51 protein-coding genes and 1 tRNA gene (1 of these 52 running past the window's edge) are annotated in these 57,671 nt (G+C 38.8%); 25 read left to right on the top strand and 27 right to left on the bottom strand.

Annotated elements, in window-relative coordinates; translation table 11 throughout:
- On the bottom strand, positions 1–1,631 hold the 5' portion of the coding sequence (gene nadB, locus ACXITR_RS13820; protein WP_457997806.1) for an L-aspartate oxidase. It extends 85 nt beyond the left edge of the window; only the first 1,631 of its 1,716 coding nucleotides appear in the window; the start codon lies at positions 1,629–1,631; the stop codon falls past the left edge of the window.
- A gap of 91 nt (positions 1,632–1,722) precedes the next feature.
- On the opposite strand from nadB, the gene ACXITR_RS13815 reads away from it, so the two are divergent.
- The 4 genes from ACXITR_RS13815 (at position 1,723) to ACXITR_RS13800 (ending at position 4,855) form a co-directional block, all read left to right on the top strand.
- Positions 1,723–2,061 (top strand): phasin family protein, encoded by a 339-nt coding sequence (locus ACXITR_RS13815; RefSeq protein WP_457997805.1) that lies wholly within the window; start codon positions 1,723–1,725, stop codon positions 2,059–2,061.
- Between the two features lie 32 nt (positions 2,062–2,093).
- Entirely contained in the window at positions 2,094–2,579 is a 486-nt protein-coding gene (locus ACXITR_RS13810) for a hypothetical protein (protein WP_457997804.1), read from the top strand.
- A gap of 197 nt (positions 2,580–2,776) precedes the next feature.
- Positions 2,777–3,235 carry a hypothetical protein gene (locus ACXITR_RS13805; RefSeq protein ID WP_457997803.1) on the top strand — a complete coding sequence of 153 codons (459 nt, stop codon included), beginning with the start codon at positions 2,777–2,779 and terminating at the stop codon, positions 3,233–3,235.
- 57 nt (positions 3,236–3,292) lie between these two features.
- On the top strand, positions 3,293–4,855 hold the full coding sequence (locus tag ACXITR_RS13800) for a serine/threonine protein kinase (RefSeq protein WP_457997802.1): 1,563 nt from the start codon (positions 3,293–3,295) through the stop codon (positions 4,853–4,855).
- Between the two features lie 77 nt (positions 4,856–4,932).
- Here ACXITR_RS13800 and ACXITR_RS13795 read toward each other — a convergent pair whose 3' ends face one another.
- Entirely contained in the window at positions 4,933–5,319 is a 387-nt protein-coding gene (locus ACXITR_RS13795; protein ID WP_457997801.1) for an acyl-CoA thioesterase, read from the bottom strand.
- Positions 5,320–5,384: 65 nt separating this feature from the next.
- On the opposite strand from ACXITR_RS13795, the gene ACXITR_RS13790 reads away from it, so the two are divergent.
- Positions 5,385–6,647 (top strand): Glu/Leu/Phe/Val family dehydrogenase, encoded by a 1,263-nt coding sequence (locus ACXITR_RS13790; RefSeq protein ID WP_457997800.1) that lies wholly within the window; start codon positions 5,385–5,387, stop codon positions 6,645–6,647.
- Here ACXITR_RS13790 and ACXITR_RS13785 read toward each other — a convergent pair.
- The 3 genes from ACXITR_RS13785 to hemW form a co-directional block, all read right to left on the bottom strand.
- Complete coding sequence (locus ACXITR_RS13785; protein ID WP_457997799.1) at positions 6,644–7,258, bottom strand: hypothetical protein; 615 nt, start codon at positions 7,256–7,258, stop codon at positions 6,644–6,646. The two genes, ACXITR_RS13790 and ACXITR_RS13785, sit on opposite strands and share 4 nt — an antisense overlap.
- 50 nt (positions 7,259–7,308) lie before the next feature.
- Positions 7,309–8,523 (bottom strand): type II secretion system F family protein, encoded by a 1,215-nt coding sequence (locus ACXITR_RS13780; RefSeq protein WP_457997798.1) that lies wholly within the window; start codon positions 8,521–8,523, stop codon positions 7,309–7,311.
- 96 nt (positions 8,524–8,619) lie between these two features.
- The gene (gene hemW / locus ACXITR_RS13775; protein WP_457997797.1) at positions 8,620–9,804 is read right to left on the bottom strand and encodes a radical SAM family heme chaperone HemW; all 1,185 of its coding nucleotides are present in this window, start codon (positions 9,802–9,804) and stop codon (positions 8,620–8,622) included.
- 147 nt (positions 9,805–9,951) lie between these two features.
- Between hemW and ACXITR_RS13770 the strand changes: the two genes are divergently transcribed.
- The gene (locus tag ACXITR_RS13770; RefSeq protein WP_457997796.1) at positions 9,952–10,809 is read left to right on the top strand and encodes a hypothetical protein; all 858 of its coding nucleotides are present in this window, start codon (positions 9,952–9,954) and stop codon (positions 10,807–10,809) included.
- Here the strand turns inward: ACXITR_RS13770 and ACXITR_RS13765 are convergent.
- From ACXITR_RS13765 to lexA, 3 genes are all read right to left on the bottom strand, one after another.
- Positions 10,802–11,137, bottom strand: coding sequence for a HesB/IscA family protein (locus ACXITR_RS13765; RefSeq protein WP_457997795.1), 336 nt, complete (start codon positions 11,135–11,137; stop codon positions 10,802–10,804). The two genes, ACXITR_RS13770 and ACXITR_RS13765, sit on opposite strands and share 8 nt — an antisense overlap.
- A gap of 8 nt (positions 11,138–11,145) precedes the next feature.
- A complete protein-coding gene (locus ACXITR_RS13760) occupies positions 11,146–11,550 on the bottom strand; it encodes a phosphomannose isomerase type II C-terminal cupin domain (RefSeq protein ID WP_457997794.1) in 405 nt (134 codons plus the stop codon).
- Positions 11,551–11,682: 132 nt separating this feature from the next.
- Positions 11,683–12,276, bottom strand: a complete 594-nt coding sequence (gene lexA, locus ACXITR_RS13755; RefSeq protein WP_457997793.1) for a transcriptional repressor LexA — start codon at positions 12,274–12,276, stop codon at positions 11,683–11,685.
- Between the two features lie 230 nt (positions 12,277–12,506).
- Between lexA and ACXITR_RS13750 the strand changes: the two genes are divergently transcribed.
- Positions 12,507–14,498 (top strand): flavin-dependent dehydrogenase, encoded by a 1,992-nt coding sequence (locus ACXITR_RS13750; protein WP_457997792.1) that lies wholly within the window; start codon positions 12,507–12,509, stop codon positions 14,496–14,498.
- Positions 14,499–14,562: 64 nt separating this feature from the next.
- Here ACXITR_RS13750 and rpe read toward each other — a convergent pair whose 3' ends face one another.
- On the bottom strand, positions 14,563–15,258 hold the full coding sequence (rpe, locus tag ACXITR_RS13745; protein ID WP_457997791.1) for a ribulose-phosphate 3-epimerase: 696 nt from the start codon (positions 15,256–15,258) through the stop codon (positions 14,563–14,565).
- A 115-nt stretch (positions 15,259–15,373) separates the two neighbouring features.
- Here rpe and ACXITR_RS13740 point away from each other — a divergent pair, with 115 nt between their 5' ends.
- The 7 genes from ACXITR_RS13740 (at position 15,374) to ACXITR_RS13710 (ending at position 22,183) form a co-directional block, all read left to right on the top strand.
- Positions 15,374–16,105 (top strand): dienelactone hydrolase family protein, encoded by a 732-nt coding sequence (locus ACXITR_RS13740; protein WP_457997790.1) that lies wholly within the window; start codon positions 15,374–15,376, stop codon positions 16,103–16,105.
- Between the two features lie 99 nt (positions 16,106–16,204).
- A complete protein-coding gene (locus ACXITR_RS13735; RefSeq protein WP_457997789.1) occupies positions 16,205–16,780 on the top strand; it encodes a TerD family protein in 576 nt (191 codons plus the stop codon).
- A gap of 193 nt (positions 16,781–16,973) precedes the next feature.
- Positions 16,974–19,268, top strand: a complete 2,295-nt coding sequence (locus ACXITR_RS13730) for a ribonucleoside-diphosphate reductase subunit alpha (RefSeq protein WP_457997788.1) — start codon at positions 16,974–16,976, stop codon at positions 19,266–19,268.
- Between the two features lie 123 nt (positions 19,269–19,391).
- On the top strand, positions 19,392–19,520 hold the full coding sequence (locus tag ACXITR_RS13725) for a hypothetical protein (RefSeq protein WP_457997787.1): 129 nt from the start codon (positions 19,392–19,394) through the stop codon (positions 19,518–19,520).
- A gap of 25 nt (positions 19,521–19,545) precedes the next feature.
- The gene (locus tag ACXITR_RS13720) at positions 19,546–19,968 is read left to right on the top strand and encodes a hypothetical protein (RefSeq protein ID WP_457997786.1); all 423 of its coding nucleotides are present in this window, start codon (positions 19,546–19,548) and stop codon (positions 19,966–19,968) included.
- A 64-nt stretch (positions 19,969–20,032) separates the two neighbouring features.
- Positions 20,033–20,818, top strand: a complete 786-nt coding sequence (locus tag ACXITR_RS13715) for an ABC transporter ATP-binding protein (protein ID WP_457997785.1) — start codon at positions 20,033–20,035, stop codon at positions 20,816–20,818.
- Positions 20,819–20,833: 15 nt separating this feature from the next.
- A complete protein-coding gene (locus tag ACXITR_RS13710) occupies positions 20,834–22,183 on the top strand; it encodes an MlaD family protein (protein ID WP_457997784.1) in 1,350 nt (449 codons plus the stop codon).
- On the opposite strand, the gene moaA is transcribed toward ACXITR_RS13710, so the two are convergent.
- From moaA to ACXITR_RS13660, 10 genes are all read right to left on the bottom strand, one after another.
- Entirely contained in the window at positions 22,184–23,170 is a 987-nt protein-coding gene (gene moaA / locus ACXITR_RS13705) for a GTP 3',8-cyclase MoaA (RefSeq protein WP_457997783.1), read from the bottom strand.
- A gap of 42 nt (positions 23,171–23,212) precedes the next feature.
- Positions 23,213–23,575 (bottom strand): DUF2237 family protein, encoded by a 363-nt coding sequence (locus tag ACXITR_RS13700; RefSeq protein ID WP_069789669.1) that lies wholly within the window; start codon positions 23,573–23,575, stop codon positions 23,213–23,215.
- Positions 23,576–23,813: 238 nt separating this feature from the next.
- The gene (locus ACXITR_RS13695) at positions 23,814–24,440 is read right to left on the bottom strand and encodes a TIGR04282 family arsenosugar biosynthesis glycosyltransferase (RefSeq protein ID WP_457997782.1); all 627 of its coding nucleotides are present in this window, start codon (positions 24,438–24,440) and stop codon (positions 23,814–23,816) included.
- Between the two features lie 8 nt (positions 24,441–24,448).
- Positions 24,449–25,858 (bottom strand): DUF697 domain-containing protein, encoded by a 1,410-nt coding sequence (locus tag ACXITR_RS13690; protein WP_457997781.1) that lies wholly within the window; start codon positions 25,856–25,858, stop codon positions 24,449–24,451.
- Between the two features lie 57 nt (positions 25,859–25,915).
- Positions 25,916–27,856: a hypothetical protein gene (locus ACXITR_RS13685; RefSeq protein ID WP_457997780.1), complete on the bottom strand. Its 1,941-nt coding sequence runs from the start codon at positions 27,854–27,856 to the stop codon at positions 25,916–25,918.
- Between the two features lie 246 nt (positions 27,857–28,102).
- A complete protein-coding gene (nadC, locus tag ACXITR_RS13680) occupies positions 28,103–28,954 on the bottom strand; it encodes a carboxylating nicotinate-nucleotide diphosphorylase (protein ID WP_457997779.1) in 852 nt (283 codons plus the stop codon).
- Between the two features lie 79 nt (positions 28,955–29,033).
- Complete coding sequence (locus ACXITR_RS13675; protein ID WP_457997778.1) at positions 29,034–31,067, bottom strand: ABC1 kinase family protein; 2,034 nt, start codon at positions 31,065–31,067, stop codon at positions 29,034–29,036.
- Positions 31,068–31,189: 122 nt separating this feature from the next.
- The gene (locus tag ACXITR_RS13670; RefSeq protein ID WP_457997777.1) at positions 31,190–32,215 is read right to left on the bottom strand and encodes an aspartate carbamoyltransferase catalytic subunit; all 1,026 of its coding nucleotides are present in this window, start codon (positions 32,213–32,215) and stop codon (positions 31,190–31,192) included.
- An 81-nt stretch (positions 32,216–32,296) separates the two neighbouring features.
- The gene (locus ACXITR_RS13665) at positions 32,297–33,784 is read right to left on the bottom strand and encodes an NADH-quinone oxidoreductase subunit M (protein WP_457997776.1); all 1,488 of its coding nucleotides are present in this window, start codon (positions 33,782–33,784) and stop codon (positions 32,297–32,299) included.
- 134 nt (positions 33,785–33,918) lie between these two features.
- Positions 33,919–35,805, bottom strand: coding sequence for an NAD(P)H-quinone oxidoreductase subunit F (locus ACXITR_RS13660; RefSeq protein WP_457997775.1), 1,887 nt, complete (start codon positions 35,803–35,805; stop codon positions 33,919–33,921).
- 432 nt (positions 35,806–36,237) lie between these two features.
- Between ACXITR_RS13660 and ACXITR_RS13655 the strand changes: the two genes are divergently transcribed.
- From ACXITR_RS13655 to ACXITR_RS13635, 5 genes are all read left to right on the top strand, one after another.
- Entirely contained in the window at positions 36,238–40,263 is a 4,026-nt protein-coding gene (locus ACXITR_RS13655) for a magnesium chelatase subunit H (RefSeq protein WP_457997774.1), read from the top strand.
- 271 nt (positions 40,264–40,534) lie between these two features.
- Complete coding sequence (locus ACXITR_RS13650) at positions 40,535–41,404, top strand: hypothetical protein (RefSeq protein WP_457997773.1); 870 nt, start codon at positions 40,535–40,537, stop codon at positions 41,402–41,404.
- A gap of 96 nt (positions 41,405–41,500) precedes the next feature.
- A complete protein-coding gene (locus ACXITR_RS13645) occupies positions 41,501–41,821 on the top strand; it encodes a DUF4258 domain-containing protein (protein ID WP_457997772.1) in 321 nt (106 codons plus the stop codon).
- Positions 41,822–41,826: 5 nt separating this feature from the next.
- A complete protein-coding gene (locus ACXITR_RS13640) occupies positions 41,827–42,051 on the top strand; it encodes a hypothetical protein (RefSeq protein WP_457997771.1) in 225 nt (74 codons plus the stop codon).
- 209 nt (positions 42,052–42,260) lie between these two features.
- A complete protein-coding gene (locus tag ACXITR_RS13635; RefSeq protein ID WP_457997770.1) occupies positions 42,261–43,013 on the top strand; it encodes a M15 family metallopeptidase in 753 nt (250 codons plus the stop codon).
- A 4-nt stretch (positions 43,014–43,017) separates the two neighbouring features.
- Here the strand turns inward: ACXITR_RS13635 and ACXITR_RS13630 are convergent, their stop codons facing one another.
- The gene (locus ACXITR_RS13630; protein WP_457997769.1) at positions 43,018–43,620 is read right to left on the bottom strand and encodes a nitroreductase family protein; all 603 of its coding nucleotides are present in this window, start codon (positions 43,618–43,620) and stop codon (positions 43,018–43,020) included.
- Positions 43,621–43,780: 160 nt separating this feature from the next.
- Between ACXITR_RS13630 and ACXITR_RS13625 the strand changes: the two genes are divergently transcribed.
- On the top strand, positions 43,781–45,190 hold the full coding sequence (locus ACXITR_RS13625) for a collagen-like protein (protein WP_457997768.1): 1,410 nt from the start codon (positions 43,781–43,783) through the stop codon (positions 45,188–45,190).
- Here the strand turns inward: ACXITR_RS13625 and ACXITR_RS13620 are convergent.
- A complete protein-coding gene (locus tag ACXITR_RS13620) occupies positions 45,143–45,742 on the bottom strand; it encodes a molybdenum cofactor guanylyltransferase (protein ID WP_457997767.1) in 600 nt (199 codons plus the stop codon). The genes ACXITR_RS13625 and ACXITR_RS13620 overlap by 48 nt on opposite strands.
- 109 nt (positions 45,743–45,851) lie before the next feature.
- A complete protein-coding gene (gene tnpA, locus ACXITR_RS13615; protein WP_457997766.1) occupies positions 45,852–46,271 on the bottom strand; it encodes an IS200/IS605 family transposase in 420 nt (139 codons plus the stop codon).
- Positions 46,272–46,342: 71 nt separating this feature from the next.
- Between tnpA and ACXITR_RS13610 the strand changes: the two genes are divergently transcribed.
- The gene (locus ACXITR_RS13610) at positions 46,343–47,689 is read left to right on the top strand and encodes an RNA-guided endonuclease InsQ/TnpB family protein (protein ID WP_457997765.1); all 1,347 of its coding nucleotides are present in this window, start codon (positions 46,343–46,345) and stop codon (positions 47,687–47,689) included.
- A gap of 22 nt (positions 47,690–47,711) precedes the next feature.
- Entirely contained in the window at positions 47,712–48,167 is a 456-nt protein-coding gene (locus ACXITR_RS13605; RefSeq protein ID WP_457997764.1) for a DNA phosphorothioation-associated protein 4, read from the top strand.
- 15 nt (positions 48,168–48,182) lie between these two features.
- On the opposite strand, the gene ACXITR_RS13600 is transcribed toward ACXITR_RS13605, so the two are convergent.
- Positions 48,183–50,969: a DNA methyltransferase gene (locus ACXITR_RS13600; RefSeq protein ID WP_457997763.1), complete on the bottom strand. Its 2,787-nt coding sequence runs from the start codon at positions 50,967–50,969 to the stop codon at positions 48,183–48,185.
- A 228-nt stretch (positions 50,970–51,197) separates the two neighbouring features.
- On the opposite strand from ACXITR_RS13600, the gene msrB reads away from it, so the two are divergent.
- Together msrB and ACXITR_RS13590 are read left to right on the top strand one after the other, a co-directional pair.
- The gene (msrB, locus tag ACXITR_RS13595) at positions 51,198–51,596 is read left to right on the top strand and encodes a peptide-methionine (R)-S-oxide reductase MsrB (RefSeq protein WP_457997762.1); all 399 of its coding nucleotides are present in this window, start codon (positions 51,198–51,200) and stop codon (positions 51,594–51,596) included.
- Positions 51,597–51,787: 191 nt separating this feature from the next.
- Positions 51,788–51,861 (top strand) — tRNA-Arg (locus ACXITR_RS13590).
- Between the two features lies 1 nt (position 51,862).
- Here ACXITR_RS13590 and ACXITR_RS13585 read toward each other — a convergent pair.
- Together ACXITR_RS13585 and ACXITR_RS13580 are read right to left on the bottom strand one after the other, a co-directional pair.
- Entirely contained in the window at positions 51,863–53,065 is a 1,203-nt protein-coding gene (locus ACXITR_RS13585; RefSeq protein ID WP_457997761.1) for a sensor histidine kinase, read from the bottom strand.
- A gap of 18 nt (positions 53,066–53,083) precedes the next feature.
- Entirely contained in the window at positions 53,084–53,857 is a 774-nt protein-coding gene (locus tag ACXITR_RS13580; RefSeq protein ID WP_457997760.1) for an ABC transporter permease, read from the bottom strand.
- Positions 53,858–54,238: 381 nt separating this feature from the next.
- Between ACXITR_RS13580 and ACXITR_RS13575 the strand changes: the two genes are divergently transcribed.
- Positions 54,239–55,693 (top strand): glycoside hydrolase family 13 protein, encoded by a 1,455-nt coding sequence (locus tag ACXITR_RS13575; RefSeq protein WP_457997759.1) that lies wholly within the window; start codon positions 54,239–54,241, stop codon positions 55,691–55,693.
- A 108-nt stretch (positions 55,694–55,801) separates the two neighbouring features.
- Here the strand turns inward: ACXITR_RS13575 and ACXITR_RS13570 are convergent, their stop codons facing one another.
- Together ACXITR_RS13570 and ilvN are read right to left on the bottom strand one after the other, a co-directional pair.
- Positions 55,802–56,845, bottom strand: coding sequence for a hemolysin family protein (locus ACXITR_RS13570; RefSeq protein WP_457997758.1), 1,044 nt, complete (start codon positions 56,843–56,845; stop codon positions 55,802–55,804).
- 3 nt (positions 56,846–56,848) lie between these two features.
- A complete protein-coding gene (gene ilvN, locus ACXITR_RS13565) occupies positions 56,849–57,367 on the bottom strand; it encodes an acetolactate synthase small subunit (protein ID WP_457997757.1) in 519 nt (172 codons plus the stop codon).
- Between the last annotated feature and the right edge of the window lie 304 nt (positions 57,368–57,671).

The following is a 57,671-nucleotide window of genomic DNA, read 5'->3' as shown; positions in this document are numbered from 1 at the left end:
TCGAGGCGATAATGCCCCCCTCGGCTTTCGGTGCGAAATTGTGCTGATTTTACGATTAAATAACCCACTTCTAGGAGGTTAATGGTTTCGGCGGTGAGTTTTAATTGTTGTTCTAGGACGGGAGATAAAATATTATATGATTGTTGTGGATTTAGATTTTTGAGAAATTGACCTATTTTTAGATTATCTATTTCATTATGCCATTGCTCCACAAGGGCGATCGCCCTTAATAACATATCATCACGACGACAGATACCAGCCACCTCCCAAATGAGTAGGGGTAATTCGGTACGAATTTTATTCACCACCGCCATTTCATTCTGCCAATCATCATCCTGTAAAGAAATCATTTCAGAGTTAAGGGAGGGATAAACCATGGCATTAAAATCCAAATCCTTGAGAGTTTCCCCAAATACCAAACACTCCAACAAAGAATTACTCGCCAAACGATTTGCCCCATGTACCCCCGTATTTGCCGTTTCACCAATGGCGTATAAACCCTCAATGGAAGTCTGGTTATGTAAATCCACCGCAATGCCCCCCATCCAATAATGGACGGCAGGGGATACGGGAATAGGCTCAGAAAATACATCAATTCCCCACTCTAGGCAGCGTTTAATAATATTAGGAAAACGATACTCCAAGCGGGGGCGAGGAATAGGGCGTAAATCAAGAAAAACATTGTCTAGGGCAGGATTTGGACTAATTTTATGTAAATGGTTATAAATGGCACGGCTAACCACATCACGGGGTGCTAATTCCCCCTTGGGGTGATAGTCAAAGGCGAATCTGTAACCCTCCCTATCAATTAGGTGGGCACCTTCCCCCCTCACCGCTTCACTTATCAAAAAACGAGGTGCATTTTCTTTTTTTAATGCCGTGGGATGAAACTGCACAAATTCTAAGTTACGCAGCAGCGCACCGCTACGCCATGCCAAGGCTACCCCATCCCCCGTGCTTACTTTTGGGTTAGTGGTTTGGGCGAATACCTGCCCCCCGCCCCCCGTGGCAAGGATAACGGCTTTTGCCCCCAGCCAAGTAATTTTATTATCATGTAATAAACAAAGCCCCTGACATTTTTCTTTTTCTTCATCTAGCCATAAGTCGAGGGCGTAGGCCTGTTCATAAACGGAAATATGTTCACTTTCTATCACCTTTTGCCGTAAAATAGAGACGATCGCCCTTCCCGTGGTATCCGCCGCATGAAGTACCCTCGGGAAAGAGTGGGCCGCCTCCAATGTCATCGCCAACTCATCATTATGGCGATCAAATTCTACCCCCATTTCCAGCAACGAGCGAATGGAAGTTACCGCATTTTCTACTAAATATTTTACCGCTGTGCGATCGCATAGTCCAGCCCCCGCCCTTAAAGTATCCTCTAAATGTAGTACAGGTGAATCATTAGGGGCGATCGCCGCCGCAATACCCCCCTGCGCCCAATCACTAGCCCCCTTTTTCAACTTATCCTTAGTAATTAAACCAATGCGTAAACCAGTAGGAAGTTTGAGAGCAGCATATAAACCAGCAGCCCCAGAGCCTACGATAATAACATCAAAATGATCAGGCAAAGGAGAAATATAGTTCAAGGTTTTATAGTGTAAACTAGGGGCAAAAAATTCATGTTTGCTCATTTTACCTAATCAAGGCAACCTTTGCCATCGTTTTTTTGATTTGCCCTTACAATAAAAAAAGAACCATCGAAGATTTGAGATATTACAACTTATGGCTGAATCAGAAAATATTTTTCAAAAAGCCCTTTATCTAGGCATTGGTATCGCAGGATATGCCGCCGAAAAAGCAGGAGACACCCTCCAAGAATTAAAACAACAAACCGACAAAATAGTTAATAATCCCAACTTTCCCCAAGAATTACAAAAAATAGCCGATGAAATGGTAAGTAAAGGTAAAATTACCACCGAAGAAGCCAGAAAATTTGTGGACGAAACTATTCAACAAGCCAAAGAAAAACAAAAAATGAATAGTAATTCCCAAGATTCACCCTCTAATCAACCTCGCACCATCGAAATTATTACCGATGACGATGATAGTGATAATTCGTAAATTCAACAACTAACAATTAAGAAAAATAATTCATGGATAATTGGGAAAAACAGTTAATTAATTGGTTAAATCAAGCAGAAAATAACTTTAATAACTTTTGTGAAGAAATCACCCAAGAAATCGAAAAAACTGCTAACAATACCGAGTTATTTATTGATAACCTAACCCAAGAAATAGAAAATAAAATTCCCAAAGAAATAGATGATTTTTTGCTTCAAGTAGATGAATTTGTAGAAGAATGTGTGGTTTTCCTTACCGATGAAATACTTGCAAACATCCTCGAAGATTTTCCCCCCAATCAACCATCGGGAGAAGACACTGAGTTAGACAATAATATTATCTGGTTTGACGAAGAAAAAATCACCCCTGATGAACATTTCCATCCTGCCTGTGTCGGTTGTGCCAACTACCATGGACGAAGATATAATGGTAACCTTCTTGTGTGTGGTATTCATCCCTATGGATGGAATGACGAGCATTGCCCCGATTGGAAAGATCAAAAATCCCATAACCATTAAAAAAATCACTCCCCCTAAAATTCAAACAGTATTCAAAACGACTTAGGAAGTTGACAAACATCATGTATAATGACACTTAATATTAAGTAACATAATATAGCTTAGTCATCACTTTTTTAATAGAAAAACAATACATTTTTATATTTATTTGTTAATAATCTATTAATAACTTCCTTTATTTTTTATCAAAAATATTAATGAGTCATACCTTCTTATTACAACCAAGTAGCTGGATTATTAAAGGAAATCTAACCGAGAAAAATCAAACCTTTATCCCCTTTAAGGGAGCAACCATAATTACTTGGGATCAGAGTAGTTGGTTCATCATGAAAACTAAGCTAGTATTTGACAATAATCAATCCTCCTCAGAGATAGTAAACAATTTAGAACTTGAATATAAAGGATTTTTACCTAATAATAAATATAGTTACAGTTATGTTTTAAAAAGAAGTGATTTCGATAAAATAGAAGGGGAAGGATGGATTACAAAAAATTCCATTATTCAGCGTTATTGGATTTTGGGTGATAGTCGTCGTCGTAGCGTAGTTGAAACCATGTTTCAGTTAGATGAAGATAATTATCATTTTTCTAGCACCATGATAGCGGGTAATAATATCGTTAGTGTGACAGAAGGTATTTTAGAGCGTCATGGATAAAACTAGATAGTATAGGTCAAAATATAAATACAACAAGATTTGATGGGCAATTAAATCATGAGTTTAGGGAAAGGGAAACAAAACAATCAGCGTATATTAGCAGATCGCTATCAATTGGTAGAATTAATTGGTAGTGGTGCTATGGGGCAGGTATATCGAGGAGAAGATAAATTGCTCGGCGGTGTGGTAGTGGCCGTTAAGTTTCTGTCTCAAACCCTACTCAACGACAAAATGCGCCATCGTTTTGAGAGAGAAGCAACTATCAGCGCCCTTTTGGGGGAAAAAAGTATTCACATCATCAGGGTAAGGGATTATGGAGTGGATGAAAACGAAGTCCCTTACTATGTAATGGAGTATTTGGAGGGAGAAAGTTTAAGTCAGGTAATTAAGTTTCAACCTTTGCCCCTCAAACGTTTTCTTTATCTTAGTAGGCAAATGTGCGTGGGTATGGATGCAGCCCACAGTGGTATTATGCTTAAAGGGGAATTGTGTCAAGTGGTTCACCGAGACATAAAACCTAGTAATGTTTTGGTAATGCAAGATCCTACTTTGGGAGAATTAGTTAAAATTCTTGATTTTGGGATTGCTAAGTTGGTACAGGCTAATGCCACCCAAACCCATTCTTTTATGGGTACATTGGCTTATTGCTCCCCTGAACAAATGGAGGGGAAAGAGTTAGATAATCGTTCCGATATTTATAGTTTGGGGGTGATGATGTATGAAATGCTCACCCTTGAGATGCCCATTTTGCCTGAAACTTCTTCCTTTGGGGCGTGGTATAAAGCTCACCATGACTTGAAACCCCGTCCTTTTGATTCCCATCTTAAAATACCTCAAGAGTTGAAAGATGTGATTATGAAGTGTATGGAAAAATCCCGTGATAATCGTCCTCAAACGGTGGCGGAAATTTTACGGGTAATTGAGGCTTTGGAAAAGGGTACTCAATCTAATCATACTAGTCCAGACCGCATGACTTCTTTTAGTGGTAAAAAGACTATTGTGGCGGATACTTATGATTCTAATGATATTAGTAATCCTGAGAGCGATCGCACCGAAATTGCTCCGAAAATGGATCTTAGTCCAACGATTATTTCTAAAAATTTAACTTGGCCAACCAATAAACCAGTCCAAAAGATTGTTTTTCCCAAGGTGGTAATTAGTTCAGGGCAAACTTTTCCTAGTCTTTGGGTAATGATTGAAAAAGAGGATATTATCACCCGTATCAAGGATATGAGATACAATCAGTTTCTTTTCCTCAATGCCCCCCACCCCATGATTCTCTGGATTACAGTGATTTATAATCCTAATCGGGGCGCCCGTTGGTTGCCCTGTTATCTTGACCTTAAATCCCAAACTTCTCGTCAAGTAACCGCTGCCCTTGCAAAAACTGGTAATTATAAAATCCTCTTTTTTGCCGTAGAAGAGCCAGGAACCTGTCAACACGTAACGGGTTCAACCATTGCCCCTAATCAGTGTAAAATCATGATGGAATGGCTGGAAAATAGCAAAAATATGCCCAATCAGGGAGAAGCAAAAATGAGTAAGCAAAGATTGAGGGAGGAGTTTAATAAGTTAAAACCTGTAATTATTTCTAAGCTCAAAAACAGTTATAAATCTTAAGCTAAACCCGTGGAGAAAAAAATATAATAACAAAATCATTAAGCCCATTGGCAATAAACCGTAAATAAAAGTACAGTTTATTGCCCCCCCAAATACCAAGGTAGGGCTTGAGTTTTGCGAGTTTGAGGATTAATACATACATGACGGGTTTTGCCCGTAGCTACTTTTTCGTCTTCTTTTTCAATGGTATATTCAATTTCAAAGGCTTTTTTGTTGAGGGTATTTACTGTTAAATATACTTGGATGGTATCTCCACAAAATAAAGGACTAAAAAAGTCAATTTCTCCATGAATAATGGGTATTGCCATGGTAGGGTTTTGAAAAAAACTTCGTAAATCTATTTCTAAATTTTCTAGGTAAGCCTCATACGCTTCATGGCAAATAGAAAGCAGTCGGGCAAAATAAACTACCCCCGCACTGTCGGTGTCTGCAAAATGAATTTTTCGATCATAAACAAATTTCATGATGTTTTAATCTCAAGAGTAGTCATAAATAGTTATAGTCAAAGTATCAACCAAAATTTTAATATATGTCTAATTCTTTATTTGCCGATGCCAATATTAGGCTAAAAAGGGCTTTGAAACACATTCAGATTTCCCCCTCCACAGAGGAAAAACTAAAATACCCCAAATCAAGTTTAACGGTATCTGTTCCCCTTAGAATGGATGATGGCTCCTTAAGAGTTTATCAAGGTTATCGGGTAATTTATAATGATAGCCGAGGCCCAGGGAAAGGGGGGGTGCGTTACCATCCTTCTGTTAATCTGGATGAGGTAAAATCCCTGGCTTTTTGGATGATGTTTAAATGTGCTGTCCTTAATCTTCCTTTTGGTGGTGCTAAAGGGGGTATTTGTATCAATCCTCGGGAGTTATCTAAGGGGGAATTAGAAAGACTTTCTAAAAATTATATCAGTGCGATCGCCGATTACATTGGTCCAGACAAAGATATTTTAGCCCCCGATGTTTATACCAACGAAACAGTTATGGGGTGGATGGTCGAAGAATATAGCAGTATTACCCGCCAAATTTCTTTGGGAGTAGTGACAGGAAAGCCTTTAACCATGGGAGGTAGTGAAGGCCGAAGTACCGCCACCGCCACAGGAGCATTTCATGTGATTCAAACCATCTTACCTAAATTTGAAAAAATACCAGAACAAACCACCGTTGCTGTCCAAGGATTTGGCAACGCAGGGGCGCAAATAGCCGATTTACTCTATCAAGCAGGATATAAGGTGGTAGCAGTCAGTGACTCTCGGGGGGGCATCTATTGCCAAGATGGTTTAGATATTCCCAGTATTCGTGAGTACAAAAAAAATAATACCACTGTTAAAGATGTTTATTGCCAAGAAACCGTGTGTAACTTAAGGGAAAATGATGTGATTAGCAATGAGGAGTTGTTAACCCTTGATGTGGATGTTTTAATTCCCGCCGCCCTAGAAAATCAAATTATCGAAGAAAATGCCGAGCAAATTAAAGCCCCATTTATTTTTGAGGTAGCCAATGGCCCTGTCACGTCTTCTGCGGACTCAATTTTGGAAAAAAAAGGTATTCGAGTAATTCCCGATATTTTAGTTAATGCAGGGGGTGTCACCGTTAGTCATCTTGAATGGGTACAAAACCGCAATGGTATGTACTGGGATTTAGAAAAAGTACAACAATACCTCAAAGCAGGAATGGAAAAAGAAACCGAAGCCATTTGGAAAGTTTCCTTAGAATATGATGTTTCCCTACGTACCGCCGCTTATATTCACTCCCTCAAACGTCTTGATGATGCCATGGGGTTTGATGATTAACCATCAACGCTACCACTAAGGGATTTTAATTCAGGGTTATCGGCGATCGCCTCTACGGTGTTATAACAGATATAAGGCAAACCAGAAGCCTTTAATCCCTTCAAAATTCGAGCATTAGTATGGGGAAAAACCACAAAAATAGGGTGAATTTTTTCTGCCCTATCACTAAACATATGATCATCCATTTCCGGCATAATCCATTCATACTCATTAGCTAAATCCCTTTGAGCATTACGCCAACGCAATAATAAATCGGAAAAATCCTCTTGGGGGCGATGAATAAAAACCAAAATTTCCACCCCCATCTTAATCTTCCATTCAGGATCACACATTAATACCGCAATATCGCAAGGAATTGACACCATCTCATCCATAGACATCTGATTCATCCCCGAAGGAGCATAACTACGAGACCCCATGGGGGATGTACCATTATTCACATAACGTACTTTTGCCAAGGGTAAAGGAATTGTAATTAAACTGTCACTAGGGCGCCGCATACTTGGCACCATAGCTAAATATTCCCGATATTGACTTAGTAAAGCCACAATTCTTTCTTTATCAGTATAGTCAGCCAAAGCTGTTTCATAATCGGATTGATTTATAGACATTAATTAAAATTCACCTTCAACAGTGGACAATAGTTTGTTTTTTTTTGTGTTTAAGCGATTTGATCGAAAATAGAAAACATAGGTAAATACATCGATAACAAAATTGTACCAACCATTCCTGCAATACCGACCATCATTATGGGTTCAATAACGCTGGTAAGGGCTTTAATAGCTTGTTCAACTTCATCCTCATAAAAATCTGCCACTTTCATCATCATTGCATCTAACTCCCCAGTTTCTTCCCCAATGCTCATCATTTGTACAGCCATGGCAGGAAATACATTTTTTTCCTCAATGGCAAGACTTAGCATACCCCCTTCTAAAACTGAGTTTTTAGCGGCTCCAATGGCGTTGCCTATTACCCTATTACCGATGGTTTCTTCTACAATCTCTAAACATTGTAAAATAGGTACTCCAGAGCGAGTAAGAGTCCCAAAAACTCGACAAAAACGAGCTACAGCACTTTTCTGATTCAAATCACCAAAAATGGGAAGTTTAAGAGCAATGGTATCAATTTGCAATCGTCCAGCAGGGGTTCTATAGTACTGTCTAAAGCCAAATACAGTACCAATGATAACCAACACAGGAATAACCGCCGCAGGGCTACGTAGAAAAGCACTAAGTGTCACCATAAACTGAGTTAGTGCAGGTAACTCTGCTCCTAGTTGATCAAAAATGCCTGAAAATACAGGAATGAGGAAAATGGTCATACCCAAAAAAGCTACCACGGCAAATAAACCGACGGTAACAGGATAAGCCATGGCGGATTTGACTTGGTTTTGTAACCTTGACACGTCTTCTAATAGTTTGGCTAGACGATTCATTACCTCGTCTAATACCCCCCCAATTTCTCCCGCTTCTACCATGGATACATATAATTGGTCAAAACAATCGGGGTGTTTTGCTAAGGCTTCAGATAAATTTGTACCCTGTTGTACATCATCATTAATAGCGCTCAATGCTTTTTTGAATTTAGGGTTAGAAGATTGTTCTGCTAATACAGATAATGCCCTGACAATGGCAACCCCAGCGTTAACTAATACAGCGAATTGACGAGAAAAAATTGCCTTATCTTTAATGGTAACTTTACTCAGCGCTGCTTCAATACTCGCTATATCAAAATCTATTCCTGCTTTTTTTATTTTGCCGATGGCGGCAAATCTTTTCCTGAGAATTCTTTTTGCTTCTTCTGCCGATTCAGCGGTAACTCTTTCTTGTAATATGTTTCCTGATTTGTCTTTGACTTGAGCGATAAAAGTAGCCATGATTTCACCCTCTATTTACTCAATAATAATCGCTATTTATATATTTTGACATTATTTCATAGGTTCGTTGCTTTAGGGGTGGGGGGAAATAAATTGTTAATTTTGATCAAATTCGATAAATAAGGGGGTTAAAACGGAGTTGGAGTACAAAAATCCTTCTGGGTCTGATAGTCTTAGATTTGTTTTATCTTGGGAAAGAATTGCTAATTTTTGCTTTAGGTATGGTTGAAGGATTTCGATTATTTTTACGATGGTTTCTATACCAAATTTCTTCTCGATTAATGTGAGGTTAACTCCTTCTTTTAGTCTTAGCCCCAACATAAAAGTATCTAATAATTCTTCGTTAGGGGTTGTGGTTTCCCAATCAATTTTGCCTCTATCTTTGACTAATTGATTTACAAATTCAAAGTATTCTTTACGGGTACGAGGACGACTAAATCTCTGGCGGTGGGTGTAACTGGCTGCCCCCATGCCGAAGCCATAGTAGGGTTTATTTTGCCAATAGACTATGTTGTGGCGACAATGATAATCTTTTTGGGCGTAGTTACATATTTCGTAGTGGTTATAGCCGTTTTCTGTGAGAATAGTAGCACCTAAGCGATACATTTGGGCGGTGGTATCATCTTTGGGCAAGGGTTTATCTCCTGCTTGGTATCTTTTGCCGAATACGGTGCCTGATTCTATCACTAAATCATAGCAGGATAAGTGGTTGGGCTGTAGTGCGATCGCCCTTAAAAGAGAGTCTTCCCAGTGGGCAATGGTTTGATGGGGTAGTCCTGAAATTAAATCTAAGCTCCAATTTTCTATCCCTACTTGGTGGATATATTCTACGGATTTATAAATATCTTTTACACTGTGCGATCGCCCACATTCTTGTAATAATTGATCCTCAAATGATTGCACCCCTAAACTAATACGATTTACTCCTAATTTTTGATAGGCTCTAAGTTGCTCGAAACTAAAGGTTGCGGGGTCAATTTCCATGGAAATTTCAATATTTTTAGCAAAGGAAAAATGATTTTCTAAAGTGATTAAAATTTGTTCTAAGCCTTCTAGGGCCAATAAAGAAGGAGTGCCACCCCCAAAAAAAACCGTTTCTAAAGGACTTGATTCTCTCTTGTTTATTGTTTGAATTTCCTGACATAAAAAATCTACATATTCCCGTTGCCAAGGAGAATACTTTCCCCCAGCATTATTACCCAAAACAGTGATGGGAAAATCACAGTAGAAACACCGACGACGACAAAAAGGAATATGAATATAGGCAGAAGTAATGGACATTTTAAAGTTTATGTAATACCCTTATTTTAATTGTTAAAATCAGTGGAACTTTTTAGCTGTTTGTCAATTCTGTTAAATAGCCTTTATCATAGGGCTGAATAAAGAAAAATTATATATATTAGTCATCTTCACACAACTGTCACCATTATGATTCCATCTCGATTATTGCAAAAAAATATACATCTATTATTACCCCTGTGTGCGGTTCTATTTTTCATAGGCAACCATTACCAAAAGGCGATCGCCCAGCAAATTCAAGTAATAGGGGTATCCCCATTCGATGAAACCCCCACCCAGAGGGATATTAACGCCACCACAAGCCATTCTATTCCCCCATTACCAGAAAAAACCCCTGCCACAGATACCATCATTATCAATGGCAACCCAACCCCAGCTAGAACACCCGTACCTAGCAATGTCAAAGGAATTGGCTCTAGTCAAAATCTGCCATCCCCTCCCAATCTTTCCGAGCCGTATCGAGCCCCTGATAACTCTGTGAGCAACATTGCCCCCTCCCCCTTAAACCAAACCCCTTCTACCACATTAACCTCTACCAGTGCTTCTGAGGTTAGTAATAGCAGTCCTAATAATGCCATTACCGTATCCTCCCCCCCTCTTACCAATAACCCTAGTCAACCAGCACAAACCAACTCCCCCGTGGTCAACAGCAGTGAGACTCTTCCTGTACAAAGAAGAAGAAGTTTGAGGGAGATTTTAGTATTTGATATTCCCGTAGTACCTCAAAATACCAACACCACCCCCGTTAATGTCGCTAGAAATAATCCTACCCCCCCCATCGGCGGAGCTTTTCGAGTATTTGTGAGGGCAAACAATTCCACCGAAGAGAGTAGGGTAAAAGAGATTTACCCCGAGGCTTTCCGTGCCAACCATCAAGGCAATACCGTATGGCAAGTAGGGCTTTTTAGCACTCGTCAAAATGCAGAGCAGGCCGCCCAACCTTTACGCAATGCTGGGTTCAGTCCTATTCTCTCCCCCGTTAATTAGACTTAACAGAGAAAGAAATGCCACAATTACAATGATCTTGGGCTTGGGGGTTTTGATATTGAAATGAACCCCCCATCAAGTCTTCGGCGTAATCAATTACTAAATCTTGCACATAATTGTAACTTTGTTCATCGACAACGATCGCAACTTCTCCATGGTGGTTAAAAGTGCGATCGCCCTCTAAAACTTGATCCTCAAAACCAAGTTGATACAGAAGCTCAACACATCCCCCCTGCTCCACTTTAATCCGTAGATAAGAATCAGGTTGGGAATTATAATTTTTTAGCCTGACAATTTCTGCAATGGCACTCTGAGTTAAATTAATCATTAAATAAACTATTTTCTGGCGTAATCATCTTGAAAACGAATAATATCATCTTCCCCTAAATATTCGCCATTTTGCACCTCAATTAAAACTAACTTAATAACCCCCGGATTTTCCAGACGATGGCGAGTACACTGAGGCACATAAGTTGATTGATTAGCCGCCAAAATCTTTACCTCATCCCCACATTCCACCTTCGCAGTACCAGATACCACAATCCAATGCTCACTACGATGATGGTGCATTTGTAAACTGAGGCGATGGCCCGGATTAACTTCAATCCTTTTTATTTTATAACCAGGACCTTCTTCTAAGGTGGTAAATGTACCCCAAGGACGGCTTTCTGTTTCGTGGAGATGATTAGTGGTAGAAAAAGAAATGATCGGAGTTTCGGTGTGATGTCCCACAGTTGCCATGATGATTTTTACCTTATCCTTTTTTATTTTTCAACAATAGCACAGGAGAATTGATAATTGACAATCAATAATTGATAATTAAATTTATTTGTTGATTTCGGTCATTTAAAGAAATACTTTATTAATCATCATTTAATATCCTAAACGACATACAGCCCAGAGAGTACCTTGAATCTCAACATTTTCTGGACTTACTCTGATGGGTTCATATTTAGGATTAGATGCTTTTAAAATTACCTCTTCAGGAGTGAAATAGATTCTTTTTAAAGTAGTACCATGACCATCTACTCGAGCCGCTACAATTTCTCCCTCTTTAGCCTCTTGACTGGACTTCATAATCACATAATCACCCTCGGTAATAAAATCTTCAATCATGCTATCTCCCACCACCTTCAGGGCAAAGCAGTTAGGTTGATTAAACATGGACGCAACATCTAATTTTTCATGGTCATCGGTGAAAGGTTCTACTAATCCCCCCGCCGTGATAGTGCCGAGAATAGGTAAGCCATTATGGGGTTTAAGGATTTTCATCGTTCTCGCTTGTCCCTCTATCCAGTCAATGTACCCCTTCGCTTTTATCCTTTCTAAACGGCTTTGGATGGGGGCGGGCGATCGCAAATTCATCGCTTTCATCATCTCCCGAATAGAAGGAGAATACTTGTTAACATTAATGTATTCCACCAACCAATCGTATAATTCTTGTTGTGCAGGAGTTAAATTTTTCATCTTTATAATTTTATTTGGATTAGATGACATTTTTTATTTTAATGTATTAAAGAACAATCGTACTAAAATAATTGAGTATTGAAATTTGATCATGGAGCATGAAACTTAGGAGCAAATAAAAAAGCAACAGGGAAAAGTAAAACCACTACCCATCGCCACTGCCCAATCCTTCAAGAATCCGCAATAATAGATAGTAAATAGAGAAAATTTTATAAAAAACATTTAGCAAAATGGACGTAAAGCCTTTACTATATATAGAAATTCCCCACCCCAAAACCCAAGAAGTTCTCGAGTGGTTACAAAAATCTTGGCAACCTAGTATCGGTGAGAAAATACTTACCCAAGATGGATTAAGAATTGAGTTAGGAGAAAATAGCGAATTATCTATTTTTCTTTGGTCACTACAACGGACAACCTACCTAAAAATATACCGTTGGGGAAAAAAACTATCTGGTAAAGAAAACAAAATAAAAAAAGAATTAAAAACCGCCATAAGCCAAAAATATCCTCAAAAATATCCCCGATTACCCGACATTGATTTGAGCAATCAATCCATCTTTGAAGCCCTCAAGCCCCATTATCCCGAAACCGTTAAATATTTTCAAAAAATGCCTCAGGGGGAATATGACCTAAATCGGGTGTATTGGTGGGAAAAAAAATGGCGTGAAAGTGTCGAAAATAATTCTCAAAATTCTAATAACTATCAAGTAAAACCCGTCCTATTTAAAGATCAGAGCAAAGGAAAAGCAGATTATGACCTCATCTACGTAGGAGGTGCTTTAGGGGCAATCCATGCCGCTTTAATGGCAAAAATAGGCTATAACGTCTTGGTCATTGAACGTTTAAAATTTGGTCGCATGAACAGGGAATGGAATATTTCTCGGGATGAATTTCAAGTATTAATTGACCTAGGATTATTTACCAAAAAAGAATTTGAATATTGTATTGCCGCTGAATATAAAGACGGTTTTAGTAAGTTTTTTGATGCTAATAACCCCGACAAATTAAAGGCTAGTGTTTTACACACCCCCACGGTGCTAAATATCGCCCTAGATACCAATAAATTATTAGAAGTATGTCAGAAAAAATTAATTAAATATGGTGCTGATATATGGGATGAAACAGATTTTGAGAAAGCCACCGTTGGTAAAGACATCGTCACCGTTAAAGGTACTCATTTAGTTACCGAAGAAGAAAGGGAAGCCACAGGGAGATTATTAATTGATGCCATGGGTACTGCTTCCCCCATCGCTTGGCAAATGGCAGGTAAGAGAACTTTTGATAGTGTCTGCCCCACGGTAGGAGCAATTTTAGAGGGTTTTGAGCCTGAAGTATGGGATAAAACCTACGGAGATGTTTTGTTTTCCCATGGGGATATTTCCCGAGGTCGTCAGTTGATTTGGGAGTTATTTCCCGCGGAAGGAAATGAGTTGACCATCTATTTGTTCCATTATCATCAGGTACATCCTGACAACCCTGGTTCTTTATTGGAAATGTATGAGGATTTCTTTAATATTCTTCCAGAGTATCGCCGTTGTGATATGGATAAATTAGTGTGGAAAAAGCCTACTTTTGGTTATATTCCCGGTCGTTTTACCGTGGGAGAAAATGATCGTGAAATCGCTATGGATAGGGTAATGGCGATCGGTGATGCGGCTTCTTTACAGTCTCCCCTCGTGTTTACAGGTTTTGGCTCTTTGGTGCGTAATTTGGGACGTTTAACGGGTCTTCTTGATAAAGCCTTAAAAAATGACCTTTTAGATGGGGAATCTTTAAACCGCATTAAAGCCTACCAAAGTAATATTGCCGTAACATGGCTATTTTCTAAAGGAATGATGGTACCTACCCACAAAACTTTACCCCCAGAAAGGGTGAATGCGATGTTAAATACCTTCTTTGGTTTATTAGCTGATGAACCTGATACCGCTGAAGTTTTTATTAAAGATCGCACGGATTGGTTTACCTTTAACCGATTAGCCCTTAAGGCGGCTCGCAAAAATCCAGCCCTATTATTGTGGATATGGGAAATGGCTGGAACTAGGGATATATTCCGCTGGATTGGTTCCTATGTGAAGTTTAGCTTGGATGCGTTTAAAAATCTTCTCTTTAGTCGTTGGTTTAATCCTTGGTTGGAAAATCAGAGTAAATGGTTAAAAGAAAGTAACCCTAAATTATGGTTTAAATTACTTACCTTCGGCTCTCGTTTTGTATCTCAAAAGTAAGTTTAGTTATTGGTTAGGTGTAAATTGGGCAAGGGGTTTAAACCCCTTGTTGAAAAAATAACTACTAAGCAGTTACTAACTCTTTTTCGGGGCGTTTGCTGTTACGGATACCTTCAATGGCTTGGGCATAGTCAGGGGCTTTGAATACGGCAGAACCAGCTACGATCGCATTGGCTCCCGCTTCTAAAACCTGCCAAGTATTATTAGGTTTCAAACCACCATCAACTTCAATCCAAGGATCTAAACCTCTTTCATCACACATTTGACGAAGGGCTTTGATTTTGGGAACTACCCCTGGAATGAAACTTTGACCACCGAAACCGGGGTTAACACTCATGATGAGAACTAAATCACACACATCGATGACATATTCGATCAATTCAAGGGGAGTGGAAGGATTTAACACAACCCCAGATTTTTTACCCAATTCACGAATTTGACATAGGGTGCGGTGTAAATGGGGAGAAGCGTTATGCTCGGCATGGACGGAAATAATATCAGCACCAGCTTTGGCAAAATCAGCCACATACTTCTCAGGTTCAACTATCATGAGGTGAACATCTAAGGGTTTTTTGGTATGGGGGCGAATGGCATCTACAATTAAAGGACCAATGGTGATATTAGGTACAAAACGACCGTCCATCACGTCCACATGAATCCAATCTGCTCCCGCTTCATCAACGGCTCTGATTTCTTCTCCTAGGCGACTAAAATCGGCGGATAAAATGGAGGGGGAAATAACTATATCTTTTTTACTCATAAGTAGTTTATTTAAAATGTGCTTAGACTTGTGTAAATTGTAACAAGATATTGCCCATTTCTTTCTCGAAAGATTGATAATATCAATGGAGTTTAACAAGAAATAAACACGAATTATGGATATTACAACTCAGGTAATTACCCTCAAGGGTAAAAATATTGATATTCCTGCTTTTTTTGCGACTCCCATGGATGAAGGGGTTTATCCTGCGGTGGTGGTGGTGCAAGAAATTTTTGGGGTAAATGACCATATTCGGGATGTTACTTCTAGGATAGCAGCGGAGGGTTATGTGGCGATCGCCCCTGCTATCTATCAAAGAATTTCCCCCAATTTTGAAACGGGCTACACTGCCGAGGATGTCAAGGTTGGTAGGGAATACAAAAATCAAACCAAAGCCTCTGAATTACTCCAAGACATTCAAACCGCCATCGACTATCTTTATACTTTGCCCCAAGTGAAAAAAACGGGAGTAGGGACCATGGGTTTTTGTTTCGGTGGTCATGTAACATATTTAACCGCCACCCTCCAGGATATTAAAGCCACAGCGTCCTATTACGGGGCAGGAATTGTTAACTGGTGTCCGGGAGAGTCTGAGCCGACTATTACTCGAACCAAGGACATTAAAGGGGCGATCCATTGCTATTTTGGCATGGATGATGCTAGTATTCCCCCCGAACAAGTAGATCACATTGAAAAAGAACTACAAAAATATCACATTCCCCACAAAGTTTTCCGTTATCAAGGGGCAGACCATGGATTTAATTGCGATCGCCGTTCATCCTATAATCAAACTGTAGCACGAGAAGCATGGCAAGAAACCCTTAAGCTATTTCAATATACATTGTAGTACAGCGGCTAAAAATGTAATACAAAAAAAGATGCTGATTAACGATAATTAGCATTTATTATTAATAGGGTAGTAGAAAAAAACCCAATAAAGAAAACTATGGCTATATCACTACAGAAAGGACAACGAGTTTCCCTCGATAAAGTAGCTCCCGGATTAACGGCGGGGTTTATCGGCTTGGGATGGGATACCAATGTAACCGACACAGGATATGACTTTGATTTAGATGCTTCCGTGTTTTTACTGAACAGTCAAGAAAAATTAATATCCGATAATCACTTTATCTTTTATAATAATTTAACCAGCCCAGATCCTGATAAGTCTGTCAAACATATGGGAGACAACCTAACGGGAGAAGGAGATGGGGATGACGAAGTTGTGATCGTTGATCTGAGGAAAGTACCTCAAGATGTACAAAGAATCGTTGTCACTGTCACCATCCATGAAGCGGATAAAAGAGGGCAAAATTTTGGACAGGTACGTAATGCTTTTGTAAGACTGGTGGATGTGGCTACCAAGGAAGAAGTTTTACGGTACGACTTAGAGGAAGATTTTTCTGTGGAAACAGCCCTTATTATGGCAGAGCTATATCGTAAGGATGGAGAATGGCGCATGAATGCTGTAGGTGCTGGTTATCAAGGCGGTTTACAGGCTTTACTCAATCGTTATATCTAAACTATTAAAGACAATTGACTATCAAGAAAATCCCGTTAATTGTCTATTTTTTATGGCTGGTTGCCCGTTGTGTCACCTCACCATTGAATGGAGTAATCTGTAACACAAATTGTAAATTGTTTTATGTTTGTAGTACACAGTATATGCTATAATAAGATCCTTACAGAAGGAATCTTTTAGGTAAACGACACAAATGTTATTCGATACTCAAGAACAGGCAATCGAAACGTCAATTAGTGACAAAAATCAATCAAGCAGTCATGGAGAAAACCAATCTAGTACCATCAAGGTAGTAAAGAGAAGTGGCCGTTTAGCAGATTTAGATATAAGCAAAATTAGGAATGTAGTTAATTGGGCTTGTACTGGTAAAGATGTAAATGCGATCGCCCTTGAGGCTGGATTAAAAACCCGTATCCGTTACGGCATCACCACTAGGGAAATTCAAGATAACTTGGTAAACTGCGCCCTAGAAATGTGTAACATTGATGAACCTGATTGGCGTTATGTTGCTGGACGTTTATCGATGTGGAGTCTGTGGAAAGAGATTCTTGTAAGTCGTGGCTACAACTACGGAAACTATGCCAAAACCGTTCAGTCTTTTGTGGAAGAAGGAAAATATGACGATCGCATTTTGGTATATTCTCACGAGGAATTAGAAACCGCCAACGGTTGGATTAACCCCGATTGGGATTTAGACTACGACTATGCAGGGGCAGTATTACTTACATCCCGTTACCTTTTGCCCGATGAATTACCCCAAGAAGCCTTTTTAACTTGCTCATTACTACTGGCTAGTCAAGAAGCCCCGAAAAATCGCTTATTCTATGCCAAAAAGTTTTATGAGGCGATCGCCTCTCGCCGTATCTCCCTTGCCACACCGATTTTAGCCAACCTAAGAGTGCCTAACGGTTCCCTTACCAGTTGCTTTATCATTGCCATGGAAGACAACCTTGAGAGCATTTATCGAGAAATCACCAATACCGCCCGTATTTCCAAAAATGGTGGTGGAGTGGGGGTAAATGTATCCCGCATCAGGGCAACGGGTAGCGCCGTTATGGGCAAAAAAAATGCCTCGGGGGGGGTTATTCCTTGGATAAAACTCTTAAATGATACCGCCATAGCCGTAAACCAAGGGGGAAGAAGGGCAGGGGCTGTCACCGTCGGTTTAGACATCTGGCATTTAGATGTACCCGAATTCCTTGAAATGCAGACAGAAAACGGAGATCAACGCCGTAAAGCCTATGATGTATTTCCCCAGTTGATTCTCCCCGATGAATTTATGCGTCGGGTAAAAGCCAAGCAATCATGGACATTGGTTGATCCCCTAGAAGTTAAAGAAAAACTAGGTTATGACTTACCCGTAATGTGGGGAGAAGAATTTGAGAAAGCCTATCAAGACATTGAAGCCAACCTCGATACCGTTATTAAACTTTATAAACGGATAAATGCGAGGGAATTATTTAAGCATATCATGCGATCGCAAGTAGAAACTGGTATGCCCTATCTTGCTTTCAAAGATATTATCAATCGAGCTAACCCCAACAAACACGATGGCTACATTCCGGGGGTGAATTTATGCACCGAGAGCTTTAGTAATGTAACATCAGGGGAATACGCCCACTGTTGTAACCTCGTATCCCTTAACCTTGCTAACCTTGAGCAGGAAGAATTAGAGGAAGTTTCCACCCTCGCCGTCAGAATCCTTGACAATACCATCGATATTACCAACCCTCCCTTTGCCGATGCCAAAAAGCACAATAACCGTTATCGCACCATTGGGGTAGGCGCCATGGGTTTAGCTGACTGGCTAGCCAAAAACGAATTACGTTATAACAATCTGCAAGAAATTAGTAACCTCTTTGAGGATATGGGTTTTTATTGTACCCAAGCATCCATGAAGTTAGCCCAAGAAAGGGGTGCTTTTGATGCCTATGAGGGTAGTGATTGGAGTAAGGGTTTATTAATCGGCTCAAAGCCTGTGGAATGGTTTAAGGCAAATGCTTATAATCCTGAACGTTGGCAAACCCTCGCCGATGATATTCAACAATACGGCATTCGTAATTCCCACATAACGGCGATCGCCCCTAACACCTCATCTAGTTTAGTACAAGGTTGTACCGCCAGTATTTTACCTGTTTATAGCCGTTTCTTTTACGACAAATGGGCAAAAGGTACCGTACCCATCGCCCCTCCCTATATCAGCGATAAAGTGTGGTTTTACCAAGAAAATAAAAACCTCGATCAAACCATGGTAGTTAAAGCCACAGGGGTTATACAACAGTGGATAGATACAGGTATCTCCATGGAGTTATTATTTAACCTCAATGAGGGAGTATATTATCCTAGTGAGCCAGAAAGAGCCTTAAAAGCCAAAGATATTTTTGATATTCTCGTCATGGCATGGGAAGAAGGTTGTAAGGCTGTTTACTATGTGCGTATCGTCCAGAAAGATAATTTTAAGGATGAGTGTACCGCCTGCGCTAACTAATTTCTAAGCAACTTTTACTTGTAACCCTCTCCATGGTGAGGGGGTTTTTTGTAAAGTATCCCTAAAAGCCACACCACGAGAGAGGAGATTTTATGAGCAAGAAAATCAACCATGAATTAGAAGATGATTTACAAAGGTACTAACGTTATTCTACTCGATCCAGACGTTGCCCAAGCATTTCCTAATCAAAAATCGGTTAATGATGCCCTAAGATTATTAATTAGTTTGGCTCAATCTCAAGTCAAAAATTAGTTAATCTGTAAATAAATAAAATATTATGAAAAAATCTACTTTAATTTTATCTGTGCTTAGTTTTGCTCTGGTAGGGTGCGATCGCAATACCCTTGATGGTTTAAATTTAAGAATAAATGCAGATATTCGCTCAGACTACGATAAACAAGAACAAACCAGCGAAAATCCCTCTAACCCAATCAACAATAGCTCGGAAAATACCAACAATTCTTCCCCTACAACCCCCAATAACAACCCTAGCTCTGGTAGTGTAGTCAACGATGCTGATGGTGGCATCCCTTTTAAACCCATTGCTAACTGTAGCCCCTCTGATATTACCAAAAGAGCCAATGAGGAATTTTATAGTAGTAGAGGACAAGTAAAATCCATTGATTCCAAAAACCAAGAGGAAGTTAGCGCATGGAAGGAAATCCATGGCAGAATTGAAGCAGAGTGTCGGGGTAATTGACAATTTACAGTACACAATGAACCATTAAACTTATCTTGTTCATCCTTTTATCATGGCAATTCTTATGACAGAAAAAGAACCTATTATTCAACTACGGGGAGTAAAAAAGTCTTTTGGTAAAAACGTTATTCTCGATGGAATTGATCTTGATATTTATCAAGAGGATGCCTTGGTGATTATCGGCCCTAGCGGTACAGGCAAATCAACGGTTTTACGCATAATTGCAGGGTTAATGCTTCCTGATGAGGGGGAGATATATGTTCATGGGCAAAAGAGGGAAGGATTAATTGATGATCATGATGACTCCATGGCGATTAGCATGGTATTTCAACAGGCGGCGTTGTTTGATTCCCTCACCGTGAGAGAAAATGTCGGTTTTTTCTTGTATCAACACTCCGATTTATCACCGCAAAAAATTGGTGCCATAGTTGAGCAAAGTTTGGAAATGGTGGGCTTACCTGGCAGGGGAGATTTATACCCTGCTGAACTTTCGGGGGGGATGCGTAAAAGGGTAAGTTTTGCTCGGGCGGTTACTTTCAACCCTGATAATCCTTTACAGTGTCCTGAGGTTATTTTATACGATGAGCCTACCGCTGGATTAGACCCAATCGCTTCTACGGTAATTGAGGATTTGGTGACAGATTTGAGGGTATCTAGTGAGGCTTGTAAAACCTATGTTATGGTAAGTCATCAGGAGAGTACCATTAGGAGGACGGGCGATCGCCTCGTGTTCTTGTACAATGGTAAGGTTAAATGGCAAGGTACCGTAGGGGAAATTGACACCACAGATAATGAATTAGTTAGACAATTTTTTAGTGCGAAAAGGGAAGGTCCTATCCAAGTAGTTTAAAGAGGTTAGATAAAAATGTCACAGTCAAGGTTAGTAAGAGAAGGCTCTCTGGGTTTATTTATTATTTTAGGTTTTGTTGTCTTTGGTGGCGCTATCTTGTTTTTGAGGGGAACGCAATTTCGTCAAGAAAAGTACGAAGTAAAATTACAGTTTGATAACGTTGGTGGTTTGAGAGAAGGGGGTAGAGTTTTATATCGGGGGGTAGAAGTAGGTACTATTCAATCTATTACCCCAAGCACCGAAGGAGTAGAAGTCATAACACAAGTTCAACAAGGGTTGAGAATACCAAAAGAGGTGATCGCTCAAACTACCCAATCAGGTTTATTAGGTGAAGTAATTGTTACCATCGAACCCCAAGCGCAATTAACCCCAGAAGCTCTACAAATTGACCCCGCCAGCCCAGAATGTCAACAACAAAATCAACTCCTTTGTAGCGGTGATTCTATCATCGGAGAATATAGCGGTGATTTAATTGCTAATATGACAAGGCTTAGTACCGTATTTTCTAATCCCATTTTTATCGAACAACTTAATGATGCTATAGTTAACATTGCGATCGCCTCTGAAAACGTAGCCCAACTAAGTAGCGAATTATCAGAGTTTACCAAAAATGCAGGGGATGACATCAATAAACTTTCCTCCGTAGCCGATAGCATCATGACAACATCGGAATCTTTTAATAGCGCCGCCAACAGTGCCAACACCCAAATCAATAAACTAGCCAACGACTTTAGCCAAACTAGCCGAGAAATAAATCAACTAGCCCGAAACACCAATCAACTCATAGAAAGTAATGAATCTAGCCTCAACAACACCATTACTACCCTAGCCAGCACCACCCAAGAAGTAGCTACCCTCGTCAGAAATGCTAACAGAGTTGTTACAAGAGTAGATCAAACCGTTGATGGTATTGATGTTGCCAAATTTGGACAAGACATAGAAAAAACCATCACCAACCTAGAAGGAATCACCAATAACTTAACAGCCCTTTCCCAAGAATTAAATAACCCCACCAACCTAGTAGCCCTACAACAAACCCTTGACTCCGCCAGAGTTACCTTCGCCAACACGGCCAAAATAACCTCCGACATTGACGAATTAACAGGAGATCCACAATTTAGACGTAATATGCGCCTCCTCATTGACGGGTTAAGTAATCTAGTATCCTATACCGACGTTTTAGAAAAACAAATCCAACTCGCACAACTACTTAATCAAATAGAAGAATTAAATCAAACCCAATCCCAAAATCCTCCTACAACAACTTTCCATATTACCAATCGCTCCCTACCAAAAATAATGTCCTCTAATACCAATGAATCCCTAAATAATGTTAACCTCAAAAACATTGAAAAAAATAAATAACTAACCCCCTATCTGAGACATGGTGCGAGTGTAAATACTGTTAGTGCCAGTATCTCTTTCTTTAAAATTAATTTCAGGTTTTAGTAATAACAAATCCTTTACTTTTCTCTGAATGATATTAAGATTTTCTCCCGCTCTCAAAGCCTCCTTTAAGTTTACTTGTCCAGTTTCATTCAACAAACAAGGACGTAACCAACCATCAGCGGATAATCTTACCCGATTACAGCGATCGCAAAAACACTCCGACATCTGAGAAATAAAGCCTAAAGTACCCTTTGCATTGGGGATTTTGAACACATCTGCCGGCCCATTCCCCCGAATACTACTCTCCTCCAAACCCCATTTTTCCCTAACTTGTTGTCTAATTTCCTCCGAAGGAATCCATGCTTTTTGAGTGAATAATTCACTATTTCCAATGGGCATAAACTCAATAAATCTGACGTGCCAATTTTTATCAATGGTCAACTGAGCTAAATCCAAAACCTCATGATCATTCACCCCCGGAATCACCACCACATTTAACTTAAGAGGATTAAAACCCACCTCATAGGCTTTTTGTATGCCTAACCATGTTTGATGCCATCGGCTTTTTCCATGATTCCCAATAATTTGATCAAATGTCTGCTGATTAAGGGAATCTAAACTAATATTTATTCTTTTCAAACCAGCATTATATAAGTCCATAGCCCGATGGGCTAACAAATATCCATTAGTAGTTAAAGATATATCCTTAGTGGCAGGTAAACTATTAATTTCAGCTATAATATCTACCAAATCAGGACGTAATAAAGGTTCTCCCCCCGTCAGCCTAAATTTAGTAAATCCCAAGGGCATAAATACCTGCTTTACTAAGGTTAATAACTCTTGTTTTGTAAGAATATCTTGTTGTAAAAGATAGCTTAATTCTTGATCCTCAGGCATACAATATTGACAGCGAAAATTGCACTTATCAATTAAACTAATTCTCAAGTAGTCAATGGTATTCATAAAATAGGTTTTTGGGGAGAGAAAATTAACTTTCTCCGATGATTAAATAGAATGTTCTTGTAACACTTCTAAAGGTACAAATTTTAGGGCTTTTTCATGGGTAGAAGCTAAAACAATGGGCGGTGCAACCCCTGCCTCTAGGGCTTCTTGCCATCGGGATACGCACAAACACCACTTATCCCCTGGTTTTAGCCCGGGAAAATTGTACATGGGCATGGGGGTAATTAAATCATTGCCTTTATTTTTACTATATTCCAAAAATTCTGCAGTCACCTGCGCACAGACAACGTGTAAACCAAAGTCTTCTGCCCCTGTATCACAGCAACCGTTACGATAAAATCCTGTCACGGGAGATTGACAACAAATTTCTAGGGATTTTCCTAGTACGTTTTTTGAGTTACTCATTATTAGCTTTTTTGTGTAGATTTTCTACGGTAATAATGCCATGATACTTGTTATTATACATTCTTCAATATATGTGGTTAGGAGTTTCCTTTCTTTTTTGTGCATAAGTTACATATTTTTGATTCTATTTTAGAATGAATCACCCTTGCCCTTAACAAGGAATACTTGATTCTCCCATCACCTTTTTTGGGGGGAATCATCGTTATATTCTCGTAAATAATTCACGTTCGTTATAGTATTAATTTTTGGTTAAAATATTTTTAATATTATCAGGTAAATTAACTAAATCTTCTGGTCTATCTATATCAGTTAATGTTGGCAAATCAAAGATAGATAATTTATGGTTTTTAGCGATGTTTAAAGTATCTTTATATACTGTATTTGTTCCCCAATTAATATTTTTAAATAACTCTTTTACGGGACTTTTTAAACCTATTAAATAATATCCTCCATCTTCTGCCTCCCCTAGTACTAAATCATAATTATCTATGGCATTAAAAGCCTTAGTTAGAATATCAGCAGTTAATGATTGACAGTCAATCCCGATGACGATAACGGGCATTCTTGTTATATTATAGGTGGACTCTATGGCAGAGAACATTTTTTCTCCTAAGTCTCCTTTGGCTTGGGGTGTAAATTCCCATGGTTTTCCCAACCAATTTTCCATTAAAGTTTGATTTCCCCCTGCATAATAAATTTTTACTTTAATATTACTATCAAGTTTTTCCGTTTTTTTTAAGGTATTTTCGGTCATTAACTTTTGAATTATGGCGGCTTTTTCTGCACCGACGGCGGGAATTAAGCGAGTTTTTGTTTTGCCTTTTTCTGGATAGCGAGTAAAGATAATTAAGGTTTTGTGGGACATGGCTTTATTTATGCTTTTTGCCACCCTAATTTTTGAGTAGTTTCTTTTATAAATGTGTTGAAAAATGCTTGTTTTTGATTGTCTTTAAATACTTTTTCTATTTTCTTTTTAATTATATCAATGTTAAATTTAGGGGAATTTTCTTCTATGGTAATATCTTGTTGTTCTAAGTATTCAATAAGACTCAAACTACATATTCTGGTTAAATAGGCGGCACTGATTCCTTGAATTACTCCCCCTGCAACATAGGTAATGGTGTTAGTTTTTAAAATGGAGCCGATCGCACGGGAGGACAATTCCACGATACCTAATTTGATCATTAATTTAGCTAATGCTAAGGAAATTTGTTTGCCTTGATTGAGGGTTATTTTCTGTTGATAGATAGCCCCTAAATCCACGATCATTTGAGTATTAATAGCACCTACGGCTAAAAGGTCTAAACTTGCTACGGGGTTGGCAAAGGTAGCGGCGGCGGCCATCCATTGATATTTTTCAACGATGGGTAAAGCTTTTTGTTTTCTGATGATATTTAGTTGTTGATGTATTTCTTTTTTTAGTCCTAATAGTTGTCTGTAACTTGTCGCTAAAAACAAATCTTGTTGATTATTTTCTAAAATTTGAGAGAGATAATTAGTAAGACTATTACATTGAGGTTTAAGGTTTTCTTGCCATTCTTGATAGTTATCTTTATCTTGATATTTTTTTACTTTAATTACTTCATTTTTAGTGGAGATAATAATGATTTCTTCGGGGTTAATTATTCCTTTTATTCTTGTTTCTAATTCTTTTTTTATTAGTTCTTTTTCTTCAGGTAAATTGTAATCTGACTGATTAAAAACTAAGACGGTCTTTTGCTGATTTATAATTAATTTTTTGATTATTTCTTTTTCCGATTCCGTCAAATCCCCTTGAACAACAAACAAAACTAGGTCATGGTTAAAAAGTAGTTGGTCAAATTTATCCGTATTTAAAGATGAGGGGGTAAAGGTTTCAAATTGACAATGGTGATTATTTATTTCTTGGTTGAGGATATTTTTTAGACATTCATTATTTAATTTATGGTTACTAACGATCGCAATTTGGGTTGTGGTGCGATCGCCCTTAACAATATCTTCTAAGGGTTGGAGAAAAGGATTTTCCGAAGAATCAGATTCTTGAGCAAAAATAGTAATTAATTTTTTTACCTGAGCTAGAGCCTGACTAAAACTTTCGGGGGTGACAGGATCAAAAACCAGAGGAAAATTATCTTCCTTGCCACGAGGATTAAACAACCAAAAAAAACCACTAACCAAAATCAAACCCCAAAAACTGTATTCCCCCAGATGAGGAAAAGACTGGGAAATTCTTTGCCCCATAAAAAGAAGGAAAGAAAGCCCTACACCAGAAATCAGAATCGGTTTTTTAATGGAAATACTCATAACAAAAAAGAAATTAAAGATAAATTTATCATAAAATCTTTGTTCCCCCTTGTCATCCTAAAAACTGGTTTGCTCTAAAGTAGGCTCTGGGGGCATTTCCATATTAGGAGAATCTGAACCGGGATTATTACTCGGAGGAGTAACATTGCGAGGATCCACATTATTATTAGGGGAGCTAGGACTTCTAGGGGGTGCTGGGGGGGGAGCTAAACGGGAGCGCCATTCTTGAATATCTCTACGGGCTGCATTGTACGCAGAAGTACCAGAGGGAATCATCTCAGCGATGTTAATGGCTTCCTGTAGTCCTGAGCGCCCGGAGCCTGAGCCATTACGTCTGGCAATACCCAAAATTTCTTCTGACCAACTATTCACCGCATTACGTCCTTCGGTGGTAACATCTGTGGAAGAAGGAATGCGACGGGCAATGCTAATGGCACGGGAAAGGGATTGAGCATCTCTATTTTGGGCGATTCGGGTGGCTTCGTCCAAGTTTTGTCGAGCGGTAATTTCCCTACGCCATGTTCTAATCCGAGATTGAGCATCGGAATGCAATGAGCGATTATTTCCGATGGCACTAGCAACGTTAATGGCTTCTTGGTATCTGCCTTGACTACCGAGGGATATGGCTCGATCTAGGGTGGGTTGGTCTTCTACCCTTTGAATATTGCCTCTCCATTGGGCGATGAGGTTTCTGGCTTCGCTGTGCAAGGCTCTGTTGGCTTCAATTCTCTGGGCTTGGGCGATCGCCTCTTGCCAACCGCTGACGGTATTTCGAGAAGCTAATTCTCTGGCTCTATTGAGGTAGGGTTGATCTTCTTTTATCTGAATTTCCCTTCTCCATTTTCTAATTTCCTGTTGAGCTTCGGAATGGAGGGGATTTTCATTACTAATAAATTCGGCTCGGGCGATCGCCTGTTGTAAACTATTAATATTACCCGGTCTGGCTAAGTCTTTGGCTTCGGTAAGATAGACTAGGTCTTCTTTTTGTAAAGTCCAACGGTTTCTTAATTGTCTCGCTTCGGCATAAACCCCACTACTAGAGGAAATTTTATCTAACTGAGAGATGGCTAAATTTAAACCTGAGATGGTGTTCAGATTCGAGTTTCTACCCGCACTAGCTAGATTTGACCAATCATTCGCCTTATCTCGTATAGGGCTACTGTTAGGAATTTGACGGGCAATGGCGCTAACTTCCGTCCAGTTGCGATCGTCGATTAAACTCTTAACAATATCTATAATTTGACCTTCTGCATCCCTTGCCAATTCCATGGCTCGATCATAGGAAAAACTAGACTGGGGTATTCGAGAAGCAATGTCAATGGTTTTAATTAAATCCTCCACTCCTCCTCTTTTGATAGATGCAAAGGCTTCGTCCAGCTCACTGCTTTCTTCTTGGGCGAGGGTAATGGTTTGTACCATTTCGTCATATCGGGTACTGCTCCAGTAGGCGTTGTCTAATTCTAGGAGGCTAACGGTGGCTAAAAAGGCTTGATTCCATTGTCCACGACGTAATTTTTCTTCTATGTCCGCAACGATGGCTTCTCCCTCTTCCCATACACTCTGCCAAGTTTCTATTTTCTGAGCGATTAACTCTTGGTTGGCTTCACGGGGAGGAATTTTTTTGGCGATGGCGATGGCTTCTTCTAGTTTTCCATCATGGTATTTTTCCTGTGCTATGGCCAAAATACGATCAGACCAAGTGGTAATATATCGATTGACTTCATTGATAAGGGGGTGATCCTCTGGTAGATTGGCAATTAACTCAATGGCTGCCAAAAAACCTTCCACGGTGTTCTCATCGGCTCTTAACTGGGCGCAGTATAAGCGATTTGTGGCGGAACTAAATAACAAAGATAACCTATTACAATTATTACTGGTGGGAAATCTTAGTAACATGGAGGTGGCTGCAAACCCGACTCCTCCAAAAAAGAGTACCAAGAATACACATATTATTTGCCAAGTGAACAAATTGTTTTTGTTATCGGTTTTTGTCGTCATAGTTTGACTAGATTAATAATTGAAATACTCTATTAAAATGTACCCTTTCAGGATCTAAATTAATTTTTTTTTCTTTACCTAAAATATATGGGAGATAATTGCTTTTATGGCGAAAGCCTTAAAATTTAATTGATACAAAAAATGTTTTTATGAAGATATTTTAACATGGGAGTCCAAATAATTAGTAATAAAATCTTAATATTTGACTAGATGAACCTTGAACAGGTTTTTTTTGTCCTTGAAAAGTTAAAATTTCATACTCAAATCTAGCCATGGAGCGCGGGTAATGGTGGCACTGGTGGAGATAAAATCTACTCCTGTTTGGGCTATGGTGCGAATATTTTCGAGGGTGACGTTGCCCGATGCTTCTATTTTGATGTTTTGATTAGCTCCTCTAATTGTGGTTACAGCTTTTGTCATTTCTGCCACATCCATGTTATCTAACATGATAATATCCGCTTGATGCTCGATCGCCTCTTGCACTTGCTCAAGGTTACTGGTTTCTACTTCAATGGTGAGAGGATAGGGTATATTTCCACGGATAAGGGCGATCGCCCTAGCAATACTTCCCGCCGTTTCGATATGATTATCCTTAATCATCACCGCATCATCCAAACCCATACGATGATTGATAGCACCCCCCACCTGAGTGGCATATTTTTCCAAAATCCTTAATCCGGGGGTTGTTTTACGGGTATCCACCAACTGGGTAGGAAAATCGGCGATCGCATCCACATATTTCCTGGTCATGGTAGCCACACCGCTAAGGTGCATCACCAAATTTAAAGCCACCCTTTCCCCCGTCAATAAACCATCCATTTCCCCTTCCATTTCCACAAGGATAGTACCGGCACAATGATAATCCCCTTCTTTAATTTTTTCTAAAAAAAATACCTTTTCATCTAATAATTGAAATACTAATTTCCCTATGGGTAAACCTGCAACTACCCCATCTTCTTTCAATAACCAATGGGCTTTTTGATATTTATTTTCATCGGTAAAAATAGCATTTGTCGTGCGATCGCCCCTACCAATATCCTCTAATAACCAACCCTTTAACAAAGGCTCTAAAATCAACTTTGAAGGTACACTCACCATAAAAAAATATTTTCAATTCTACAAAAAAATGTTTCCCCCCTTACTATAAGAGGGGCTAAAAGGAAGTATCTAACCAGTCCTATTTCATCGCCGCCACGGGTAAAGATAACTGACCATTATTACCAGAACCTTTACCATTGCCATTATTACCAGAATTATTATTATCTAACAATAGACTACGAATCAACCTCGCCGTAGCTTTCCCTGCCAAATCTCCAGCGATCTGTTGTCCCAGCTTTTGAGTTTCAGAGTTTTGTAAAATTTTAGTAATAATCGGTACTAACTTGATGGGATCATAACCCTCGGTTTCCTGTAATATTTCAATAATATTTTGTAAATGCTCCATCGATTTACCATCCATCGAACCATTACCATTATTCATTACCGCAGGAGGTTTAGGAGAATCCCAACCCACAACCTTTCTCACGGAACTAGAAATATTAAACCATGTTTTTTGTCCTATGGTATCAAGGTAATTAACAATCTCCGTTGCCAATCTTTCCCGAATAAAATTACCCCTCTCAGACAGTAAATATTCCATACCCTGATTCATCACCCTATCAAAATCATAATCAGGGGAGTCCTTCGCATTTCGCAACAGATTTTCCAAACGATTCCAACGGAAACTACCATCCTTGAATAATAAATCCCTCAAACTTGCCTGTAATTGAGCAGAATCATCCGTTAATAACCTCTTAGCTACATAGGGATAAGCCTTACTCAATACCTTAAACTCAGGGTCAATGTTAATGGCAATACCTTCCAATGTCACCATAGAGCGAATAATCAAAGCATAGTAGGCAGGAACACGGAAAGGAAACTCATACATCATCGCCGACATCTCATCGGTAATTTTTTTGAAATTCAACTCCGCTACACTAGCCCCCAAAGCATTGTTGAAAACTTCCGTTAAGGCAGGTATGATGGGCGTTAAGTCCGTTTCAGGGGTTAAAAAGTCTAAATTAACATAATCTTGGGCTAACCCATCAAAATCACGATTAACAAGGTGAACCACCGCTTCAATTAACCCATATCTCTGGTAAGGCTCAATGTTACTCATCATGCCAAAATCAAGGTAAGCTAACCTACCATCCGCCATGGCCAAAAGGTTACCAGGGTGAGGATCTGCATGGAAAAACCCATGTTCTAACAATTGACGTAAAGAACATTGTACCCCTACCTCTACTAAATGGGTGGCATCAATGCCTTGGGCTTGGATTTTTTGAATATCAGTTAATTTAGTTCCCTCAATCCATTCCATGGTTAATACTCGTCTGCCAGTATATTCCCAGTAGATTTTAGGCACATAAATCTCTTCTAAATGACCATATAATTCTTTGAACTTAGAGGCATTGTCTCCCTCCTTCATATAGTTCATTTCCTCGAAAATACGAGCCGCCAATTCATCGGTAATGGCCACTAAATCTGAGCGAATACGCCTAACATTTTTTTTAATCCATGTAGCTATGCTACGCATGATATATATGTCAAGGGTAATCCTTCCTACCAAGTCAGGACGTTGTACCTTGATGGCCACTTCTTCCCCTGTTTTTAGTCTGCCTCGATAAACCTGCCCCAAAGAAGCCGCTGCAATGGGATCTGACGTTATTTCCTCATATACGTCATCGGGTTTTGAGCCTAATTCTTCTTCTATAAACCGATAGGCTATTTCATTGGGAAAAGGAGGAAGTTGATCTTGTAAACTGGTTAATTCTTCTAAATAAGCGGGGGAAACTAAATCTGGACGGGTAGAAAGGGCTTGACCAATTTTGATATAAGCAGGGCCCAGTCTTGTTAATATTTTTCTGAGTTTTTCAGCTTGTTTTTTCTGGTTTTTCTTGGATGTACCCCAGAGGGAGTGCCACCAGTTCGTGAGCATAAATGAAGCGAAGGGAAAGGAAATATTAATCAATCTTCCCAATACTTGTAAAGGTTTTCCCCGATAATACTCAATAATAGCGTCTGGATTATATTCCCAGTCTTCGGGGGTGATGTCTGTAATGGGTCCTAAATTTCCTTGATCGGTCTTAGGGGGAGTTACAATTTCCGAGGGGACATCAATTATCTTTTCTTCTTGGTTAGATAATGTTTGGGGGGAAGTAGTTTGAGTCATGAGATCCGCACTATATTATTTAGTATCTGGGGGTTGTTAGTCATTGTAACAAGATCTTAACATTTTTCTCACTATTCGCCCGAACGGTTGATGGTTGGGAAATTAGTAATTGACAAATTTATTTAAACAGTGGGCAAAACTTGAGAGCTTACTTCTTGTTTCAAATTACCGATAAGATATAACAAAGCCATCCTTACGGCTACTCCGCTGGTAACTTGATCTGATATTAAACTAAGTCTTTCATCGTCCATTAGATCTGAACTTATCTCCACCCCTCGATTTACAGGACCTGGATGCAATACTTTTACCTCTGGATTACATAGTAAGAGGCGATCGCGCGTAATGCCAAATAATTGATGATATTCCCTTAAACTAGGTAATAAATAATCCGCCATACGTTCCTTTTGTAACCTTAACGTCATGACAAAATCAGCATTTTCGAGGGCTGGTGTTAGGTGCCAATGGATAAATAAGCGGTCTTTATATTCAGGTTTTACGGTATCGGCAAATAAATTTGGTAAAAGGGTAGGGGGGGCGCATAGGTGTAGTTGTACCCCAGAAGCCAAGAGACTATTAATATTAGAACGAGCTACCCGAGAATGGATTATATCCCCCACAATGGCAATTTTTTTACCCTCCAATAATTCAATACGGGGATTTTTTGGATCTATTAAATTACAGATAGTGAATAAATCTAGTAATCCTTGGGAAGGATGTTGATGTAAGCCATCCCCCCCATTAAAAATACTTACCCCTGTTTTGAGTCGATCCATTTCTTGGGCAATGTTTAACGGCACTCCCGATTGACTATGACGAATTACCATGATATTCGCGCCCATAGCTAGATAGGTTTTAGCGGTATCAAGGATAGTTTCCCCTTTGGTGAGGGATGATGAGCCGGGGGCAAAATTGAGAATATCGGCGGACAATCTCTTGGCTGCTAACTCAAAACTACTACGGGTACGGGTGGAAGGTTCAAAAAACATATTGGCAACCACTTGCCCTTGCAAGGCAGGAACTTTTTTAGTTCTACTTTTCAACACATCCCGAAAACTAGCAGCGGTGGTTAAGACGGTGTCGTACTCTTCTTTGCTAAAGTCTTCTAGGGAAATAATATGTTTTTTCGTCCAGGGGGTTGTATTCGTCATATTTTGGGTTTTTGTTAATGTTGTGGGTGGGGAATTGGGGTACTTCAATTATCCATTCTCAATTATCAATTATCAATTGTTTTAACTGTTAATTTGTTTCTCGATAACTATTTGATTACCATAAAAAATAACCGAGGCTTCCGTTTTACACCATCTCAACATCCAATCAGGTTGTAAACCAAAGATAATAATTAAAGCGGCAAGGGCGATCGCAGGTATTCGCTCAGACCACATTACACGGGGCAAACTAGCCAGTTCGGTAGTTAAACGACCAAAAAAGACTCGATTAACCATTAAGAGGAAGTAAACCGCCGTTAAACCCGTTCCAACTAAACATAACAGGGTAGGTATGGGGAAAATGGGAAAACTACCACGGAATACCAAAAATTCAGCGATAAAGCCCACCATCCCGGGAATCCCAGAACTTGCCATCACCCCCAAAATCATCAAGCTACCCGTCACAGGTAATCCCCTTTCAGGATTTAACAAACCACTGAGGTAGTTTACATCACGGCTACCCGTTTTTTTGTACACAATACCCACCAAGATAAATAACATGGCGGAAATTAAACCATGGCTTACCATCTGTAAAATACAAGCCTCCAAACTTAGGCGGGTAGTGGCAGCCGCCCCCAGTAAAATATATGCCATATGGGCGATAGATGAATAAGCAACCACCTTTTTCATGTCCTTCTGGGCGATCGCACAGGATGCCCCATAAAGGGCGCTAATAGCCGCCAAAAAAGCCAAATAAGGAGCCAAAACCAACCAACCATCGAGGAATAAACCAACCCCAAACCTCAATAAACCGTAAGTTCCTAATTTTAATAAAACTCCAGCCAATAAAACCGATACGGGGGTACTAGCCTCCACATGGGCATCAGGTAACCAAGTATGGAAAGGAAAAATAGGAATTTTAATAAATAAACCAATCAACAAAGGAATTAACAATAATACCTGACTAGCCACAGGAATAGAATGGGATTTGAGAGGCTCAAACGCAAAAGTCGATTCTCCGCTCAACCATACTAAACCGAGGAAAGACACCAAGACAAGGAAGCCAGATAACACAGTATAAAGTAAAAACTTCATCGCTGCATAACCCTTTCTCACTCCTCCCCAAATAGCTATGAGAAAATATAAAGGAGCAACTTCCACCTCATAAAAAAGGAAAAATAGCAGTAAATTTTGAGCTAAAAATGCCCCCATCACCCCCGCACTAAGTAGTAAAACCAATGAAAAATAAAGTCGAGGTCGAGGTAAATCTTTAGGTGTAATATAAATAGCCGTTAAAGTCAAAAAACTATTTAGACAAATGAGAGGAAAAGATAGACCATCTAACCCCAAATCATAACTTAACCCTAACCAACCAAGCCACTGATAAGTCTCCGTAAACTGTAAGTTAAAAGTATTAGTATCAAATTTTAAAGCAATTAATAAATTAATAAAAACAGTAATAATTGCAAAAACTAAAGCAATACTACGAGCAATATTAGGATTTTTATTTTTGGGTAAAAAGCCCACTATTAAACCACCTAATACTGGAATCCAAATTAATAAACTCAGCATTTTTTAATAAAAGTAAATAATCATAAAGTTTTTCTTAAATCTAACAAGGGGCTTAAGCCCCTTGCCCAAACCCAAGACATCTTGCCCAAAACCAAAACACCTTGCCCCATAAAGTAGTGAGCATTGCCCACCAACTAAAAATTCCAATAGCCAAGAATGTTGGCCCACTGACCACTCAAAATTGACCACATTAAAATACTTACCCCAATTAAAATAGTAAGAACATAAAACTGAGATTGTCCAGAAGTATTGTACTTTAAAGCATTACCACTAAATATAGTGAACAAACTAACTAAATTTACCGCCCCATCTACCACATAACGATCAAACCATGTCGTTAGACGAGATAAACCCGTAACAAAAGCCACCACCGTATATTCATAAATTTTGTCCAAATAAAAGTCGTAAGCCAGTAAATCTTGAGCAAAACGTACAAACTTATTTAAAGGACGATCCCATAATCTATGTAATGGTAAAGCAAATCCTGCCACAACTCCAACCACCCCAGCAATAACTAACGTCGGTACCGCAAAAGTTAACACCTGAGCATCATTGCTCGTTAAAGGGGATGCAGGGTTTAACCAAAGGGAGTATTTTATAGGAATTAAAGGGGTAAGTAAGGCAATAATAGTTAAACTTACCATAGGTAAAGCCATAGACCAGATAACCTCTGGCGCTCTTTTGGTTTTGGGTTGGGGTTTTCCGAGGAAAACAAGGCGAAATACACGGGTAAAATTCAGGGCATTGATAAAATTCACCCCTAATAAAATTCCTAATAACCACCAAGACACCTCAAATGTTCCATTAAACCAACGGGAGAGAGTAAAAAACATTCCCAACGGTAATAACGCCACAATTCCTGCACTACCAGTCATAAAGGCGATGGTTGTTGCGGGCATTTTTGACCATAATCCCCCTAACTCAGTAATATTTTGAGCCGTGGTGGTAAGAATAACCGAAGCCGCACTCATAAATAACAAAGCCTTGGCAATACCATGGGTTAACACAATCAAAAAAGCAATATCCACATGACCTAAACCCACCGCAATAAATGCTAAACCGAGATAGGCACTGGTAGAATGGGATAAGGTCCTTTTTAAATCCACCTGTGCCAAGGCAATCAGAGAGCCACCAATGGCAGTAATAGAACCAATAATAATCAAAGCATTGGCTGATACAGGAGAAAGGGTAAACACAGGCTCTAGCTTAATCAGTACATAAGCCCCCGCCGAAACCACCACGGAATTTCGCAGAATACTAGCGGGGCTAGGCCCTTCCATACCTTCATCTAACCATAGATTTAGAGGAAACTGAGCGCACTTACCCGTGGGGCCTGCAATTAGAGATAAACCTAACAAAGCGGCGGTAAAATCAGATAAAGGATGATCTGCTGCCCAAGTAGTTAACTCAGAAAAGGTCAAACCAGCCCCATAACTAGAAAGGGCGACTAAACCCATTAATAGGATAATATCCCCCACTCTTTTAGTCAAAAAAGCATCCCTCGCAGCGGTGACAACTAGGGGTTGTGCATACCAAAAACCTACTAACAAATAAGTAGATAAAGTTAGCAACTCTAATAAACCATAACTGAGGAGTAAAGAATCACTGAGGGCAATACCACCAATGGCGGCTTCAAAGAAGCTCATGATGCCAAAAAATCTGGCTAAAGACCAATCTTTTTCCATGTAGCCAATGGCAAACACCTGGGCTAATAGGGTCATTAAAGTTACTAAACTTAAAGCCGTCATGCTAATCTGAGAAACTTCCACCGCAAAGGATAGTTCTAAATCAGCAATGGTAAACCAAGGAAAATTTAGATTAAAAGAGTCATGTTTAAATACATAGTTAAAGGCAACACTACCATGAAGGAATGATAGTAAAGTCATAAAAATGTTGATATAAGCAGCGGGGCGCTGACCTGTGCGACGCAGAAAACCTAAAGCCCAAGGAAGGGTAAATAAAGCCCCTAATAAACTATAAAAAGGTACTAACCATACATATCTAACGAGAAACTCTGTCATCACTTTGAATTTTTTAAAATCTGCAAAGCCTAAATCAAAAATTACCTAGCTATTTAACAATAAGGATATTATTGCCAAATTGTAGGAAGATTCAACATAAAAATATTTTCTTAAATTGCTATCGACTGTACCATATTTTCGACTTCTCCCCGAAATCCTCCTCCTAATCTACTATCTTGTAGTCGGTATCTTTTTTATTAGGCTCAATTGCTGTTAACTAATACTCATAAACAATTCCCTGACTTTAACCATCAAAAACTCTATTTTTGTAACAAGTTGTAACAAAATACTACGGATTACCGTAAAGATTCTCAAAAATATAGGCAAAAGAACCTATTTTCGTGGTACAAACAATAAAGAGCGTATCTTAAGCTCTGTAATAATTCTTAATATATTCCGTTTAAATTCACCTACATAGGAGAAAAAACATTAATGTTCACAAACGTAAAATCCGCCATCAGACATATAGCACCAGAAAACCTAGGAGATCGTGCTTTAATGAAGGTGGTTTATGTTGTTTTAGAACCTCAGTATCAGAGTTCTATTTCTGCGGCCATCAAATCGATTAACGCTCATAATCCTAATCTTGCCATTGAAATTAGTGGTTATCTAATCGAAGAATTGAGAAGCCCTGAAAACTATGAAGAGTTCAAAAAAGATGTAGCAGAAGCAAACATTTTCATTGCATCTCTAATCTTTATCGAGGAATTAGCTCAAAAAGTGGTGGAAGCTGTGACTCCCCACCGTGATACTTTAGATGCGGCGGTGGTTTTTCCCTCCATGCCTGAGGTAATGCGCCTAAACAAAATGGGTAGCTTTAGTATGGCACAACTCGGACAGAGTAAGAGTGTCATCGGCGACTTCATGAAAAAGCGTAAACAGAAAAATGGTGCTGGTTTTGAAGATGCCATGCTCAAACTTTTACGCACCCTTCCTACGGTATTAAAATATCTACCAGTGGAAAAAGCCCAAGATGCTCGTAACTTTATGTTAAGTTTCCAGTATTGGTTAGGGGGTTCTGCGGACAACTTAGAAAACTTTTTCTTGATGTTGGCTGATAAATATGTTTTCACGGGGGAAAAGTCTCTACTCAATCGCAATGCAGAATATGCAGAGCCTATTGTTTACCCTGATATGGGTATTTGGCACCCCCTTGCCCCTAAAATGTTTGAGGATATTAAGGGTTATCTCAACTGGTATAACAGCCGTGATGATATTAGCGATGACCTAAAAGATCCCCTTGCTCCTACCATTGGGTTAGTATTACAACGTACTCACTTGGTGACGGGGGATGATGCCCATTATGTGGCGATGTTACAGGAGTTTGAATATCGTGGTGCAAGGGTAATTCCTGTTTTTGCAGGTGGTTTAGATTTTTCTAAGCCTGTGAATGAATATTTCTGGGATAAGCCCGTGCAAGGGGTTGAGCCTTTACCCATCGTTGATGCGGTGGTCTCTTTGACTGGTTTTGCCCTTGTAGGAGGTCCTGCGAGACAGGATCACCCCAAAGCGGTGGATTCCTTAAAGCGTCTCAATCGTCCTTATATGGTGGCTTTACCTTTGGTATTCCAAACCACTGAGGAATGGGAAGAAAGTGATCTTGGTTTACACCCTATCCAAGTAGCTCTGCAAATTGCGATTCCTGAGTTGGATGGTGCCATTGAGCCTATTATTCTTTCTGGTAGAGATGGTAATACTGGACGTTCTATCACTTTACAGGATCGGGTAGAGGCGATCGCCTCCAGGGCCTTAAAATGGACAAACCTACGCAAAAAACCCAAATTAGAGAAAAAACTTGCCATTACCGTCTTCAGTTTCCCCCCCGATAAAGGAAACGTCGGTACAGCGGCTTATTTAGACGTATTCGGCTCTATCCATGAAGTCTTGAAGGGAATGCAACACAACGGCTACGACATCCAAGACGTACCCGAAACCCCCAAAGAACTAATGGAAATGGTCATCCATGACGCTCAGGCACAATACTCTAGCCCTGAATTAAACGTGGCTTACCGCATGAGTGTGGAAGAATATGAGCGTTTAACCCCTTACTCCCAAAAACTAGAAGAAAACTGGGGACCACCCCCCGGACATCTCAACAGTGATGGACAAAACCTCTTAATCTACGGTAAACACTTCGGTAACGTCTTTATTGGGGTTCAACCTACCTTCGGTTATGAAGGAGATCCCATGAGATTGTTATTTTCTCGCTCGGCTTCCCCTCACCATGGTTTTGCAGCTTACTACACCTACCTTGAAAAAGTTTGGGGCGTTGATGCGGTACTCCATTTCGGAACCCATGGCTCCCTCGAATTTATGCCTGGTAAACAGATGGGGATGTCTGGAGATTGTTACCCCGATAGTCTCATCGGTAATATTCCTAACATCTATTACTACGCTGCCAACAACCCCAGTGAGGCAACCATCGCCAAACGTCGTAGTTATGCCAATACCATTTCTTACCTTACCCCCCCCGCTGAAAATGCTGGACTCTACAAAGGTTTGGAAGAATTGAGTGAGTTAATCGGTTCTTACCAAGGGTTAAAAGAAGGTGGTCGTGCGGTGCAAATCGTTAATACCATCGTTGATCAAGCCCGTATCTGTAACCTTGATAAAGATATTCCTGAAATTGCTACGCCCGAAGGGCAAGAGCCTCAATTATTTGACTCTAGCATCCTCACCGAAGAGCAAAGGGATACTATCGTTGGGGCGGTATATCGTAAGTTGATGGAAATCGAATCTCGTCTTTTACCCTGTGGGTTACACGTCATCGGTAAACCTCCTACCGCTGAAGAGGCGATCGCAACTTTAGTCAACATTGGTAGCTTAGATCGTGAAGACGACGGAATCTGGAGCTTACCCACCATCATCGCCAGAAGTATCGGGCGTAATATGGAAGAAATTTATCGTAACGCCGATAGAGGGGTACTCGCCGATGTAGAACTATTACAACACATCACCGAAGCCACCAGAGCCGCCGTCAGAGCCTTAGTAGAAGAACAAATTAACGCCGAAGGAAGAGTCTCCCTTGTTTCCAAGTTAAACTTCTTCAACATGGGTAAAAAAGAACCTTGGGTTGCCAAACTCCATGAATTTGGTTATACCAACGTGGATGAAAAAGCCATCAAACCCCTATTTGAATTCCTCGAATTTTGCCTTGAGCAAGTTTGTGCCGATAACGAATTAGGCGGTTTACTCAAAGCCCTTGAGGGGGAATATGTACTACCCGGCCCTGGGGGAGATCCCATCCGTAATCCCAATGTATTACCCACAGGGAAAAACATTCACGCCCTAGACCCTCAAAAAATCCCCACCCTAGCCGCCGTACAATCAGCTAAAATCGTGGTGGACAGACTCCTAGAGCGTCAAAAGATCGACAACGGTGGAAAGTACCCAGAAACCATCGCCTGTGTATTATGGGGAACCGACAACATCAAAACCTACGGTGAATCCCTCGCTCAAATCATGTGGATGATTGGAGTAAAACCTGTACCTGATGCTTTAGGAAGGGTTAACAAACTCGAATTAATTCCCCTAGAAGAATTAGGCAGACCCCGCATTGACGTAGTGGTAAACTGTTCTGGAGTATTCCGTGACCTATTCATCAACCAAATGAACTTATTAGATCAAGCGGTGAAAAAAGCAGCGGAAGCCGATGAACCCATCGAGATGAACTTTGTGCGCAAACACGCCTTAGATCAAGCAGAAGAAATGGGTATTAACCTCCGTCAGGCGGCCACCCGTGTATTCTCTAACGCCTCTGGTTCCTATTCTTCTAACGTTAACTTAGCGGTAGAAAATAGTAGCTGGGAAGAAGAGCAAGAATTGCGGGATATGTACTTAAACCGTAAATCCTTCGCTTTCAACTCCGACAATCCGGGGGTAATGGATGAAGGCAGAGACATTTTTGAGAAATCCTTGAAAACTGCTGATGCCACCTTCCAAAACTTAGACTCCTCCGAGATTAGCTTAACCGATGTATCCCACTACTTCGACTCTGATCCTACCAAGGTAGTAGCATCCTTGCGCGATGATGGTAAAAAACCCTCTGCATACATCGCAGACACCACCACCGCTAACGCTCAAGTGCGTACCCTCTCGGAAACTGTGCGCCTAGATGCCCGTACCAAATTATTAAATCCCAAATGGTATGAAGGTATGTTATCCCACGGTTATGAAGGGGTAAGGGAATTATCCAAACGCCTTGTAAATACCATGGGTTGGAGTGCCACCGCCGACGCTGTGGATAACTGGGTATATGAGGACACTAACACTACCTTTATCCAAGATGAAGAAATGTGTAAACGGTTGATGGATTTGAACCCCAATTCTTTCCGTCGTATGGTTAGCACTTTATTGGAAGTTAACGGCCGTGGTTATTGGGAAACTTCTGATGAGAATATTGAGAAGTTACAACAACTTTACCAAGAAGCGGAAGATCGCATCGAAGGTATTGAGTAATAATTACACCGATATTCGATTTTTTGTGAATATTAAATAATTTTAGTAGGGATGTTCTATAGTCGAACGTCCCTATATTTTTTTATCTTAATCTCTGAGAAGATTCATGCTTTTAGAGTTAAGATAATTAAATTTTAAAAATAATGAAGCATTCAAAATATTGCCACTATCATTTAAAGCTATTTATTTTGAGAAATGTTGAAATAAAATAATTTTCAGATCAAAGATATAGTTATATAATATAAGTCTGCAATTTCGACAATAAAATTTAATGAGCCAACAAGAAGAAACAGGTTGTATTATTCCTTTAATTGCCATTGTCATAGTCTGTTTTATCGTTATCGTCTATTGGCAACTTATATTAACAACAATTATATTAGGAATTTTATTTTATATTCTTTTCCGTTATTGTTTTATCTCTTTCTTTTTATCTCCTAAATTAGAAAAAATTAAGAAAAGTAATGTAATCTTAATTTCTGAAAAAGTTAGTTATTTTATTCCCTTAAATGTTTTTGATGACTCAAGTCATGTAAATAAAGGCTTTTTCAGTCATTTTCCTATCATTAAAAATAACGATATAACTATAAAAATAAACAACATAGTATATAAATTGATTCATTCAATGCAATGGAAAGTAGAATATTTGCTACCAGAAATTCAAGAAAATGATTTAGTCTTCAATTCTTTTCAATGTAATTTAAATGAAGTACATTTTATAAATACAAAACACCAATTAAAAGATTTAGATTATCAAAGTATGATACAAGTTTCTGAGCCTATTAAAATACTAAAACTTAAGATTGAACCTCAAATAAATGAATTTTATAAACAACTTAATGAATTAGATAAACTTGAAAAACTAGCTTTAAGCTCTGAAGTGTTTGCGGGGAGAGTAGAATGGTTTAAAAGAGCAAAAATACAAATTCAAAATTTAATTGATGAAACAAAAAAAATTGAGAACCAATCCCTAAAATTTATTAGAGAAACTCTCATTGGACAAAAGCTAGCACAATTTGATCCTGAAAATTTACCAGATATAAATAATTGGAATTTAGCTGTTGGGAATCACTTCAATGATATTAAAGATAAATATCAAACCTTAAAAGTGGAAATCAATACTTATGATTCTTTGAAGAATTAACTATGATATTTAAAATTCCACTCAACCAACCAACGATCGCACTTTAAGCACATTGATATAAAAAGGGGCGATCGCACTTATAACAAAACAGAAAAAGTGAGCGAGACATTTACTAAAATTGTAAAATTGATTAAAGGAAAAGAAGTCAAAATATCGGCTCATGGCTATGATGAATTGGCAAATGATAATATTTTTATTAGAGACATTCTCACGAGTATAGACCAAGCTCAGATTATTGAAGATTATCCCGACTACGGAAAAGGAGCTTGTGTATTGCTATTACAACAAGATATTCATGATCAACCAATTCATACAGTATGGGGAATACCAAAAAATGCTGATTCTCCTGCCGTTTTAATCACTGCCTATCGTCCAAGTTTAGATCGTTGGGGAAAAGACTACAAAACTCGAAAATAAAAACTATGAATAATACAAAAACCCAAACTAAAATTATCCGTCAAGGGGAATATATCGCCGAAATTGATGTCACTCTTACTTATACTGACGAAGATTGGTCTCCTTATTTATCTCTTGAAGAGGCAGAAAAACTAGATAATTTACGCTTTGCCTTACAAAATAATGATCTGAAAACGGCGACTCAACTTGCTCATATTTATCGACTAACTCCTGTTATTTTAACGGCGTAATTAAAGCGGAATAACAATTTGATTTTTTTTTGATAATGTAACTTCTAACATATTTTTAAATTATAATCAGTATTGCATTTATACATTAAATCTCATTTTAACATTAACTTTTTTCTATTTTTTCCTATTATTAATAACCTTCAAAACGTTAGAGAAGACCGATCGCACCATAAAATGTTAAACTTTTATTCCTAATTCATAATTTATCTGTGGAAAAACCTTATCAAAAAATACCAATTAAAGAATGTGGAGAAGAATTAATACCCATTCCTGAAAATATATTCACCGTAGAAAATCCCCCACCCTATCAAAAGTTAGGCGCTGATTATGGGGGGAAATCTCCTTTTTATCTTCGTAAAAGTGTTGTGGATGCTTTAATAGTTGCCCAACAAAAATTACAGGAATTAAAACCCCAATGGCGACTCAAAATTTTTGATGGTTATCGCCCTATTGCGGTACAGCAGTTTATGGTGGACTACACTTTTAGGCAAGTATGTCAGATGAAGGGTTTGAATAAAAGTCAGTTAAACCCTACCCAAGAAAAAGAGGTATATGAGGAAGTTTATAAAATTTGGGCGATTCCTAGTCATAATCCCCTTACCCCCCCTCCCCACAGCACAGGGGCAGCGGTAGATTTAACCTTGTTGGATGAACAGGGAATAGAGGTTGATATGGGAGGAGAAATTGATGAATTGTCAGTGCGATCGCACCCTAATTATTATCAAAATACTCCCAACCCCTTAGAAAAAAAGTATCATCACCATCGAACTATACTCCTCCAAGCCATGGAAGCTGGGGGTTTTGTCCGTCATCAAGGGGAATGGTGGCATTTTTCCCTCGGCGATCAAATGTGGGTATGGTTAGAAAATTCCATAAGTCCCACTTCCCAAGCAGATGCCTTTGGGGTTGCCCGTCAATCTACCGTTGGTTATGCCAAGTATGGTGGAGTGCTGATGAAGTAATCCATTAGAAACTATCAAAACTTACAACTTCAGAAAAATCTAATTGTCCAGAACGAGGATTAGCCCCTTCGATGGCTTTTCCGACTACAATCATAAAAGAAAGAATATAATCTTCAGGTAAATTAATAATTTCTGCCACTTTATGGGGGTCAAAACCAATCATCGGGCAAGTATCGTAACCCATGGCTTTGGCGGCTAACATAATATTTTGTCCTGCCATACCAGAAGAGCGCATCACCTCATCCCGTTGTAACTGGGGTTTATCATTATAAAAACCACCAATCATAGGCACAATCTGCTCTTGTACTTTTTCGGGGGTATTACGCCAATATCTTTGGGGATCTTTTTCCGATGCTTTTAAATCTCCACAAATCACAACTACAATGGAAGCGTCACTCACTTGAGCTTGATTGAAAGAAACCGCTTTTAATTTATCTTTGATTTCTTGATCTTTAACCACTACAAAACGCCAATTTTGCATATTAAAGGAAGTAGGGGAAAGTAAAGCCTGTTCCATCAAAGTATTAATTTCTGAGTCCGTCATTTTATGATTAGGATCATACTTTTTAATTGATCTTCTTTCTCTAATAGCGGTTAAAGTATCCATAATGTAATTGTTTCCTTAATAATTTACAACTTAACATTACTTAATATAACAAATATAGATAATCCTCGATAAGTCTTGATTGATTTGAGAAGGTATGTTCAAATTTTGTTTGTTGGGAGTTTATTATTAATAATCAATTATCAATTATCAATTATTTATCATGGGTTGGTTAACTAAAACTTCTTTTACTGTGGCTTTTTTGTTTTTACCTGAAATCGTTGCTCCCGTCGTTACAAATAATTTATGTAGTTTAATGGCGATCGCCAATCAGGCTAGTAATTTCGGCAATCGTGGGAATAATGGTGTAACGGGCGCCGATGGAAATAATGGTAGAAACAGTGAAAGCATGACTATCTTTGCCGATGGCTCTCCCCTAAACCTAAACCTAGCAGGGCAAAACGGCACTAGGGGGGAAAATGGTACTAATGGCACAAGGGCATTATGTGAAAGCCAACCTCAGAATCCTCGACAAAATTTACAAGGTGCTACGGGGGGCAGTGGCGGTGACGGTGGCAATGGTGGTGATGGGGGTAATGGTGGTAATTTAACTATTTATGCCACTAATCGAGAAGATTTGAGACAAATTGCGGTCAATGCTTCCTCTGGGCAAGGGGGAGATGGGGGCGATGGGGGCAGAGGGGGTGATGGCTGCCAGTGTACTCAGTCATTCTGGACGGTGGAAACCTGTACGGGGCGCCCCGGCACTCCTGATTATAGTTGTGGTACTCAAGAGTTTCGTTGTATTAATGGCGATACGGGACAAAATGGGCGCTCTGGTAGGGCTGGAAGGACGGGAAATATGGGTAGTCTCACTTTAATTAATAGTAGTACCCCTTTACCCCCAGATCGTCTCACTGCCTCTGTAACCATGGCAGAGTTGAAGGACAGGGGTTTTAGTTTATCAAAAAATATTTGGGAAAATCGCACAGGGGCAACAAATTTATTTGCTTCGGGTTCTATTATTGCGGATCAATATTTAGAGTTGGTGGAAAGGGTAGAAAATTCCGTGGTCATGATTTGGAATGCTCCCCAACCTTTTGAGTCTATGGGCGATCGCACCGTAACCCTAAACCTACAAGACGATCGCACCGTGGATCTAACATTTCCCGATGATGTATGGTTACAGACCAACATAGTACCAAAAAATCAAGTAACCGAGGTATTTGTTTTTAACGCCATTCCCCTAAGTCAAACCACCCGATTAACCAGTGAAGGAATATCAGGATTAGGTTTAGGATTGCAAATGGAAATAGTCGATCAAGCCCAAATTTCCGATGTCATCAATACTCGTTTCAGGGTTCGATATAGCACCTCCTCCCCATCCTCCCGTAACATCAACCAAAGACAAAGGGGCGACTTTACCCTACGCTATGAAGGAGAAATCCCCCCACAACTGGTAAACTATCAGAATAACCGATTTACCCTTAATATTGGGGAATTAGATATTGATCCTCGCCATTTACAAGCAGACACCCCCATTCAAATCGAATTAGAGATTATTCGCACCCTAGACAACAATCAATCAACCCAAACCATCACCGAAAGAAGAACACTCGGTCCATTCCGCTAAATCTTCAGGGGTATTGCAATTAAACAAAACCCTCTTATCTTTGACCATAAGGGGGCTTACTTTTTCCTTGGCTAGCCATGGCTGAAAAGATTTATTTCCCTGCCCCAAAGACTCTCGTAAAGAAGCAAGACAACTACGACGATAAAAACCGCATAAACAATCCCACCCTTTACCATGGGGAGGCAACAAAGCCGTAATCTCTGGTGATAGGGAAGGTAGCAACCCTAACCATGACTTAATCTCTTGGCTATGGAGATAAATTAAATCGCAGGGTAACAGTAATACCCATTCAGTGTTGATAAAGGATAGTCCATGGGCAAAAGCCACCAAAGGGCCTTGGTAAGGATGAGGTTCGATGATTAACGGAGCATCCTTGGGTAAAATGGGCTGGTATTGATGTTGTGACGAGGTGATTATAAATACTTGTTCACTCAATTCTCTGGCAATGTGATATGTCTTGGTAAGCAGATATTGCCCATCTATCTTTAATAATGCTTTGTCTTTTCCCATACGAGAGCTTTTACCCCCTGCCAAAATCAAGACTGATACCATGATGATTTAGTTTTCTATTTTAACAAAAATGTCAAAAAAAATTCCCCATCCCTCTATAGGGTAGGGATGAATTTTTGACCAAAAAAGAAAGACATTGCGTAGCAATTCCTTATTCTCTACCGCCTTTTTGCTCTTCTATATAAGTCTTGATGGTGTCTAAAGAAGCACCGACCCAGGAAACGATACACTTAGAGTCATGCCACAATTTTGCCGACTTACCCCAGTAAAAACGACTAATTTCACTGGGGTATTTTTGTCGAAGGACTCTGCTACTAGCTGATTTGAGAGAGCCAATGAGGTTGGAAATATTATTATCAGGGTGTAAGTCTATCAACAAATGAAGATGATCTGGTTCTCCGTTGCATTCTAGCAACCTCGACTGATTTGTTCCCAACACCCTTTGGAATACTACTTGGCAATCTTCTATCATTTGTGCTGTCAATACTTGACGGCGATATTTAGTAACAAAAACGATGTGCAAGTGAATAGAAAAGACCGAATGCGCCCCACTTCTTAGTTTTGTTTTCATCCTTGGCAATTTTATTTATTTATGATATTATTATAACCACTGGTCAAATAAATAAGAAAGACTTTTAGTATATGGCAACTAGGAGATATACTTTTCGACTCTACCCCAACAAAGCTCAGGAGGTGAAGCTATTAGAAGCTAGAAGGCTTCATGCTTATCTTTACAATGCCTGTATAGCTGACAGAAAGTATCAGTATAGTGTCAACAAAAAGTCGGTTAGTTATTTTGAACAGCAAAATTGCCTACCACAATTCAAAGATTGTTGGATAGAGTACAAGAGTTTGCACTCTCAGAGTCTTCAGGCAACGGTAAAACGGGTGGACTTGGCTTATAATTCCTTTTTATTGGGGATTAGAAAAAGACCTAGGTTCAAATCAATCCGAGATTATAGTGGTTGGACTTATCCCGCTAAGAGTGGCTGGAAAGCAAATACTAATGGCAAACATGGAAGTCTTACTTTGAACGACCTCAAGGTCATCTTAAGAATGAGAGGTCAAGCTAAAGTGTGGGGAGTTCCCACAACCCTGACTATAGTGTACCGCCCTTATTTGCAACAATGGTTTGCTTCTATTACTGTCAATGTTCCTGATGTTCAACCTAAGTACGGATCTGAGTCAGAGTTGGAATATAAAGAGGTGGTTGCGTGGGATGTAGGCTGTCTTTCTGCTCTCACCCTTTATGATGGTAAAGACTTCAGGGAAGTAGAAAACCCTAGGTTTACCCAAAGAACGGAGCAACAAATCAAGAAAGAGTCCAAGAAACTACGCCGAAAGCGCTCTCCCAACCACAAGAAAAAAGTAAAAGGCTCTAACCGTTGGAGGGAGCAACGGAAAAAGATTTCCCAACTTCAAAGAAAGTGTGCTAATCAACGTAAGGATTGGCAACACCAAGTCACGTCAGAGATTGCTAGTCGTTATGACCTCGGCGTGACCGAAAAATTGAACGTAAAAGGGATGACCCGTAAAGCTAAGATCAGTAAAGGTCGTAAGCAAAAAGCAGGACTAAACAAGTCTATTCTTTCTGTAGGTTTTGGTGAACTCAATAATATGCTCACCTACAAGATAGAAGAAAAGGGCGGTATAGTCCTGCAATTAAATACGAAAAAAATAAAACCATCTCAGCGTTGTCCTCAGTGTGGCACAGTCCATAAAGAATGGGCGGTACTCTCAAATCGTTATCACGTTTGTGAATGTGGGTTTGAGTCTGGCAGGGATGAAAGTGCTGCGATGGTTATGTATAACGTTGCTGTTGGTAAGCAACTGGGGTTGGGAATCCGCCTCACAGACGCTGATGTTGCTAGCTCTGTCTCTAAGACCCGTAAGCATACGGGATCTATGAGAAAACTAGGACAGATGAAGCGTCAAAGCTCTATTCCTAATAAGGGTGAGGTTTTAGAAACCCCACCCTCAACAAAGTAGGGTGGGGTAGTTCATTCAAAATATGGTTAGTAGAATTAGAGTTGACCAAAGTAAAGCCTCTTTTGTCCAGAGTTTAATTTTTAACAACGATAACCCAGAGGGGATATTTGAAACCTATGCAGATATTATGGCATTTGCTGCCTCCGTGGGTAAAAAATATGATTGTCGTTTACCCCTAGAACATATTGCCCAAGAGCCTTCCCCCATCAGTTTCGATGTGTTTATCTCCCGTGGTTATGATTTACTCATTAATGTTTTGGCTATTACCACGATGGGTAATTTAGATGTGTTTGCGGAGGATGAAAATGGGGAGGATAAGATAACTATTTTTGAACAATATGCCAATGGTGGTTTATCCTATTTACAGGAACAGTTAACAGGGGCGATCGATTATCAAGAAAGGCTTTTGCTATTGCTCAATCAAGAAAGAAATCATCGAGGTACTGGTCAAGAGTTTGATTTGAGTCGCTTTTTGTAGTACGACATACTTTCATTATCTTTTTTTCTTTTTGCTTGGTAGTAAAGGGGCGGTTAAATTTTCATATAAATTAAACAAAAATTCGATACGGTTTAACTCACTATTAAAAACTTGTTTTGTGTAACATAAATCTACTGCTTTGTCAAGATTTTGATGGGCTTTTAATAAGTCTGGGGGCATGGTAAGGGGATCATATAAATCTGCTAAACTACACCCTTTTTCTTTGACAGAAACATCGGAATTATCTAAGTTTGACTCTGGGGAAGGGTTCATATATTTATCCCTTATGTCCAAAACATTTTGGGCTAATTTAGCCACTTTTTCTCTCTGTTTTGCTGTCACGTTTTCAGGAAAGGGATAGTTGTTATAAACAATGGTATTTGAGTAACGATAATCGCTTTTTAATCTACCACACACATATTTAACCCATGTCATGTGCATCCGTGAGGTTAAAATTCCGAATAAAAATAAATCAGCATCAGGAATGATTAAACAAAGATTGCTTGTAATAATTTCTTTAGAAATAAAGCCAATAGGAATATATTTCCTATTTTCTGATGATACACTCGGAATAATAATATAATCGGTTTCTTTATGAGAAATAAATGCAAATCTTGTAGGTGTTAAAGCTAATTCTCTTGTTTCTTTTCTTTTACTATTTAATCTAAATTGCTTAACTTTTTCTACCCTATCATAAATTTTCTTATTCTTTTTTAATTCATTAGGAGTTATATTTTCTAACCATAAACACCATCGATTAACATTATTAATAAATTCATAACTTCCTATATATTTACGAATAAATTTATAACTATTAGCTTCTAATAAAAACTGATTTAATTCCTCTTGTGTTTCGATAATAAAATTTCCGCCATCAATAGGTTGATTTCCAAATTTAATAGTAGGTACATTAGCAGTAGACTTACTTCTTCTCAAAACAACTAAATCATTTCCTTCCACTAAATAAGGATTAATATTTTTAACTACTTTTTCTGTAGCTTCTGCCCTGATGTCCAGATAATCAAAAAGCCTTTTTTGGGGAGTATCAAAATTAGCAAAACCGATAACAACACAATAAACCGCAGCATTTCCCTTGGCTTCATTACTCCATTTAAAGGTGCGGTGGGCAAAATGAATTTTGATGTTATATTCATTAAACAAAACATTCCATAAGATGCCCACTTGTTCACCCTGAGAAATAGAATTGGTACTTACAAAAGCACAACGAATCTGCGTATTTTGTATCAACTGGGATGCCTTGAGATACCATGCACACACATAATCTAAAACCCCAGCTCCCTTTATCCTCCCAAAGATAAAATTCATATCCGCTTTTTGTTCGGAATTTTGTAGATGCTTACCGACAAAGGGGGGATTACCGAGAATAAAATTTAAATGTTCTTTATCAATAATGGTTTCCCAGTCAATTTGTAGCGCATTACCATGGGTAATTTTAGCAGACTTTTTGAGGGGTAAACGAACAAAATATTGTCCAAACTCATGGCTAACTTTAACATTCATTTGATGATCAATTAACCACATTGCTACTTCGGCAACCCTAACCGCAAATTCATCGTATTCGATGCCATAAAATTGATCTACATCTACTTTGATAATATTACTAACATCTAATTCTAATTGTCCTTTTTTATTTAATTCCTTCAGGACTAAAATTTCTAATTCCCTTAATTCTCGATAACTAACAATCAAAAAATTACCACAACCACAGGCAGGATCTAAAAATGTAAGATTAGCTAGTTTTTCTTGAAATTGTTTAAGTTTATTTTGGTTGTTTTTTACCTTGTCAAATTCATCATATAAATCATCTAAAAATAAAGGTTTGATAACTTTTTGAATATTTTTCTCTGAGGTATAATGCGCCCCTAAATTCCTTCTTTGATTTGGATTCATCACCGCCTGAAACATCGAACCAAAAATGGCGGGGGAAATTTTACCCCAATCCAAGGCACAGGCTTGGAATAACATTTCTCGCATTTCACTATCAAAGGAGGCAGGGGGTAATACTTCCTCGAATAGTTTGCCGTTGATGTAGGGAAATTGGGCTAAGTTTTCATCTAGGTTAGTTAATCTTTTGGCTTCTGGTTGATTCAACACATAGAAAATAGAGCCGATGTGCATGGCTAAATCGCTACCATCTTCTTTGGTATGTAAATCGATATAGTCTCGGAAAATGCCTTTGTTAAAGATGCCCGTATCATCAGCAAATAAACAAAACAATAAACGTACTAAATATACTTCTAGTTCATGTCCTTTATAACCTATATTTAAAAGGCGATCGTGTAATTTTCCCATCAATTGTGCTGCTTGAATGTTGACAGGATCACTTTCTTTATATTCCCTTTTTTTATACCCTGCTATGAAGTCGAATAAGTGAACGTTATTAACAAATTCCTGTAGTTCAAATTCGCAATTTTTATTGGTTTCTAAATCATATAATTTAAACCTAGCAAAGTCGGAAACTAGAATATATTTAGGTAGTTCATGATCTTTTAATCCGGGGAAATAGTCAATGGCTTGTTGATAGGCTTTTTCTAAATCTTTGCCCTTAGATTTATGCTCAACTAAAATCACTCCTTTCCATAACAAGTCAATGAAACCTTGTTTTTTATTTAACTTTTTAACGGATTGTTCAAAGGTGGCTACCCTCCTTCGGGAGACTCCAAAAACATTGAAAAAACCATCCCAAAATGATTTTGCTTCCGCATTTTCTGAGGTTTCATTTTCCCATTCTCTACTAAAGTTTAAGGCTCTATTTTTGATTTCATTCCAACTTAAGGGCATCTGATTTCTTTGCTTCAAGGTAAAGGGCATTGGGCAATATATAACCACAATAAACTAAAAAGTCCAAGGGCGATCGCATCGGTGTAACCCCCACTTAAAACCTAACCTCAGATAATCTGTTGCAAATGGAGGATTTGAGATTTTCAGGGGAGCTAAATTCAGTTATCCTCAAATTTGATACCATGGAAAAAGATTTAACAAAAGTTAACACAATCAATTTTCATCATTATGACTACTAAAGTAAAAAAAACCGATGCCGAGTGGAAAGAAATTCTCACCCCCGAACAATTTGAAGTAACCAGAAAACACGGCACAGAAAGAGCTTTTACAGGGAAATATCACGATAACAAAGAAAAAGGAATTTATAAATGTGTCTGTTGTGGTACAGAACTATTTTCCTCGGATACTAAATATGATTCTGGTACTGGCTGGCCTAGTTTTTGGCAACCTTCTACCGAAGAAAATATTGCCTACAAGAGCGATGTTAGTTTTTTCATGAGACGTACAGAGGTATTATGTGCCAATTGTGATGCCCATTTAGGTCATGTTTTCAATGATGGGCCTGCCCCCACAGGAAAAAGATATTGCATGAATTCCGCTGCTTTAGATTTTGTTAAAGCTGAGTAGTTATACCGAGTCCGATTTATTGTTTATGGGCAATGGGCTTAAGCCCATTGTTTGCTCTCTTAGTATGTTTTTGTGTCCAGTATTGGTTAATTTTAAAGTGGGTAATCCATGCCCACCCTAACGGACTTCCTTTAATGGTTGCTTTTTTTTCGTACCTATGTTAAAATAGTGAACTGATATTCAATCATCTAGGGTGCGTAGCTCAGTTGGATAGAGCAACTGCCTTCTAAGCAGTCGGCCACAGGTTCGAATCCTGTCGCACCCGTTTAATTTATGGGTAATGAAAGGGTAAAACAACTTCCTTCATCCACCTTAGAGGTAAACGTTATGTTTCCGCCGTGCAATTTGGCTAACTCTTGAGAGATAACTAATCCTAGCCCAGTACCTTTTTCTAAGTCATGGACATGGGTTTTTATTTGAGAAAAGGGTTTAAATAATTTATGGTAGTCTTCTGGTTTTATTCCCATTCCTGTGTCAATTACAGAAAATTTAATTGTTTTATCTTCTAAAAATACTTTTAGGGTTATTGAGCCTTTTTTGGTAAATTTTACAGCATTGGAAAGTAAGTTAATTAATATCTGTTTAATTTTTCTTTCATCCCCATAGATGTAGTTAATATTTTCTTCAATTATTAGTTGAAGATTTAAGTTTTTATGGAAGGTTTTTATCTGGATAAAGGATAAACAGGATTGACATATTTTTTTAATGAATACCTTTTCTAAATATAGTTCTTCTTTTTTTGCCTCTAGTTTTGCTATATCTAGTAAATCGATTACTAATTCTAAAAGATAATTTGCTGATTCATAGATGGCGTTTACATATTGAAGTTGTTTGGGGTTTAATTCTCCATAAATTTCCTGTTTTAACATTTTGGAAAAGCCTATCACTGAGGAGATAGGAGTTCTAATTTCATGGTTTATTTTTGATAAGTAGTTACTTTGATTTTCTTTTTCTTTACTTAAGTCTTCTTGTTTTTTCTGAATATCAAGATTAATAAATAATAGAGCTAAATTTTGTGAAATTATTTTAATTAACTGACTATCATTAAATTGAGATAATTCTTCTGGGGTAATGTCTAATAATATGGTGGCGATTATTTGATTACGGTACGAAATAGGAAAAAGATATAAAGTGTTAATAGTGGGTTGATGAACTGATGAAAGTTGATCGAGGGAAATTTTATGATATTTTTTTTCTATACTAGGATGACATAGGATTTGTTTCAGGTTAGGACATTGATTAATTTGTATGATGATTTTTTGGCTATTGAGCAAGTTATCACCATAAACTAATTCATGGCTAAAATGAAGAGATTGTGGGTTAAAGTGGGTAATGATAAAGGTTTTGAGGGAGTATTTTTGGGCTATTAAACCATGGATATATCGACAAAGTATCTCAGGTTTATCCCTTTCTAAGGCTAAAAATAACTGTTCTTGAATTTGGTTTAGATGGATGTTTTGAGGTTGCAACTAATTTTCTCTAATGTCTCAAAATTGTCGGCGGGAAAAAATCACAATGCTAATGGTGAGTAGCAATATTACGTATAATAAGGCATAAATTAGACTGTTAATTAATTCTCCTGTGGGGGGTAGTATGTTATATACTGCTTCGTTTTTTAGGTTTAATCTTTCTAAGTCTGGGAGAATTAAAAATAAGGTTCTAGTTAAGTTTTCAATACTTTCATTTTCGGTAATTTTACCTAATTCTAATAAATCTCGGCTCAAATGCCCCATGACATAAACCCCGAAACTAAGCAGGGTGGCTAAAATGGAGCTAGTAAATACCCCGAAGGTAATGGCAACGGCGGTTAGCAGGGACAATTCTAGGATGATATAAACTAGGGCGATTAATAGACTGCCTAGGGGATATTCTACTCCTGATATTGTCATTATTCCTAAGTATAGCACGGTCATGACCCCTACTAAAATGGTTAGTACGGCCACTAGACCTATATGTTTTCCGATGATAAATTCGGCAGTGCTAATGGGTTTTGGGACTAGGATGAGGACGGTTTTTTTCTCGATTTCTTTGTTAATTAATCCTGTGCCGACGAAAATGGCAACAATGACTCCTAGTAGGTTTATGGCACCGATACCTAAGTCTAATAATATTTTATCGTCTGCACTGACGGCGATGGAGGGCAGAATGCGGGAAGCTAGTAGTAAGAGTAGGGCGAAAAAGCCGATAACATATAATATACGATCTCTAATTACTTCTCTAAAACCGTTATGGGCGATCGCAATTATTCTAGTTATGTTCATATTCGATAATAATGATTAATTTTACCGATTAAGGGATAGTCAATGGAAAGGATAGTTTTTTTGTGTACTAATAAATAATCATAGTAAATTTTGGTATCTATTTTACTATAAATTCTCAAACTGACTCAAAACTAGGGATAAAAGACTAATTTTGATAACAAGGGAAAGTTCATATTAGCAGATCAGGTTCAGCAATCCGAGGTAAGATGTCAGTACAGATAAGATTTATTCCCTTATGGGTTTTGATATTGATAACCTAGAGTAATTAAGTTAAATTAAACTCCATGATATTGATAAAAACATAGAAGGAATAACCTGAAATTAACTACTTAATAAATTAGTTGAGGGCAAACAGTAAACAAATTATTACCAAAAATTACCATGAATATTCAAACCCCAAATTGGGTAAAAGATGCGGTTTTTTATCAAATATTTCCTGATAGATTTGCCATGGGAAAACCAGAAAAATCCTACCCCAACTATTGGCAATCATCGAATCTTCAACCATGGGAAAACCCTCCTACGCTACAAAAATATAAAGGGGGAAATTTCTGGGGCATAGTTGATAAACTAGACTATTTACAAGACTTAGGGATTAATGCTATTTATTTTACCCCTGTATTTCAATCTACTTGTAATCATCGTTATCATACCCATGACTATTATCAAATAGATCCTCTTTTGGGGGGAAATTATGCCTTTCAAGAGTTTTTAACCCAAGCCCACAAACGTAATATAAAAGTTGTTTTAGATGGTGTTTTTAACCATGTAGGAAGGGGTTTTTTCTTTTTTAATGACATCCTAGAAAATGGACCTCATTCCCCTTGGCTAGATTGGTTTAAGGTGGAAAAATGGCCTATCTCCGCTTACAATGGGGCATTTCCTGCTAACTATGCTTCTTGGGTGAATAATCGAGCTTTACCCCAGTTTAACCATGGTAACCCTGAAGTGAGGGAATATATTATGCAGGTGGCAGAATATTGGTTAAATCAAGGCATCGATGGATGGCGCTTAGATGTACCTAACGAGATTGAGGAAGAAGGTTTCTGGCAGGAATTTAGGACTAGGGTAAAAGCCGTTAACCCTGATGCTTATATTGTGGGGGAAATTTGGACTGATGCCCGTCAGTGGCTTGATGGTAGTCAGTTTGATGGGGTAATGAATTATTTATTTACCGCTCCTACCATGGCTTTTTGTGGGGGCGATCGCATATTATTAGAACATGTAGAAATTCCCTGTTATGAGCCATACCCTGCCATCAAAGCAGAAGCATATCAACAAAAAATAGAAACATTGTTGAGTATGTATGACTGGGAAATTAACCTAACCCAACTCAACCTCCTCGCTAGTCATGACACCGCCCGACTACTAACCATTGCAGGAAACGACAAAAAAACCGTCGAACTATGCACCCTAATGTTACTAACATTCCCCGGCGCCCCCAGCATTTACTATGGCGATGAAGTTGGCTTACCCGGTGCATTTGATCCCGATTCCCGTCGGGGTTTTCCCCATGAACAACTATGGGACAAAAATCTTTTCACCTATCACAAAGAATTAATTAACCTACGTCATCAATACCCTGCCCTCAGACGGGGGAAATATCAAGTATTGTTTGCCAAGGAAGATATTTATATCTTTAGCCGTAACCTAGATGAACAAAAAATAGTCATCGCTGTTAATAACAGCACCCAAGCCCAAACCACCACCATTGAAATAAACCATCACATTGACAAAATTTTATTCGGAGATGGCACATTTTCCTGTAAACAAGAAAACCAAAAACACCATTTAACCGTTGCCCTCAACGCTCGTAGTGGTATCATTTTGATTTAACGAGCTGATTTGTAACTCATACTTTTATTTATTGTTTATGGGCAATGGGCTTAAGCCCATTGTTGGTTTTATTAAGGAGTGAGTCTAAACCCCTTGTTAGTCAAATGTTTAACTATCAATTAAGCCCTTAGAAATTAAAAGACGCTCTCTTTTTTTCCGAGCAATTTCTTGTAAACTAATGGTTTTATCCGTCTCATCCACAATATCCCCCGTCAAAATTTCTAACACATCCTCAAGGGAAACTACCCCCGAAACTCCCCCATACTCATCAATAACAACCACCAAATGTTGGCGGATACTTTGAAATTTTTTGAGTAGGTAATCAGCCCTCATGGTTTCAGGAACAAAATTAGCAGGGCGAGTTAACTGGGCAATAGTTTGATCCTTTTTTCCCTCAATAATTGCCCGTAAAAGTTCTTGTTTGAGAGCCGTACCGATGACATTATCAATGGTATCTTGGATAATTAAAATGCGGGTGTGTTCAGAATTAATAATAAAATCTTGACATTCCCCCAAGGTTAAATCCCCTTTAAGGTAAGTAAGTAAAATTCGGGGAGTCATTAAATCCGATGCCGACAAATCATTAAGATGAAAAACTCGGTGAATCATTTCCGCTTCATCCGCCTCAATAACCCCTTCAGTTCTACCAATACGGGTTAAAAATCTAATTTCTGTTTCATTGGTAGTGGGCAAAACCTGCCCCTTGGTGAGGGGTTGAGTTGCTTTTTCTAATAGCCAGACAAGGGGAGTGAGGATTAAAGTGAGGTATCTAATGGGTAGAGCAATAATTAGAGACAAAGGCTCTGCGTATCTTTGCCCGAGGGTTTTGGGTAATATTTCAGCAAAAACAATAATTAAAAAAGTTAGAACTCCAGAAAAAACCCCTAACCATTGATCTCCTAATTTTTGGCTAACCGTACCACCGATAACGATACTACCCACAATGTTAAATACATTATTTAAAATAACGATGGTGGCAATGGGACGATTAATTTTTTGTTTTATTCTCAACAGGGCTAGGGCAGGGGGGTTTTTAGACTGCGCCCACTGCTTTACCCTAATCTCCGATACAGATAATAGTACCGTTTCAGATAAGGAACAAATCGCCGATCCTAACAATACTATTAAAACTACAAATATAAGAGTGAGCATTCCTTAAACTTTAGTTTCCAAGGACTTTAAATACTCAGTATTAACTCCTGATTCCCTTGTGAGGGCTATTTTACCCGTACGGGAAATTTCTTTGATGCCAAATTTGCTCACCATGGAAATAATGGCAACCATTTTACCCGGATCCCCTACTACTTCTAGGGTTAGGCTATCTTCTGCTATGTCCACCACCCTAGCTCTAAATACTTGGGCTACCTGTAACAATTCACCCCTATTATTACTGTTGGTGTTTACTTTTACTAACATCAACTCCCTTTCAACACAGGGAATTTTGGTAATGTCGGTAACTTTGATGACATTAATTAACTTGTGGAGTTGTTTGGTTAGTTGTTCGATGGTGTCGTCATCCCCCGGTACTACCATTATAATTCTTGATACTCCTACTTGCTCGGTAGGGCCCACGGCTAAACTTTCTATGTTAAAACCACGTCTGGCGAATAATCCTGCAATTCTGGTCAATACTCCGGCTTCATCTTCTACTAGGACAGAAATGGTATGCTTCATTATTGATGCTTATAATTCTTGACAATAAACGACACTTTTTGTTTTGCTGGACAGGCTTTTACTCAATATGTCCTGACATCCCTATTATTTTACCGTAGTTTTTGTCTCTGGGGGGAGGTTGCTTATCTAAATAGTCGTCAGAATACCCCTCCTTCTAAAGGTGAGGGATGAATGGCGACCAGACTAACGAAACGCCCGATAGGGCATCTATAAAAATAATAGCGGTTTGAGTTAAACCACTACTACAATGAAAAATATCAAAAAACGTTCTAGTTAACCAGAACAAAAAGTAACTATGATAATA

The organism is Cyanobacterium sp. (genome assembly GCF_054166785.1).
Note: the sequence above shows the minus strand (reverse complement) of the source record. Positions and strands in the feature narration are given on the sequence as shown.

Coding starts and splice junctions, on each gene's coding strand:
- ACXITR_RS13815 (WP_457997805.1), top strand. CDS start 1,723: ATGGCTGAATCAGAAAATATTTTTCAAAAAGCCCTTTATCTAGGCATT.
- ACXITR_RS13810 (WP_457997804.1), top strand. CDS start 2,094: ATGGATAATTGGGAAAAACAGTTAATTAATTGGTTAAATCAAGCAGAA.
- ACXITR_RS13805 (WP_457997803.1), top strand. CDS start 2,777: ATGAGTCATACCTTCTTATTACAACCAAGTAGCTGGATTATTAAAGGA.
- ACXITR_RS13800 (WP_457997802.1), top strand. CDS start 3,293: ATGAGTTTAGGGAAAGGGAAACAAAACAATCAGCGTATATTAGCAGAT.
- ACXITR_RS13795 (WP_457997801.1), bottom strand. CDS start 5,319: ATGAAATTTGTTTATGATCGAAAAATTCATTTTGCAGACACCGACAGT.
- ACXITR_RS13790 (WP_457997800.1), top strand. CDS start 5,385: ATGTCTAATTCTTTATTTGCCGATGCCAATATTAGGCTAAAAAGGGCT.
- ACXITR_RS13785 (WP_457997799.1), bottom strand. CDS start 7,258: ATGTCTATAAATCAATCCGATTATGAAACAGCTTTGGCTGACTATACT.
- ACXITR_RS13780 (WP_457997798.1), bottom strand. CDS start 8,523: ATGGCTACTTTTATCGCTCAAGTCAAAGACAAATCAGGAAACATATTA.
- hemW (WP_457997797.1), bottom strand. CDS start 9,804: ATGTCCATTACTTCTGCCTATATTCATATTCCTTTTTGTCGTCGTCGG.
- ACXITR_RS13770 (WP_457997796.1), top strand. CDS start 9,952: ATGATTCCATCTCGATTATTGCAAAAAAATATACATCTATTATTACCC.
- ACXITR_RS13765 (WP_457997795.1), bottom strand. CDS start 11,137: ATGATTAATTTAACTCAGAGTGCCATTGCAGAAATTGTCAGGCTAAAA.
- ACXITR_RS13760 (WP_457997794.1), bottom strand. CDS start 11,550: ATGGCAACTGTGGGACATCACACCGAAACTCCGATCATTTCTTTTTCT.
- lexA (WP_457997793.1), bottom strand. CDS start 12,276: ATGAAAAATTTAACTCCTGCACAACAAGAATTATACGATTGGTTGGTG.
- ACXITR_RS13750 (WP_457997792.1), top strand. CDS start 12,507: ATGGACGTAAAGCCTTTACTATATATAGAAATTCCCCACCCCAAAACC.
- rpe (WP_457997791.1), bottom strand. CDS start 15,258: ATGAGTAAAAAAGATATAGTTATTTCCCCCTCCATTTTATCCGCCGAT.
- ACXITR_RS13740 (WP_457997790.1), top strand. CDS start 15,374: ATGGATATTACAACTCAGGTAATTACCCTCAAGGGTAAAAATATTGAT.
- ACXITR_RS13735 (WP_457997789.1), top strand. CDS start 16,205: ATGGCTATATCACTACAGAAAGGACAACGAGTTTCCCTCGATAAAGTA.
- ACXITR_RS13730 (WP_457997788.1), top strand. CDS start 16,974: ATGTTATTCGATACTCAAGAACAGGCAATCGAAACGTCAATTAGTGAC.
- ACXITR_RS13725 (WP_457997787.1), top strand. CDS start 19,392: ATGATTTACAAAGGTACTAACGTTATTCTACTCGATCCAGACGTTGCC.
- ACXITR_RS13720 (WP_457997786.1), top strand. CDS start 19,546: ATGAAAAAATCTACTTTAATTTTATCTGTGCTTAGTTTTGCTCTGGTA.
- ACXITR_RS13715 (WP_457997785.1), top strand. CDS start 20,033: ATGACAGAAAAAGAACCTATTATTCAACTACGGGGAGTAAAAAAGTCT.
- ACXITR_RS13710 (WP_457997784.1), top strand. CDS start 20,834: ATGTCACAGTCAAGGTTAGTAAGAGAAGGCTCTCTGGGTTTATTTATT.
- moaA (WP_457997783.1), bottom strand. CDS start 23,170: ATGAATACCATTGACTACTTGAGAATTAGTTTAATTGATAAGTGCAAT.
- ACXITR_RS13700 (WP_069789669.1), bottom strand. CDS start 23,575: ATGAGTAACTCAAAAAACGTACTAGGAAAATCCCTAGAAATTTGTTGT.
- ACXITR_RS13695 (WP_457997782.1), bottom strand. CDS start 24,440: ATGTCCCACAAAACCTTAATTATCTTTACTCGCTATCCAGAAAAAGGC.
- ACXITR_RS13690 (WP_457997781.1), bottom strand. CDS start 25,858: ATGAGTATTTCCATTAAAAAACCGATTCTGATTTCTGGTGTAGGGCTT.
- ACXITR_RS13685 (WP_457997780.1), bottom strand. CDS start 27,856: ATGACGACAAAAACCGATAACAAAAACAATTTGTTCACTTGGCAAATA.
- nadC (WP_457997779.1), bottom strand. CDS start 28,954: ATGGTGAGTGTACCTTCAAAGTTGATTTTAGAGCCTTTGTTAAAGGGT.
- ACXITR_RS13675 (WP_457997778.1), bottom strand. CDS start 31,067: ATGACTCAAACTACTTCCCCCCAAACATTATCTAACCAAGAAGAAAAG.
- ACXITR_RS13670 (WP_457997777.1), bottom strand. CDS start 32,215: ATGACGAATACAACCCCCTGGACGAAAAAACATATTATTTCCCTAGAA.
- ACXITR_RS13665 (WP_457997776.1), bottom strand. CDS start 33,784: ATGCTGAGTTTATTAATTTGGATTCCAGTATTAGGTGGTTTAATAGTG.
- ACXITR_RS13660 (WP_457997775.1), bottom strand. CDS start 35,805: ATGACAGAGTTTCTCGTTAGATATGTATGGTTAGTACCTTTTTATAGT.
- ACXITR_RS13655 (WP_457997774.1), top strand. CDS start 36,238: ATGTTCACAAACGTAAAATCCGCCATCAGACATATAGCACCAGAAAAC.
- ACXITR_RS13650 (WP_457997773.1), top strand. CDS start 40,535: ATGAGCCAACAAGAAGAAACAGGTTGTATTATTCCTTTAATTGCCATT.
- ACXITR_RS13640 (WP_457997771.1), top strand. CDS start 41,827: ATGAATAATACAAAAACCCAAACTAAAATTATCCGTCAAGGGGAATAT.
- ACXITR_RS13630 (WP_457997769.1), bottom strand. CDS start 43,620: ATGGATACTTTAACCGCTATTAGAGAAAGAAGATCAATTAAAAAGTAT.
- ACXITR_RS13625 (WP_457997768.1), top strand. CDS start 43,781: ATGGGTTGGTTAACTAAAACTTCTTTTACTGTGGCTTTTTTGTTTTTA.
- ACXITR_RS13620 (WP_457997767.1), bottom strand. CDS start 45,742: ATGGTATCAGTCTTGATTTTGGCAGGGGGTAAAAGCTCTCGTATGGGA.
- tnpA (WP_457997766.1), bottom strand. CDS start 46,271: ATGAAAACAAAACTAAGAAGTGGGGCGCATTCGGTCTTTTCTATTCAC.
- ACXITR_RS13610 (WP_457997765.1), top strand. CDS start 46,343: ATGGCAACTAGGAGATATACTTTTCGACTCTACCCCAACAAAGCTCAG.
- ACXITR_RS13605 (WP_457997764.1), top strand. CDS start 47,712: ATGGTTAGTAGAATTAGAGTTGACCAAAGTAAAGCCTCTTTTGTCCAG.
- ACXITR_RS13600 (WP_457997763.1), bottom strand. CDS start 50,969: ATGCCCTTAAGTTGGAATGAAATCAAAAATAGAGCCTTAAACTTTAGT.
- msrB (WP_457997762.1), top strand. CDS start 51,198: ATGACTACTAAAGTAAAAAAAACCGATGCCGAGTGGAAAGAAATTCTC.
- ACXITR_RS13580 (WP_457997760.1), bottom strand. CDS start 53,857: ATGAACATAACTAGAATAATTGCGATCGCCCATAACGGTTTTAGAGAA.
- ACXITR_RS13575 (WP_457997759.1), top strand. CDS start 54,239: ATGAATATTCAAACCCCAAATTGGGTAAAAGATGCGGTTTTTTATCAA.
- ACXITR_RS13570 (WP_457997758.1), bottom strand. CDS start 56,845: ATGCTCACTCTTATATTTGTAGTTTTAATAGTATTGTTAGGATCGGCG.
- ilvN (WP_457997757.1), bottom strand. CDS start 57,367: ATGAAGCATACCATTTCTGTCCTAGTAGAAGATGAAGCCGGAGTATTG.